The organism is Ruegeria haliotis, assembly GCF_013377785.1.
In the GTDB taxonomy this organism is placed as follows: Bacteria; Pseudomonadota; Alphaproteobacteria; order Rhodobacterales; family Rhodobacteraceae; genus Ruegeria; species Ruegeria haliotis.
Genome location: NZ_JABXWT010000003.1, coordinates 111,350 through 168,462, shown reverse-complemented (window position 1 = coordinate 168,462; position 57,113 = coordinate 111,350). Strand labels below are relative to the sequence as shown.

General features: G+C 58.2%; 57 protein-coding genes and 1 riboswitch (2 of these 58 running past the window's edge). Of the genes, 18 read left to right on the top strand and 39 right to left on the bottom strand.

Annotated elements, in window-relative coordinates:
• The 11 genes from HW561_RS09340 to HW561_RS09290 all read right to left on the bottom strand — a co-directional run.
• Window positions 1–232, bottom strand: partial view of a phenylacetate--CoA ligase family protein gene (locus HW561_RS09340; RefSeq protein ID WP_176863998.1) — the beginning only. Its footprint begins 986 nt before the window's first position; 232 of the gene's 1,218 nt are visible here — the first part of the coding sequence; it begins with the start codon at window positions 230–232; the stop codon falls past the left edge of the window.
• A gap of 19 nt (window positions 233–251) precedes the next feature.
• On the bottom strand, window positions 252–1,085 hold the full coding sequence (locus tag HW561_RS09335; RefSeq protein ID WP_176863996.1) for an ABC transporter ATP-binding protein: 834 nt from the start codon (window positions 1,083–1,085) through the stop codon (window positions 252–254).
• A gap of 110 nt (window positions 1,086–1,195) precedes the next feature.
• A complete protein-coding gene (locus tag HW561_RS09330; protein ID WP_176863994.1) occupies window positions 1,196–2,479 on the bottom strand; it encodes an ABC transporter substrate-binding protein in 1,284 nt (427 codons plus the stop codon).
• 76 nt (window positions 2,480–2,555) lie between these two features.
• Window positions 2,556–3,632, bottom strand: coding sequence for a branched-chain amino acid ABC transporter permease (locus HW561_RS09325; RefSeq protein ID WP_176863992.1), 1,077 nt, complete (start codon window positions 3,630–3,632; stop codon window positions 2,556–2,558).
• Window positions 3,633–3,635: 3 nt separating this feature from the next.
• Window positions 3,636–3,893, bottom strand: a complete 258-nt coding sequence (locus HW561_RS09320; RefSeq protein ID WP_176863990.1) for a hypothetical protein — start codon at window positions 3,891–3,893, stop codon at window positions 3,636–3,638.
• A 3-nt stretch (window positions 3,894–3,896) separates the two neighbouring features.
• On the bottom strand, window positions 3,897–4,883 hold the full coding sequence (locus HW561_RS09315) for a branched-chain amino acid ABC transporter permease (RefSeq protein WP_176863988.1): 987 nt from the start codon (window positions 4,881–4,883) through the stop codon (window positions 3,897–3,899).
• A 29-nt stretch (window positions 4,884–4,912) separates the two neighbouring features.
• Window positions 4,913–5,731 (bottom strand): ABC transporter ATP-binding protein, encoded by an 819-nt coding sequence (locus tag HW561_RS09310; RefSeq protein ID WP_176863986.1) that lies wholly within the window; start codon window positions 5,729–5,731, stop codon window positions 4,913–4,915.
• A 78-nt stretch (window positions 5,732–5,809) separates the two neighbouring features.
• Window positions 5,810–7,753, bottom strand: a complete 1,944-nt coding sequence (locus tag HW561_RS09305; protein WP_176864457.1) for an AMP-binding protein — start codon at window positions 7,751–7,753, stop codon at window positions 5,810–5,812.
• A gap of 234 nt (window positions 7,754–7,987) precedes the next feature.
• Entirely contained in the window at window positions 7,988–8,386 is a 399-nt protein-coding gene (mutT, locus tag HW561_RS09300; RefSeq protein WP_176863984.1) for an 8-oxo-dGTP diphosphatase MutT, read from the bottom strand.
• Window positions 8,383–9,609: a bifunctional glutamate N-acetyltransferase/amino-acid acetyltransferase ArgJ gene (gene argJ / locus HW561_RS09295; protein ID WP_176863982.1), complete on the bottom strand. Its 1,227-nt coding sequence runs from the start codon at window positions 9,607–9,609 to the stop codon at window positions 8,383–8,385. Before argJ ends, mutT begins: the two co-directional genes overlap by 4 nt.
• Window positions 9,610–9,614: 5 nt before the next feature.
• Window positions 9,615–10,463: a peptidylprolyl isomerase gene (locus tag HW561_RS09290; RefSeq protein WP_176863980.1), complete on the bottom strand. Its 849-nt coding sequence runs from the start codon at window positions 10,461–10,463 to the stop codon at window positions 9,615–9,617.
• A gap of 176 nt (window positions 10,464–10,639) precedes the next feature.
• Between HW561_RS09290 and secA the strand changes: the two genes are divergently transcribed.
• The 3 genes from secA (at window position 10,640) to HW561_RS09275 (ending at window position 15,969) form a co-directional block, all read left to right on the top strand.
• A complete protein-coding gene (gene secA / locus HW561_RS09285) occupies window positions 10,640–13,357 on the top strand; it encodes a preprotein translocase subunit SecA (RefSeq protein ID WP_176863978.1) in 2,718 nt (905 codons plus the stop codon).
• A 101-nt stretch (window positions 13,358–13,458) separates the two neighbouring features.
• On the top strand, window positions 13,459–14,388 hold the full coding sequence (locus tag HW561_RS09280; RefSeq protein WP_176863976.1) for a hypothetical protein: 930 nt from the start codon (window positions 13,459–13,461) through the stop codon (window positions 14,386–14,388).
• A gap of 24 nt (window positions 14,389–14,412) precedes the next feature.
• Window positions 14,413–15,969 (top strand): substrate-binding domain-containing protein, encoded by a 1,557-nt coding sequence (locus HW561_RS09275; RefSeq protein ID WP_176863974.1) that lies wholly within the window; start codon window positions 14,413–14,415, stop codon window positions 15,967–15,969.
• A gap of 3 nt (window positions 15,970–15,972) precedes the next feature.
• Here the strand turns inward: HW561_RS09275 and radC are convergent, their stop codons facing one another.
• From radC to dnaK, 13 genes are all read right to left on the bottom strand, one after another.
• Window positions 15,973–16,728: a RadC family protein gene (radC, locus tag HW561_RS09270; protein WP_176863972.1), complete on the bottom strand. Its 756-nt coding sequence runs from the start codon at window positions 16,726–16,728 to the stop codon at window positions 15,973–15,975.
• A 35-nt stretch (window positions 16,729–16,763) separates the two neighbouring features.
• On the bottom strand, window positions 16,764–17,498 hold the full coding sequence (locus tag HW561_RS09265) for an ABC transporter permease (protein ID WP_176863970.1): 735 nt from the start codon (window positions 17,496–17,498) through the stop codon (window positions 16,764–16,766).
• Complete coding sequence (locus HW561_RS09260) at window positions 17,495–18,223, bottom strand: ABC transporter ATP-binding protein (RefSeq protein ID WP_176863968.1); 729 nt, start codon at window positions 18,221–18,223, stop codon at window positions 17,495–17,497. Before HW561_RS09260 ends, HW561_RS09265 begins: the two co-directional genes overlap by 4 nt.
• The gene (tenA, locus tag HW561_RS09255; RefSeq protein WP_176863966.1) at window positions 18,220–18,894 is read right to left on the bottom strand and encodes a thiaminase II; all 675 of its coding nucleotides are present in this window, start codon (window positions 18,892–18,894) and stop codon (window positions 18,220–18,222) included. The genes HW561_RS09260 and tenA overlap by 4 nt, the downstream gene beginning before the upstream one ends.
• Window positions 18,891–19,826 carry an ABC transporter substrate-binding protein gene (locus HW561_RS09250; protein ID WP_176863964.1) on the bottom strand — a complete coding sequence of 312 codons (936 nt, stop codon included), beginning with the start codon at window positions 19,824–19,826 and terminating at the stop codon, window positions 18,891–18,893. Before HW561_RS09250 ends, tenA begins: the two co-directional genes overlap by 4 nt.
• Window positions 19,827–19,845: 19 nt before the next feature.
• Window positions 19,846–20,808, bottom strand: coding sequence for a HesA/MoeB/ThiF family protein (locus HW561_RS09245; protein ID WP_176863962.1), 963 nt, complete (start codon window positions 20,806–20,808; stop codon window positions 19,846–19,848).
• On the bottom strand, window positions 20,805–21,401 hold the full coding sequence (locus tag HW561_RS09240; protein WP_176863960.1) for a thiamine phosphate synthase: 597 nt from the start codon (window positions 21,399–21,401) through the stop codon (window positions 20,805–20,807). Before HW561_RS09240 ends, HW561_RS09245 begins: the two co-directional genes overlap by 4 nt.
• The gene (locus HW561_RS09235; protein ID WP_176863958.1) at window positions 21,398–22,162 is read right to left on the bottom strand and encodes a thiazole synthase; all 765 of its coding nucleotides are present in this window, start codon (window positions 22,160–22,162) and stop codon (window positions 21,398–21,400) included. Before HW561_RS09235 ends, HW561_RS09240 begins: the two co-directional genes overlap by 4 nt.
• Window positions 22,163–22,164: 2 nt before the next feature.
• Window positions 22,165–22,359 (bottom strand): sulfur carrier protein ThiS, encoded by a 195-nt coding sequence (gene thiS, locus HW561_RS09230; protein WP_176863956.1) that lies wholly within the window; start codon window positions 22,357–22,359, stop codon window positions 22,165–22,167.
• The gene (locus HW561_RS09225; RefSeq protein WP_176863954.1) at window positions 22,343–23,320 is read right to left on the bottom strand and encodes an FAD-dependent oxidoreductase; all 978 of its coding nucleotides are present in this window, start codon (window positions 23,318–23,320) and stop codon (window positions 22,343–22,345) included. The genes thiS and HW561_RS09225 overlap by 17 nt, the downstream gene beginning before the upstream one ends.
• Complete coding sequence (gene thiD / locus HW561_RS09220) at window positions 23,317–24,120, bottom strand: bifunctional hydroxymethylpyrimidine kinase/phosphomethylpyrimidine kinase (RefSeq protein WP_176863952.1); 804 nt, start codon at window positions 24,118–24,120, stop codon at window positions 23,317–23,319. The genes HW561_RS09225 and thiD overlap by 4 nt, the downstream gene beginning before the upstream one ends.
• Before the next feature lie 46 nt (window positions 24,121–24,166).
• Window positions 24,167–24,273, bottom strand: a riboswitch (TPP riboswitch).
• 126 nt (window positions 24,274–24,399) lie between these two features.
• Window positions 24,400–25,536 carry a molecular chaperone DnaJ gene (gene dnaJ, locus HW561_RS09215; RefSeq protein WP_176863950.1) on the bottom strand — a complete coding sequence of 379 codons (1,137 nt, stop codon included), beginning with the start codon at window positions 25,534–25,536 and terminating at the stop codon, window positions 24,400–24,402.
• 74 nt (window positions 25,537–25,610) lie between these two features.
• Window positions 25,611–27,518: a molecular chaperone DnaK gene (gene dnaK / locus HW561_RS09210; protein WP_176863948.1), complete on the bottom strand. Its 1,908-nt coding sequence runs from the start codon at window positions 27,516–27,518 to the stop codon at window positions 25,611–25,613.
• 214 nt (window positions 27,519–27,732) lie between these two features.
• Here dnaK and HW561_RS09205 point away from each other — a divergent pair, with 214 nt between their 5' ends.
• The gene (locus tag HW561_RS09205) at window positions 27,733–28,335 is read left to right on the top strand and encodes an alpha-ketoglutarate-dependent dioxygenase AlkB family protein (RefSeq protein WP_176863939.1); all 603 of its coding nucleotides are present in this window, start codon (window positions 27,733–27,735) and stop codon (window positions 28,333–28,335) included.
• Here HW561_RS09205 and HW561_RS09200 read toward each other — a convergent pair.
• Window positions 28,332–29,156 (bottom strand): ABC transporter permease, encoded by an 825-nt coding sequence (locus HW561_RS09200; protein ID WP_176863937.1) that lies wholly within the window; start codon window positions 29,154–29,156, stop codon window positions 28,332–28,334. The genes HW561_RS09205 and HW561_RS09200 overlap by 4 nt on opposite strands.
• Before the next feature lie 122 nt (window positions 29,157–29,278).
• Between HW561_RS09200 and cysQ the strand changes: the two genes are divergently transcribed.
• From cysQ to HW561_RS09165, 7 genes are all read left to right on the top strand, one after another.
• The gene (gene cysQ / locus HW561_RS09195) at window positions 29,279–30,076 is read left to right on the top strand and encodes a 3'(2'),5'-bisphosphate nucleotidase CysQ (RefSeq protein WP_176863935.1); all 798 of its coding nucleotides are present in this window, start codon (window positions 29,279–29,281) and stop codon (window positions 30,074–30,076) included.
• Complete coding sequence (locus HW561_RS09190; protein ID WP_176863933.1) at window positions 30,076–30,876, top strand: 3-deoxy-manno-octulosonate cytidylyltransferase family protein; 801 nt, start codon at window positions 30,076–30,078, stop codon at window positions 30,874–30,876. Before cysQ ends, HW561_RS09190 begins: the two co-directional genes overlap by 1 nt.
• Before the next feature lie 70 nt (window positions 30,877–30,946).
• Entirely contained in the window at window positions 30,947–31,930 is a 984-nt protein-coding gene (galE, locus tag HW561_RS09185) for a UDP-glucose 4-epimerase GalE (RefSeq protein WP_176863931.1), read from the top strand.
• 28 nt (window positions 31,931–31,958) lie between these two features.
• Window positions 31,959–32,996, top strand: coding sequence for a glycosyltransferase family 2 protein (locus HW561_RS09180; protein WP_176863929.1), 1,038 nt, complete (start codon window positions 31,959–31,961; stop codon window positions 32,994–32,996).
• 171 nt (window positions 32,997–33,167) lie between these two features.
• Window positions 33,168–34,154 carry a glycosyltransferase family 2 protein gene (locus HW561_RS09175; protein WP_176863927.1) on the top strand — a complete coding sequence of 329 codons (987 nt, stop codon included), beginning with the start codon at window positions 33,168–33,170 and terminating at the stop codon, window positions 34,152–34,154.
• Window positions 34,151–35,851, top strand: a complete 1,701-nt coding sequence (locus HW561_RS09170; RefSeq protein WP_176863926.1) for a DUF5927 domain-containing protein — start codon at window positions 34,151–34,153, stop codon at window positions 35,849–35,851. Before HW561_RS09175 ends, HW561_RS09170 begins: the two co-directional genes overlap by 4 nt.
• A 6-nt stretch (window positions 35,852–35,857) precedes the next feature.
• Window positions 35,858–37,291 carry a sulfotransferase family 2 domain-containing protein gene (locus tag HW561_RS09165; protein ID WP_176863925.1) on the top strand — a complete coding sequence of 478 codons (1,434 nt, stop codon included), beginning with the start codon at window positions 35,858–35,860 and terminating at the stop codon, window positions 37,289–37,291.
• Window positions 37,292–37,298: 7 nt separating this feature from the next.
• Here HW561_RS09165 and HW561_RS09160 read toward each other — a convergent pair whose 3' ends face one another.
• From HW561_RS09160 to hslO, 8 genes are all read right to left on the bottom strand, one after another.
• Window positions 37,299–37,817 carry a L,D-transpeptidase family protein gene (locus tag HW561_RS09160; RefSeq protein WP_176863924.1) on the bottom strand — a complete coding sequence of 173 codons (519 nt, stop codon included), beginning with the start codon at window positions 37,815–37,817 and terminating at the stop codon, window positions 37,299–37,301.
• A gap of 60 nt (window positions 37,818–37,877) precedes the next feature.
• A complete protein-coding gene (locus HW561_RS09155; RefSeq protein ID WP_176863923.1) occupies window positions 37,878–38,663 on the bottom strand; it encodes an ion transporter in 786 nt (261 codons plus the stop codon).
• A gap of 20 nt (window positions 38,664–38,683) precedes the next feature.
• Window positions 38,684–39,913, bottom strand: a complete 1,230-nt coding sequence (locus HW561_RS09150; RefSeq protein WP_176863922.1) for a class I SAM-dependent RNA methyltransferase — start codon at window positions 39,911–39,913, stop codon at window positions 38,684–38,686.
• A gap of 39 nt (window positions 39,914–39,952) precedes the next feature.
• Complete coding sequence (locus tag HW561_RS09145) at window positions 39,953–41,785, bottom strand: ABC transporter ATP-binding protein (RefSeq protein WP_176863921.1); 1,833 nt, start codon at window positions 41,783–41,785, stop codon at window positions 39,953–39,955.
• Window positions 41,782–43,620 carry an ABC transporter ATP-binding protein gene (locus tag HW561_RS09140; protein WP_176863920.1) on the bottom strand — a complete coding sequence of 613 codons (1,839 nt, stop codon included), beginning with the start codon at window positions 43,618–43,620 and terminating at the stop codon, window positions 41,782–41,784. Before HW561_RS09140 ends, HW561_RS09145 begins: the two co-directional genes overlap by 4 nt.
• A 191-nt stretch (window positions 43,621–43,811) precedes the next feature.
• Window positions 43,812–44,966 carry a CCA tRNA nucleotidyltransferase gene (locus HW561_RS09135; protein WP_176863919.1) on the bottom strand — a complete coding sequence of 385 codons (1,155 nt, stop codon included), beginning with the start codon at window positions 44,964–44,966 and terminating at the stop codon, window positions 43,812–43,814.
• Window positions 44,963–45,577 (bottom strand): CoA pyrophosphatase, encoded by a 615-nt coding sequence (locus tag HW561_RS09130; RefSeq protein ID WP_176863917.1) that lies wholly within the window; start codon window positions 45,575–45,577, stop codon window positions 44,963–44,965. The genes HW561_RS09135 and HW561_RS09130 overlap by 4 nt, the downstream gene beginning before the upstream one ends.
• Window positions 45,552–46,538 (bottom strand): Hsp33 family molecular chaperone HslO, encoded by a 987-nt coding sequence (gene hslO, locus HW561_RS09125; RefSeq protein WP_176863915.1) that lies wholly within the window; start codon window positions 46,536–46,538, stop codon window positions 45,552–45,554. The genes HW561_RS09130 and hslO overlap by 26 nt, the downstream gene beginning before the upstream one ends.
• 76 nt (window positions 46,539–46,614) lie before the next feature.
• Here hslO and HW561_RS09120 point away from each other — a divergent pair, with 76 nt between their 5' ends.
• Window positions 46,615–47,061, top strand: a complete 447-nt coding sequence (locus tag HW561_RS09120; RefSeq protein ID WP_176863913.1) for an NUDIX hydrolase — start codon at window positions 46,615–46,617, stop codon at window positions 47,059–47,061.
• Here the strand turns inward: HW561_RS09120 and HW561_RS09115 are convergent.
• A complete protein-coding gene (locus HW561_RS09115) occupies window positions 47,058–48,329 on the bottom strand; it encodes a PP2C family protein-serine/threonine phosphatase (protein WP_328803268.1) in 1,272 nt (423 codons plus the stop codon). The two genes, HW561_RS09120 and HW561_RS09115, sit on opposite strands and share 4 nt — an antisense overlap.
• 168 nt (window positions 48,330–48,497) lie before the next feature.
• On the opposite strand from HW561_RS09115, the gene HW561_RS09110 reads away from it, so the two are divergent.
• Window positions 48,498–48,827, top strand: a complete 330-nt coding sequence (locus HW561_RS09110; protein WP_176863909.1) for an Hpt domain-containing protein — start codon at window positions 48,498–48,500, stop codon at window positions 48,825–48,827.
• Between the two features lie 2 nt (window positions 48,828–48,829).
• Here the strand turns inward: HW561_RS09110 and ilvA are convergent, their stop codons facing one another.
• Window positions 48,830–50,056 carry a threonine ammonia-lyase IlvA gene (gene ilvA, locus HW561_RS09105; RefSeq protein WP_176863907.1) on the bottom strand — a complete coding sequence of 409 codons (1,227 nt, stop codon included), beginning with the start codon at window positions 50,054–50,056 and terminating at the stop codon, window positions 48,830–48,832.
• Window positions 50,057–50,114: 58 nt separating this feature from the next.
• Window positions 50,115–50,888: a hypothetical protein gene (locus tag HW561_RS09100; RefSeq protein WP_176863905.1), complete on the bottom strand. Its 774-nt coding sequence runs from the start codon at window positions 50,886–50,888 to the stop codon at window positions 50,115–50,117.
• 141 nt (window positions 50,889–51,029) lie between these two features.
• Here HW561_RS09100 and HW561_RS09095 point away from each other — a divergent pair, with 141 nt between their 5' ends.
• Both HW561_RS09095 and HW561_RS09090 read left to right on the top strand, forming a co-directional pair.
• Window positions 51,030–52,256, top strand: coding sequence for an argininosuccinate synthase (locus HW561_RS09095; RefSeq protein ID WP_176863903.1), 1,227 nt, complete (start codon window positions 51,030–51,032; stop codon window positions 52,254–52,256).
• A 152-nt stretch (window positions 52,257–52,408) separates the two neighbouring features.
• Window positions 52,409–52,690, top strand: coding sequence for an SCP2 sterol-binding domain-containing protein (locus tag HW561_RS09090; RefSeq protein ID WP_176863901.1), 282 nt, complete (start codon window positions 52,409–52,411; stop codon window positions 52,688–52,690).
• A gap of 41 nt (window positions 52,691–52,731) precedes the next feature.
• Here the strand turns inward: HW561_RS09090 and HW561_RS09085 are convergent, their stop codons facing one another.
• Genes HW561_RS09085 through HW561_RS09075 form a run of 3 tightly spaced genes read right to left on the bottom strand, consistent with a single transcriptional unit; the run spans window position 52,732 to window position 54,590 of the window.
• Window positions 52,732–53,067: a carboxymuconolactone decarboxylase family protein gene (locus HW561_RS09085; protein WP_176863899.1), complete on the bottom strand. Its 336-nt coding sequence runs from the start codon at window positions 53,065–53,067 to the stop codon at window positions 52,732–52,734.
• An 11-nt stretch (window positions 53,068–53,078) separates the two neighbouring features.
• Window positions 53,079–53,840 carry an amino acid ABC transporter permease gene (locus HW561_RS09080; protein WP_176863897.1) on the bottom strand — a complete coding sequence of 254 codons (762 nt, stop codon included), beginning with the start codon at window positions 53,838–53,840 and terminating at the stop codon, window positions 53,079–53,081.
• A 9-nt stretch (window positions 53,841–53,849) separates the two neighbouring features.
• Window positions 53,850–54,590, bottom strand: coding sequence for an amino acid ABC transporter ATP-binding protein (locus HW561_RS09075; protein WP_176863895.1), 741 nt, complete (start codon window positions 54,588–54,590; stop codon window positions 53,850–53,852).
• A gap of 121 nt (window positions 54,591–54,711) precedes the next feature.
• Between HW561_RS09075 and HW561_RS09070 the strand changes: the two genes are divergently transcribed.
• The 3 genes from HW561_RS09070 to msrA all read left to right on the top strand — a co-directional run.
• On the top strand, window positions 54,712–55,482 hold the full coding sequence (locus HW561_RS09070; RefSeq protein ID WP_176863893.1) for a transporter substrate-binding domain-containing protein: 771 nt from the start codon (window positions 54,712–54,714) through the stop codon (window positions 55,480–55,482).
• Window positions 55,483–55,735: 253 nt separating this feature from the next.
• Window positions 55,736–56,491, top strand: coding sequence for a creatininase family protein (locus tag HW561_RS09065; RefSeq protein ID WP_235962847.1), 756 nt, complete (start codon window positions 55,736–55,738; stop codon window positions 56,489–56,491).
• Window positions 56,492–56,631: 140 nt separating this feature from the next.
• Window positions 56,632–57,113, top strand: partial view of a peptide-methionine (S)-S-oxide reductase MsrA gene (gene msrA, locus HW561_RS09060; RefSeq protein ID WP_176863889.1) — the 5' portion only. It continues 190 nt past the right edge of the window; the window shows 482 of its 672 coding nt (coding positions 1–482); the start codon lies at window positions 56,632–56,634; its stop codon lies off the right edge, out of view.

Below are 57,113 nucleotides of genomic sequence, written 5' to 3'. Positions count from 1 at the left end.
ACCCGCCAAATGGCGGGCGCTCGGCCTGCGCGCGGGTCAGATCTGATTTGCGCAGAACCGGTAATTCGGAAAGATCACCAACCGAATTCACCTTATTAGTGTCTGTATCGGCTAGATGCGCGGCAAATCCCGGTGCGGTCATCGCCCGCGCGATCTGCTCGCACAACGCCAAAGATTGATCCGAGGCGCGCTCGTCCGTCGAGCGTGTTTCGAGTGCGTCGAAATAGGTCATAGCCACATCCTCCATCCGCTCACAGCCACCTCTTGCGGCGGCGGTAGGATCGCACGTCGCGGAAACTCTTGCGGCCTTCGTCGGACATGCCAAGGTAGAATTCTTTTACATCCGGGTTTTCACGCAGCTCGGCTGCTGGGCCGTCCATCACCACGCGGCCTGATTCCAGAATGTACCCGTAATGGGCAAACCGCAGCGCCACATTGGTGTTCTGTTCGGCCAGCAGAAAGGATACGCCTTCTTGCTCGTTCAGGTCTTTCACAATGCCAAAAATCTCTTCGACTAGCTGCGGCGCTAGACCCATCGAAGGCTCGTCCAACAGAATGGTTTCAGGGCGCGACATCAGGGCCCGCCCCATCGCCACCATTTGCTGCTCACCGCCCGAGGTATACCCCGCCTGCGATCGACGGCGCTCCTTGAGGCGGGGGAAATAATTGTAGACCAGTTCAAGGTCGCGCTGAATGGCCGCGCCGCCATCCTTACGCGTATACGCGCCGGTCAGCAGGTTTTCCTCGACCGTCAGATGCTCGAAACAATGGCGGCCCTCCATCACCTGAATGACGCCCTTTTCGACCAGAACCGCCGGGTCGCTTTCATGCACACTTTGGCCGCGATACTTGATCGAACCTTTGGTGACTTCGCCGCGTTCGGAATGCAACAGGTTCGACACCGCCTTGAGTGTCGTGGTCTTACCCGCACCATTGCCGCCCAGCAATGCGGTGATCCCGCCCTTGGGCACAGTCAGGCTGACGCCTTTCAGCACAAGGATCACGTGGTTGTAGATCACCTCGATATTGTTGACCTCAAGCAGGGTTTCCGCCTGTACATCAGTGGTTTGTGCCGCATCCAGCATCAGCGCGTGTCCTCATGCCTATCCCCTCGGGGACCGTTAAGGTGGAGCGGCAGCGTCTGCCACTCCGGGTGTTTGGCAGCCCCGGATCCTGTCCGGGGCGCACCTGTCTGTTATTCGCAACGCTGTGAGATGTTGTTCTCAGCTGCGTAGGCTGCAGAGTCTTCAGCGATCAGCGCACCGATCACTTCGGCATCGGTCGGCATGAAGTCCTGAAGCTTGTTCCAGGTACCTGTCGACGCATCCCACTGGACAACACCCACAAGACCGGGGCCGCCGTGGTTTTCACAGCTGACCGAGAATTCAGGTCCGAAACCGGCCATACCCAGAGAGTCCATCTTGGCGTTGGTCATCTCCAGCGCTTCCATCCCGTCGCGCATCATCGACGCGTCGATATCGGCGACACCGTGCATCTCTTGCGCTGTTTTGATGGCCTCAGACGCCAGCATCGCCGCATAGAGACCGCGGTTGTACTGCACCGCACCGAGTTGATCGCCTGCACCCGCAGCTTTGCCAGCATCGGCCACATATTGGCGCAGATCGTCGTAGACCGGGTAATCATCGCCCAGACCGGTGAACGTCAGCGCTTTGTAGCCCGTAGCCTTGTCACCTGCGGGTTCCACATCGAACTCAGCGCCCGACCACCAGACACCAATGAAGTTCTCCATCGGGAAGCGGATGTTGGCGGCCTCTTGCACCGCAACCTGGTTCATCACGCCCCAGCCCCACATGATCACATAGTCCGGCTTTTCGCGGCGGATCTGCAGCCACTGCGATTTCTGCTCCTGGCCGGGATGGTCCACCGGCAGCAGGGTCAGATCATAGCCATGCTTTTCCGCCAGGGTTTCCAGCGTGCGGATCGGTTCCTTGCCATAGGCCGAGTTGTGATAGACCAGCGCGATTTTCTTGCCGCTCAGATCATCGCCGTTTTCGCCCAGCAGATAGTTGATCGCACCCGACGCCCCATTCCAGTAGTTGGCCGGATAGTTGAATACGTTGCTGAACACCTTGCCGTTCGCAGCCGAGGTGCGGCCATAGCCCATCGTGTGCAGCGGGATGCCATCAGCGGTCACTTTGGGGATCAGCTGATAGGTGATCCCGGTCGACAGCGGTTGATAGACCAGCGCGCCTTCGCCTTTGGTCGATTCATAGCATTCCACACCTTTTTCGGTGTTATAGCCGGTCTCGCATTCGATCACCCGCACCGGAACACCGCCGATGCCGCCATCACGCTCGTTCAGCAGCGTGAAGTAGTCGTTATAGCCGTCCGAGAACGGAATACCGCCCGCCGCATAGGGACCAGTCCGGTAGCTGAGATCGGGGATCACAAGATCCGCCAGTGCGGGCCCTGCGGCCATCAGAGCGCCCAGCGCCAGAGTTGCCAGTTTCGTCTTCATCGGGTGTTTCCTCCCTTGATTTAATCCGATGGTGGTTTCGGGCTTTGCACCCGTCTTTTGATTGGGCCTGCCCCGCCTAGTGGGGGAACGGCCAGAGTCTGAGTTTTTCTTTCGCCACACGCCACAGCTGTGCCAGCCCGTGTGGTTCGAGGATCAGGAACATGACGATCAGCGCACCGACGATCACCAGCTGCAGATGCGCCACGATATCCGTGGGCCAGCCCAGCACGTCGACGCCGACAACTTTCAGGACCACCGGCAGCAACACCAGAAAGGCAGCACCGGCAAATGATCCGAAAATCGACCCTAATCCGCCGATAATGACCATGAACAGCACGAGGAACGATTTCTGGATGCCGAACACCTCGCCGACCTCAACCGCGCCAAGATAGACAGCAAAGAACAGCGCCCCGGCAATGCCCACAAAGAACGAGCTGACGGCAAAGGCGGTTAATTTGGCCTTGAGCGGGTTTACTCCGATAATCTCGGCGGCGATGTCCATGTCCCGGATCGCCATCCACGTGCGACCGGTGGTGCCCCGGGTCAGGTTGCGCGCAAGGATAGCGCAAAGGGTCAGAAAGATCAGGCAAAACAGATAGGTTGCCCATGCCGGGGCATTCGGGCCCGTGATGATAATGCCGAACACGTCACGCTCGGGCGCGTTGATCTGGCCCGAGGCGGAATAGTTGTAAAACCACGGCACCCGATTGAACAGCCAGACCAGAAAGAACTGTGCTGCCAGCGTCGCCACCGCCAGATAGAACCCCTTGATCCGCAGCGACGGCAAGCCGAACAGCACACCGACAATCGCGGTGATACCGCCCGCCAGCAATACATGAATGAACATGCTGACATCCGGAAAGGCGGTCATCAGCTTGTAGCAGGCATAAGCCCCCACAGCCATGAAGCCACCGGTGCCCAGGCTCACCTGTCCGCAATATCCAACCAGAATATTCAGCCCGATCGCCGCAATCGCGTAGATCAGGAACGGCAGCAGCAGCGCGTTGGCCCAATAGTCGTTGATGATGAAGGGGATGATGCCGAACGCCACCGCCAGCACGACATAATACCTGTACCGGTCGAACTTAATCGGGAAAGTCTGGCTGTCGTCTCTGTAGGAAACCTTGAAGTCTCCGGCTTCACGATAGAACATGTGTTACTTTCCCCATTCTTCCTGCGCCCGGTTCCGGGCTGCGGTGTCCAGTTGTTTGGACCCTTTTGCGAAACCGCTTGCCTCGGATGCGCGCACAAGTTTCATGTAGGCCACGATGCCCGAGACCAGCCCGGCAAAGGCCAGGATCATGGCAATCACAAGCTGGCTTTCCGTCAGCCCTTCGGCCGTGATCGCGATATAGCCAAAGGCCCAAAACCCTGCCCATGCAATCACGTTGAGGATGGCGATCAGCTTTTGCACGGCCTACACCCTCTCGATAATTTTCTCGCCAAACAGGCCTTGCGGTCGGAACACCAGGAAAATCAACGCCAGCACATAGGCGAACCAGTTTTCGGTCGCGCCGCCGACCATCGGGCCAATTGCGAATTCGAACAGCTTCTCGCCCACACCGATGATCAACCCACCAACGATGGCACCGGGGATCGAGGTAAACCCGCCCAGCATCAGCACCGGCAGCGCCTTGAGCGCGATCAGCGACAGCGAGAACTGCACGCCCGACTTGGTGCCCCACATGATGCCCGCGACCAGCGCGACAAAACCCGCGACCGACCAGACCATGATCCAGATGAAGTTCAGCGAGATTCCAACTGACAATGCTGCCTGATGGTCATCCGCCACGGCGCGCATCGCCCGGCCTTGTTTGGTGTATTGGCTGAACGCCACCAACGCACCTACCAGCAACGCCGCAATCACCGTCGCCACGATATCCAGATTGTCGATGAAAAAGCCGTAACCAAAGATGTTGAATGTCACCTCGTCGAGCCACAGGTTGATGCCCTGCGGCAGACCCACATCCAGTGTCTTGATCTCGGATCCCCACATCAGATCCGCCACACCTTCAAGGAAATAGGCCAATCCGATGGTTGCCATGAACAGGATGATTGGTTCCTGCCCCACAAGATGGCGCATCACGAACTGCTGCACCGCCCAAGCCAACACAACCATCACGGCCATGGTCAGCAGGATCGCCAGCAGCGCCGGTATGGTCCAGCCGAAATTATAGACGTGCGTGCCAAAGGTGGCGTTGATCACATGGGCAAACGGCACCTGACCGTTCATGATCCCGACCAGCGTCATCGCGGCAAACAGGGCCATAACCCCTTGCGCATAGTTGAAAATCCCCGACGCCTTGTAGATCAGCACAAAGCCCAGCGCCACCAGCGCATACAGCACCCCGGCCATCAGACCGTTGAGGATGACCTCCATCGCGAATACGAGTTGTTCAGACATGCCAGCCCCTCCCCAATTCCGTCCGGTGCTCAGTCATGTGAAACCCCCAGATAAGCGTCGATGACTTCCTGATTGTTGCGCACCTCGTGGGGCGTGCCATCCCCGATTTTCTTGCCATAATCCATCACGACCACCCGGTCGCTCAGGTCCATCACCACGCCCATGTCGTGCTCGATCAGGGCAATGGTGGTGCCAAACTCGTCATTCACGTCGAGGATAAAGCGGCTCATGTCCTCTTTCTCTTCGACGTTCATGCCCGCCATCGGCTCATCCAGCAGCAACAGCTTTGGCTCTGCCGCCAGCGCACGTGCCAGCTCGACCCGCTTCTTCAGGCCATAAGGCAAGCGCGACACCGGGGTCTTACGGATGTGTTGAATTTCAAGAAAATCGATCATCTTTTCGACGGCTTCGCGGTTTTTCGTCTCTTCCGCCTCAGCCTTACCGCGCCAGATGGCCTGCTGCAGGATATTGGTTTTCATATAGTTCAGCCGCCCGGTCATAACGTTGTCCAGAACACTCATGCCTTCGAACAAGGCGATGTTCTGGAACGTCCGGGCAATGCCCTGCCGTGCCACGTCATAAGGGCGCATTGGCGGGCGTTTGGACCCATGGAACCAAACCTCGCCCTCTTGCGGGACATAAAATCCCGAGATCACGTTAAGCATCGAGGATTTGCCCGCGCCGTTCGGACCGATAATGGCGCGGATCTCGCCCTCGCGGATATCGAATGAGATGTCCTTGATCGCAACCACGCCGCCAAATCGCAGGGTGATGTTCTTCATCTCCATCACCACACCGCCAATCTTGCGGCCATCCTCGGTGACATATTCTTCGGAGTTATCCAGCATCAGTCACTCCCTGACTTGCGCGAAAACGGGACGGCGGGCGGGGCGATGACCGAAGGTCGAGCGGCGCATGTCGATCCGTCATTCCGCTGCCACCTTGTGCTGCGCGACCGGCACGACCGACGCATCGACAATCTCAAGCGTCGCACTGATCGAGCCCTTGCGGCCATCCTCATAGGTCACTTCGGTCGTGGTCGAGACCCTCTCGGACCCATCATAAAGCGCAGCGATGATGTCGCTGAACTTATCTTCGACAAACCCGCGGCGAACCTTACGCGTACGGGTCATTTCGCCGTCATCAGCATCCAGTTCCTTATGCAGCACCACAAAGCGATGCACCTGGCATCCGGATAGCATTTCATCGGCGGCCACGGATTTGTTGACCTCTTCCACGTGGTCCCGAATCGTCTCTAACACTAGCGGATGTCCCGCCAATTCCTGATAAGACGCATAGGCGACGTTGTTGCGTTCAGCCCAGTTTGCGACTGCTGTCAGGTCGATATTGATGAAGGCCACACACCGGTCCTTGCCATTTCCGAACAAGACGACTTCCAGTATATCTGGATAGAACTTCAGCTTGTTCTCGACATATTTCGGCGCAAACATCGAACCGTCGGCCATTTTCCCCACATCCTTGGCGCGGTCGATAATGCGCAGGTGGCCTGAGCTTTCCTCGATGAATCCGGCGTCCCCGGTGGCCACCCAACCTTCTGCGTCCTTGGTCGAGGCCGTGGAATCCGGGTTGTTGTAATACTCGACGAATACACCCGGCGAACGGTAGTAGATCTCGCCCGTGTCATCGATTTTCAGCTCGACATCCGGTGCAGGCACACCAACGGTATCCGCGCGCACCTCACCATCCGGCTGGACCGTGATGAACACGGTTGCTTCGGTCTGGCCATAAAGCTGCTTCAGGTTGATGCCCAAAGAGCGATAGAAATCGAAGATTTCCGGCCCAATCGCCTCACCCGCCGTATATCCGACACGAAATCGGCCATAACCCAATGTGTCCTTAAGCGGTCCGTAGACCAGCAAATTGCCCAGCGCGTATTTTAACCGATCGCCAAACCCAACTGGTTTGGCGTCCAGCAACAGACCACCGACCTTTTTGGCATGGGCCATGAAGTGGTGAAACATCCGTCGCTTCAATTTGCCCGCGTCTTCCATGCGGATCATCACATTGGTCAGCTGGGTCTCGAACACGCGCGGTGGGGCGAAGAAATAGGTCGGCCCAATCTCGCGCAGGTCGGTCATCATCGTGTCGGCGCTTTCGGGGCAGTTCACACAGAAACCGCACCAATACGCCTGACCGATGGAAAAGATGAAATCGCCAACCCATGCCATTGGAAGGTAGGACAGGATGTCTTCGTTTCGGGTCAGGTGATCGAACTGGGCCGAGTTTTTGGCGCTTTCGATCACGTTGCGGTTCGACAGCACCACGCCCTTGGGTTTGCCCGTGGTACCCGAGGTGTACAGCATCACGCATGTATCGTCATAGGTGATCTCTGCAATACGGCGGTCCAGCTCGGCATCGAACCGAGCGTGGCCGGCGCTGCCTTCGGCCTTGATGTCGTCCAGCGCGTTCATCTGGGCATGGTCATATTTCCGCATCCCGCGCTTGTCGGTATACAGGATGTGTTTGACCTGATGCAGGTTTTCCTGAATCTCGATGACCTTGTCGACCTGCTCTTGATCGCCGCAAACGACGTATTTCGCGCCGCAATGATCCAGCACATAGGCCATCTCTTCGGCGACCGCGTCCTGATACAAAGGCACCGGAATCGCGCCTACCATCTGTGCCGCGACCATCGACCAGTAATGCGCTGGGCGGTTGCGCCCGATCACCGCGATATGGTCGCCTTTTTCAACGCCAATCTCCATGAACCCAAGCGCAAGCGAGCGGACCTCAGCCGCGGCTTCGGTCCAGGTCCAGCATTGCCAGATCCCGAATTCTTTTTCGCGATAGGCCGGGGCATCCCCGAACTGCACTGTATTGCGGTGTAGCAGCGCCGGAAGGGACTGCATCCCTTCGGCGCCCGACTGCGTCTGAGCCAAATCTCATCTCCTCCCATCCAGCCCCTCCTCGGGCCGGAAACGGTGGGTCCGGGACAGGGCCCGGGCACCAGTGCCCCGATAAGGGGCAGGGGAAAGATCGGCGTCAACTTTTTCCTGATGTTTTCTCAATTCTTACGAATTGTAACAGTCGCAAAGGCGTGATTGTACAAAACGTACATAACAAACGGTTAACAAATCTTGCGCCTACAGCCAGTCGCGCAGGATCGGAATCAACGGCACGTCAGCTGCGGGCATGGGATAATTGCGCAGCTCATTAGCGCGCACCCATTTCAGGGCCTGCCCTTCTTGCGATTGCGGGATGCCACCCCATTTGCGGCAGGCAAACAATGGCATCAACAAGTGAAACTCATCATAGCTGTGGCTGGCGAATGCCAGCGGTGCCAGGCAAGACGCCCAGGTGTCGATCCCCAACTCTTCCTGCAGCTCGCGGATCAGCGCGGCCTCGGGGGTTTCGCCTGGTTCAATCTTGCCGCCCGGAAACTCCCACAGACCGGCCATGGATTTGCCTTCCGGGCGCTGCGCCAACAGTACCCGGCCTTCGATATCGATCAGGGCAACAGCAGAGACCAGAATCGTCTTCACGACCGGTAATCCGCATTGATTTCGATATAGCCATGGGTCAGATCGCAGGTCCAAACGGTGGACATGCCTTCGCCCAAACCAAGATCGACGGCGATCACCAGATCCTGACCTGTCATATAAGCGGCAGCGGCCTCTTCGCGGTACTTAGGACTGACCCATCCTTTTTCGGCCACCAGAATGTCGCCAAATGAGATGCTGAGCAGATCACGATCCGCCGCTGCGCCAGATTTGCCGATCGCCATGACCACACGGCCCCAGTTCGGGTCTTCCCCCGCAATGGCAGTTTTGACCAACGGCGAGTTGGCGATAGCCAGCCCATGCACTTTGGCATCTGTGTCCGAAGCGGCACCAGTGACACGGATTTCCACAAACTTCGTCGCCCCTTCACCGTCGCGCACCACCTGTTTCGCGAGGTTCAGCATCACGTTTTCCAACGCCTCTGCAAAGGCAGCGTCTCCGGTGGCATCCACGCCCGACGCGCCCGTTGCACACAGCAACAGACTGTCCGAAGTCGATGTATCACTGTCCACCGTGATGCAATTGAAGGTCCGATCCGTCTGCGCACCCAGCATCTGCTGCAGTGCTGCTTGCTCGACCTTTGCGTCCGTGAAGATATAGACAAGCATGGTCGCCATATCCGGCGCGATCATGCCCGACCCTTTCGCAATCCCTGAAATAGAGACTGTTTTGCCGTCAATCTCGACCTGCGCACTTGCGCCCTTCGGGAAGGTGTCAGTGGTCCTGATGGCCTGCGCGGCATCTTCCAGCGCGTGCATGCTAAGCCCGGCTTTCAGTGCCTCCAGCTGCGACACGATGCGATCATGCGGCAGCGGCTCGCCGATAACACCGGTGGACGAGGTAAAGACCCGCCCTACCGGCACACCGGTTGCGGTGGCAACTGCCTGCGTCACCGCAGCCACCGAGGTCTGGCCGTAATGCCCGGTAAAGGCATTGGCATTGCCCGAATTCACCAGGATCGCCGCAGGCCCATCACTGGGCCCTCCGATCTTGTCCTGACAATCCAGAACCGGTGCAGCGCGGGTGGCCGAGCAGGTAAAGACACCCGCCACCGACGTTCCGGGATCCATCACCGCCAGCATGACATCCGTCCGACCCTGATAGCGCACGCCAGCCTCGATCGTGGCAAAACGCACACCATCAATAGCGGGCAAATCCGGAAAAGCCGCTGGCGCCAGCGGCGATACCTTTGTGATCTTGGCCACGAAGCTTACTCCTGAATCAGGTCCAGTTGACGCACGACCTCGGGTCCGGTGCCTTCAAGCGCGGGACGCTCGATCTGGGCTTGCTGGGTCAGCTCGTCAATGCGCGCCTGAATGGCATCTTGCTGAATGGTCTGGGCCAGTTCATCCCGCACGGCATCCAGCTCTGGCGCTTCTGTCTTACGCTTGTCGTTCAAAGCGACGACATGCCAGCCGAACTGTGTTTGCACCGGCTCTGAGACCTGGCCTTTTTCCAGCCCGAAAACGGCTGCTTCGAACTCGGGCACCATCTGACCCTTGCCGAACCAGCCAAGCGCGCCGCCATTGGGGCCCGAAGGACCGGTCGATTTCTCACGCGCCAGTTCGGCGAAATCGGCACCGTCATCCAGTTGCGCCTTGATGGCTTTGGCCTCTTCCTCGGTCTCGACCAGGATGTGGCTGGCATCGAATTCGTCATCACCTGCAAATTCGGCGTACTGCGCGTCATAGGCGGCCTGAACGGCCTCATCCGTCACAACGTTGTCGGTGAGGGCGCTGACGGTCTGTACTGCCCGCAACGAACGTGTTTCATTTTCCAGTGTCAAAGCGTGCTGGGTTGAAAGGCCATCTTGTTGCTGGCCCAGCAACTGCTGCTGGATGAGCTGTTCCAGAATGAAGTCAAACAGCACATCGTCTTCCGCCTGCTGATACTGTGGCGGCAGCGTTGCGGCGGTGGCGATGACGTGACCCAGTGTGATCTCATCCCCGTTGACGCGGGCGACAACCGTGCTGGCATCAGGCTGGGTTTGCGCGGCCAGTGGCAGCGCCATCACGGCAGCAAGCGCCAGCGATGGCAGAAAAGTGAGGCCTTTGGGCATGGATTCATCCTATTTCTTTGCCGCGACGGGGCGTGGCGTTGACACTCTGGGACCTGCCGCTTACATCGCTTTGAAGCCTTGGACAGGGCCACCTTTCACCCCCCGTATCTATGGGCTGCGCGCAAGGTGGGCAAGCCTGTCGCAACAACGATAAGAACAGATCCGCTGGAGTGAACATGCTGGGACTCGGAACGCTTGCCAAAAAGGTGTTCGGAACACCGAACGACCGCAAGATCAAGGCAACCCGCCCGCTGATCGAAAAGATCAACGCGCTGGAACCAGAGTTCGAAAAGCTGTCGGATGAGGGCCTGATTGAAAAAACCGCTGAGCTGCGCAAACGCGCGCTTGATGGTGAAAATCTGGACGATCTGCTGCCCGAAGCCTTTGCCAATGTGCGCGAAGGCGCGCGGCGCGCCTTGGGTCTGCGTGCCTTTGACGTGCAGCTGATGGGCGGGGCGTTCCTGCATCAGGGCAATATCTCGGAAATGAAGACAGGTGAGGGCAAGACCCTGGTCGCCACCTTCCCCGCCTATCTCAATGCGCTGACCGGCAAGGGCGTACACGTGGTCACGGTGAACGAATACCTGGCCAAGCGCGATTCGGAATGGATGGGTAAGGTATTTGGTGCGGTCGGCATGACCACCGGCGTGATCTGGTCGGGTCAGGTCGACGCCGAGAAAAAGGCCGCTTATGCCTGCGACGTGACCTATGCCACCAATAACGAGCTGGGCTTTGACTATCTGCGCGACAATATGAAGGCGGATCTGGAAGAGGTTTATCAAAAGTACCACAATTTCGCGATTGTGGACGAGGTGGATTCGATCCTGATCGACGAGGCGCGGACGCCGCTGATCATCTCGGGCCCTTCCGAGGACCGCTCGGACTTGTACACTGCCATCGACGCGCTGATCCCATCATTGCAAGACGATCATTTTACGCTGGATGAAAAAGCCCGCAATGTGACCTTTACCGATGAGGGCAACGAGTTTCTGGAACAGCAGTTGCTGGCCAACGAACTGATCCCCGAGGGGTATTCGCTGTACGATCCCGAAAGCACCACGGTGGTGCATCACGTCAATCAGGGTCTGCGCGCGCATAAACTGTTCCAGCGGGACAAGGATTACATCGTCCGTGATGGCAGCGTTATCCTGATCGACGAATTCACTGGTCGCATGATGCCGGGCCGCCGCTTGTCCGAAGGTCTGCACCAAGCCATCGAGGCCAAGGAAGACGTGCAGATCCAGCCCGAAAACGTGACGCTGGCCAGCGTGACTTTTCAGAACTACTTCCGCCTTTACAACAAGCTGGGCGGCATGACCGGCACGGCGCTGACCGAGGCCGAGGAATTCGCCGAAATCTATGGTCTGGGTGTGGTCGAGGTTCCGACCAACAAGCCCATCGCACGTCTGGACGAGGACGATCAGGTCTATCGCACGGGCGATGAGAAGTACGGCGCGATGATCAAGGAAACGAAAGAAGCAAGCGAGAAGGGTCAGCCGGTTCTTCTGGGCACGACCTCGATCGAGAAATCCGAACTGCTGAGTCAGCTGCTGACCAAGGAAGGCGTCGAACACAACGTTCTGAACGCCCGCCAGCACGAACAAGAGGCGCAGATCGTCGCTGATGCCGGCCGCCACGGTGCTGTGACCATCGCCACCAACATGGCAGGCCGCGGGACTGACATTCAGCTGGGTGGCAACGTCGAAATGAAGGTTCTGCAGGCGTTGGCCGAGAACCCTGAGGCTGATCCGGTTGAGCTGCGCACCACCGAAGAAGCGCGTCACGCCGAGGAAAAACAGAAGGTTCTGGACGCTGGCGGTCTGTACGTCATGGCCTCGGAACGGCACGAAAGCCGCCGGATCGACAACCAGCTGCGAGGTCGTTCGGGCCGCCAGGGTGACCCGGGCCGCACTGTGTTCTACCTGAGCCTCGAAGACGACCTGATGCGCATCTTCGGCTCGGAACGGCTGGATAAGGTGTTGACCACACTGGGCATGAAAGAGGGCGAAGCAATTGTGCACCCTTGGGTGAACAAATCGCTGGAACGCGCCCAGTCCAAGGTCGAAGGCCGCAACTTTGACATGCGTAAGAACGTTCTGAAATTCGACGATGTGATGAACGATCAGCGCAAGGTGATCTTCAACCAACGGCGCGAGATCATGTCGACCGGCGATCTGTCGGAAATCGTATCGGACATGCGCGAGCAGGTGATCGACGATCTGATCGACGAATACATGCCGCCGAAATCCTATGCAGACCAATGGGATACCGATGGGCTGCACGAGGCGATCAAGGACAAGCTGAGCATCGATGCCCCGGTTCAGGACTGGGCCGCCGAGGAGGGCGTGGATGACGAACAGGTCCGCGAACGGTTAGTAAAGTCCGCAGATGAGATGATGGCGCAGAAGGCCGTGGCCTTTGGCCCGGAGAACATGCGCAACATCGAAAAGCAGGTTCTGTTGCAGACCATCGATGGCAAATGGCGCGAGCATCTGCTGACGCTGGAACATCTGCGCTCGGTCGTGGGTTTCCGCAGCTATGCCCAGCGCGACCCGCTGAACGAATACAAGACCGAAAGCTTTCAGCTGTTCGATTCGATGCTGGACAGCCTGCGTGAAACTGTAACGCAGCAATTGTCGCGCGTGCGCCCGCTGACCGAAGAAGAACAAAAGGAAATGCTGGCGCAGATGGCCGCGCAACAGGCGCAGACCCAAAAGGCTGTCGATCAGGCCACGGACCAAGCCGAAGCGGTGGCCGAGGCCGAAGCCTCGGGCGATCCGCGCCCCGGCTTTGACGAAAGCGACCCTGCCACCTGGGGCAATCCTTCGCGCAACGATCCGTGCCCCTGCGGGTCTGGCAAGAAGTTCAAACATTGCCACGGGCGTCTGACCTGACGTCAACCTGACATCAAACACAATCCCTCCGTTTCGCGGCCACAAATTGGCCGCGATTGTTAACGAGAGTGCGACTCGCTCCTTCAACTGGGGAGGGTGTCTTGTTTGTTGTACGAAACTACGTGACCATGTGTGGAACGGTCGCCTGTGCCTTGGGCATTGGCTACCTGATGCAAAATGGAACAGCTGCGCAGCCGAACGGTGCGCAAGAGGGTGTGTCTGTGGCATCAGTCACGGATCAGGCTTCGGTCCTTGCCGGGCTGGAGGGTCTTGTCCTGACCTCATCTTCGCCGTCTGAACCAGCCTCGAACGGGCCGGTTTCTACGTCGCGTACGCTGCGACCTGCCCCTGTCGCCCCTCAAAAACAGGCAAATTGCACCATCAACGCACGGGCCATGGCCGTTGCGGGCGCCAATGCAAGGTTGAGCATCAAGGCGCCTTGTCATAGCGACGAGCGCATCAATATCCATCACAGCGGCCTGACCATTTCCGAAAAGACCGACAAAAACGGCACGCTGAACCTGACGATACCGGCGCTATCGGAATACGCGATCTTTCTGATTTCCTTTGAAGATCAGACAGGAACCGTTGCCACCACTCACATCTCCGATGTCGCCCTATATGATCGCGTCGCGCTGCAATGGCAGGGTGAGACAGGATTGCAGATCCACGCCCTGGAATTTGGTGCCAGCTATGGCGAGCAGGGCCATGTCTGGTCTAACACGTCTGCGCAGGGCACCGGTGACGTTGTGCGTCTTGGTCGCTCCAGTTGGGGCAATGCGCAGAACGTCGAGGTTTATTCCTTCCCCACGGGTCAATCCAACCGCTCTGGCGCGATTGCTTTATCAGTCGAAGCTGAGGTGACCGAGGCCAATTGTGGACGTGACCTGAGCGTGCAATCGCTTGAGCTGCGCGCGGATCAGCGGCTGCGCTCGCACGAATTGTCAGTGACTTTGCCAGACTGTTCGCAGGCCGGTGAGTTTCTGGTGTTGAATAATCTGCTCCAAGACCTGACAATCGCGGCAAAGTAATCCGCAGGCAGGCTCGACTCTCTTATGATATTTCTCCGTGTAGCGACGGCTGCACTGTTTTCAGTGACACTCGTGGCTGGCGCTGCGGCACAGGACATCACGCTCACCTCGCATGACGGCAAGGTCGAGGTGATGGGCAACCTGTTGGGATTCGATGGCGAATTCTACAGGGTTGAAACGCAATTCGGCGAGCTGACGGTGGATGGGTCGGGCGTCACCTGCGACGGGCCAGCCTGTCCCAACCTGACTGATTTCGTGGCCGAGATCCGGTTTTCCGGCGCGTCGGTGATGGCCGAGACGGTCCTGCCCGCCCTGATCATCGGGTTTGCCCAGCAAGAGGGCCTGACGGCAACACCTGCGCGTGTCGATCCAAGCACATTTGTCTACGAACTCCACCAGTCCGGTCGCAAAGCGCCATTGGCACGCTTGTTTTTTCATGTCGGCAACACGGATCAGGGTTTTGCCGATCTGATCAATAACAGCGCCGACATTGTCATGGCCCTGCGCGAAATCCGTGAGAGCGAACGCGATGCTGCCGAGGCGGCAGGTCTTGGGGATCTGACTTTGGCTCGACGATCGCGAGTCGTGGCGCTGGACGCCATGGTGCCGGTTGTGGCGGCGGACAACATGGTGCGTCAGATCTCGCCCACCGATCTGGCGCGGGTTTTGTCCGGTGAGATTGCCAACTGGTCCGATCTGGGCGGGCCGAACGCCCCCCTCTCACTGCATATGCCGGATGCGGGATCAGGCCTTGCACAAGCGGTCGAGGATCAGCTTTTGAACACTGCAGGCGTGGAAATGGCAAATACGGCCATCCGCCATTCCCGCAACAGTGATCTGGTCCGTGCGGTTGCCGATGATCCGTTTGCGATCGGCATCGCCAGTCAGGCCGCGTCTGATGCCGCCCGTGCGCTACCTTTGTCAGGAGGGTGCGGACATGCCTTGGCCGCGACACGTCAATCGATCAAGACCGAAGACTACCCGCTGACCTCACCCATGTTCCTATACCTGCCCGAGCGCAGACTGCCGCGGGTCGCACGAAAATTTCTGGCCTATAGTCAAAGTTCGGACGCCCAAATGGCCATCCGGCAGGCGGGGTTTGTAGACCAGTCGCCCGAGACCATGCAGATCGGGCTTCAGGGTGATCGCCTGGCCAATGCCATCGTAGCTGGGGGGGCCGAAGTTGGCCTGGAAGAATTACAGCGCATGCTGGAAACGCTGCGGCCGATGTCACGGTTGTCTTTGTCAGTTCGCTTTGAAACCGGCTCGTCCCGACCGGATGCGCAATCCCGTTCGAACATCGTGCAACTGGCGCAAGCGCTTGAGGCGGGAACGTTGGAGGCGCACAAGCTGGTCTTTGTGGGCTTTAGTGACGGCGACGGGGCCGCAGCGGCCAACGCCCGGATCGCCCTGAGGCGGGCGCAGACCGTGCGCAACGCAGTGCTGGCAGCGGTTGAGACCGCCATCCCTGATAGCGTTGAAATCGCGGTAGACGGGTTTGGCGAAGCAATGCCCATGGCCTGCGACGACACCGAGTGGGGCCGCAAGGTCAATCGCCGGGTCGAAATCTGGCTGCAGTAGCGGTTACAGATACCCCCCGGACCGAAAGCTCAACTCGGTCGATTTTCCGATGATCAGATGATCGTGCAGGGTCAATCCCAGCGCGGTGCAGGCATCCTGAATGCGGGTGGTCATGTCGATATCCGATTGCGAGGGCGTCGGATCGCCAGAGGGGTGGTTGTGCACCAGGATCAGCGCCGAAGCATTCAGTTCCAGCGCCCGTTTGGCAACCTCACGCGGATAGACAGGAACATGATCCACAGTGCCTTTGGCCTGTTCCTCATCTGCGATCAGGACGTTCTTGCGGTCCAGGTAGAACACCCGGAATTGTTCGGTCTCGCGATGGGCCATAGTGGTGTGGCAGTAGTCCAGCAGCGCATCCCATCCCGTGATGACATGGCGCTGCATAACGCGCGCGCGCGCCATGCGGTGGGCGCAGGCCTCGAGGATCTTCAGATCGGTTATGACCGTATCACCGACGCCTTTGATCTGACGCAAGCGTTCTTCAGGCGCGGTCAGGACGCGGTTGAAATCCCCAAACGTATCCATCAATCGACGCGCCAGTGGCTTCACGTCCTGCCGGGGGATGGATCGGAACAGGACCAGCTCCAACAGCTCATAATCCGGCATCGCAGCTGATCCGCCTGATATGAACCGTTCACGCAGGCGTTTGCGGTGGTCCTTGATATAAGATGGCAACCGACCCGACGGCAGCGGTACGACCTGCGCTTCGTCGGTTTCAAACAGCATCGGGGCTTCGGCAAAGGCATCCTGAGTCATGCGCTCAGATTGGCGCAGAAACGGTTTCTGAATGGTTAACGCATCTCACCTGCCATGCGGGCCGTGGCCCGGCGGATGATCATGTGCAGCACGATCGAAAACACGCCCAACGTCAGCATGGCCGCAAACATCAGATCCGTTTTGGCGCGGCCATTCGCCAACAACATCAGATAGCCAAGGCCCTGCGACGAGCCCACCCATTCGCCGATGACCGCCCCAATGGGCGCATAAACAGCGGCCAGCCGCATCCCCGATGCAAGCGATGGCAGCGCCGCAGGGATACGGATATGCCACAAAATCGCACGCGGGCTGGCTTGCATGGTACGGGCCAGATCCAGATAACCGGGCGGCGTCCGCATCAACCCGTCAAAAAAGGACGACGTGATCGGGAAATAGATGATCAGCACCGCCATGGCCACTTTGGACCACAACCCATATCCCAGCCACAGGGTCAGCAGCGGTGCCAGCGCAAAGACCGGCAGCGCCTGAGTGAAGACCAGCATCGGCTGCACCAACACCCGCGCAACGCGTGAACTGGCAAGCTGCAATGCGGTGAGCACACCCAGCACGGTGCCACAGGCCAAACCGATCACAACTTCGATGCCGGTGATCCATGTATGTTCCGCTATCAACCAGCGGTTCTGCCACCAGGTTTCGGCCACCAAAGCAGGCCCCGGCAGGATGAACTTCGGCAATCCGGTCAAGCTTACGATTGTCTGCCAAATGGCAATCGCGAACACCGTCGCTGTAAGGGCCGAGAGGTACTTCATGCCGCTTCGTCCCGCAGCAAACGCAACAACGCACCCTGTGTTTCCAGCGTCTCAAGATCATCCACCCTGCGCGGTGCCGAGGCATGAGGTGACTGGCAGGACATCAAACCATGTTGCGTCATGACCATGATGGACTGACCCAGACGTGCAGCCTCGCCCGGATCATGCGTGACCAGCAGGACAGTGCGGCCCTGCAACGCCTCAGCTGCCAGATCCTGCATGTCGGCGCGGGTGCGCGCGTCGAGGGCGGAAAAAGGTTCGTCCAGCAACACGATGGGCCGGTCCTCCATCAGCGTGCGGGCCAGTGCCACGCGCTGACGCTGCCCGCCAGAGAGTTCCGATGGCTTTTTGGCTATGTGATCCTGCAACCGCATCCGTTCGATCAAACGGTCGCGGCGGCCAAGGTCGGGTTTCTCACCACGCAACCGCGCGCCCAGCGTGATGTTCTGCGCCACCGTGGCCCAAGGCAACAGCAGATCGTCCTGCGCCATATAAGAGACGCGTTCTGTGACTGGCCGCGCGTCGCTGGCAGTTATCTCTCCGGCAAAAGCGGCGCCTGTTTCCAGCCCTGCGATCAGTCGCAGAACGGTGGTTTTTCCAACGCCCGACCCACCCAGCAGACAGGTCCATTGCCCCGCCGCCAGGGTCAGGGTCAACGGCGCGAATAAGGTCACGCCATCAATGGTCGCTGTTCCGTTGATCGTCAGGTCGGGCGCAGGGATCATGGGGTCAGGCCCATCTGCCAGAAATTCACCTCGAGCTCGGTCGCAGTGCGGAAGGTCCGACACAGGCGATACCAGCGGGGCGACGCTTGGAAATCCGCGCCAATCCGCCGTGTTAGAGCCGAATCAAGCAACTCACCCACGGCTTTGCACGCGCCCTGATAGTCCTCACCCGCATAGGTGTTGATCCAGTCTTGGTAGGTCTCGGACGTCGCCTGAGATGCCAGCCGGGTGCCGATTTCGCCGTACCCCATGACACACGGCACGAGTGCGGCCAGCAGGTCCAGCAGATCACCGCTGTAACCAGCCTCCAGAACATAGCGCGTATAGGCCAGGTTTTCGGCGCGTTCCGGTGTGGCGAACAATTGATCCTGCGAAATGCCCTCTGCTTCACAGATACCGATGTGCAACTTCATCTCTTCGCTGATCAGCCCATTCACGGTACGCGAGGCGGCCAGCATCTCTTCGTGCGTTTCGGATTTCACCACCGCCAACGCCCATGCGCGCGAGAAATGGATCAGAAACACATAATCCTGCCGCAGATAGTGCAGGAACGCCTCGTGCGGAAGGGTGCCATCCTTCATGCCTTCGACAAAGGCATGACGGGAATAATCCCGCCATGACCCCTGCGCCGCGTCGCGCATCAGCGCGAAGGCCTTGCCATAATCGTTCATTGCGCGGTCACATCGATTGCGATGTCGCTGACAGGGTTGATGTTGTCGATCATACCGCTGTCTTTGAGGAACGCTTCAAACCGGGCGTAGCGACCAGCCTCAAGACCTGCGGGACGCAGGGCAAAACGGGGCATCGTATCGACCCAGGCGCGCGCGTTCAGCTCGTCCTGCAACTCGGGCGAGGTGGATGAGAAGACTTCCCAGCTTTTCTCTGGGTTATTGACGATGAATTGGGTGGCTTTTTCAGTCGCGGCCAGGAACCGCGCGACCTTGTCGGTGTCCATGGTTTCGGGATTGGCGACGTAGATCAGTTCGTCATAAGGCGGCACGCCTTCTTCCTCGATATAGAAGCAGCGGCCCGGGACACCTTCGATATCCATCTGGTTCAGTTCGAAATTGCGATAGGCGCCGATCACGGCGTCGACCTGGCCTGTCATCAGCGACGGCGAGAGCGAGAAGTTCACGTTGATCAGCTCAACATCGTCCAGCGCCACGTCGTACTTGCCCAGAACGGCGCCAAGGACCGCCTCTTCCACACCGGCGACCGAGAAACCGATTTTCTTGCCCTTGAGATCGGCAGGCGATGTAATCGGTCCGTCTTCGAGAACCAGCAGGCAATTCAGTGGTGTGGCCACCAGCGTACCGACCCGCTTCAGGGGCAGACCCTCGTGGATTTGCAGGTGCAGCTGCGGCTGGTAGGACACGGCCAGATCGGCCTGACCAGCGGCCACCAGACGCGGCGGAGCGGACGGATCGGCGGGGGGAACGATTTCAACCTCAAGCCCCTGCTCTGCGAAATAGCCGTTTTCCTGCGCCACGATGATCGGGCCGTGGTCGGGGTTGATGAACCAGTCTAGCAGCACGGTCATTTTATCTTCCGCCCAAGCGGGCGCAGCAGCCAGCAGGGCAATGGCAGCGATCAGTTTCTTCATATCTCGCGTTTCCTTCTGTTCACGAGGTTGAGGCGGCGACGAGGACAATCTCGCCGGGCCAATCCGGTTGAATTTTTTCGGCCGCACGCCACGCGCGCAGACCGGTGGCGCAGCACAAGGCTAGGCGCTTTCCTTTATTAGAGTCGTTTATGAGCATCTCTAACGGCATGCGCCGAGCGCTGGGATGTATCGGTTCCGGCGCTTCTTCTGCATTACGCAGCTCGATGACCAGATCATCAGCCTTCAGCTGGGACGGGGCGATAAACGGGAAATGCGCATCGGGCTCCGGCGCGCCGTCAAAACGGAACCCGGTACTGCGAAGTGGCCGGGCATCAAATTGCACCATTTGACCGAGTGGCGACGGTTTGACACCCAAGATCAGGTTCAGCGTCATTTGCGCCTGCATGGCACCGATCATCCCGACAACGGGGCCGAGAACGCCTGCGGTAGCGCAACTTGCGCCACTGTCAGGAGCATCCGGGAATACAGCCCGCAAAGACGGGGCGCCGCCGCAGAATCCGCCGACGTAGCCAGACAGCCCAAGGACTGATGCGCTGATCAGCGGCTTGGCCAATCGCAGGCAGGTGTCCGATAAGATGTAACTGGCCGCATAGCTGTCCGCACAATCCAGAACCACATCAACGTCAGCAACGAATTCAGTTACATTTTCATTTGTTAGAGCCCGTTTTTCTGCATGAACTTCTATTTCATCGTTCAATGCCTGGCACCGCTCAGCCGCCACTTGGACTTTGGCGCAGCCACAATCCTGCTCGGTGAACAGCGTTTGCCGGTGCAGATTTGATAGGGCCACACTGTCCCGGTCCATGATCGTCAACTGCCCAACACCAGCGCCCGCCAGCAAGGGCAGCACCGGGGCCGCCAGCCCGCCTGCCCCCACGATCAGAACATGCGCGTTCGACAGACGGTCCTGCCCCTTGGCACCGACCTCCGGCAGGATCATCTGACGGGCATAGCGGCTCATCTCGTGACCTCGATCCAGCCGCGGACGCGGGCTTCGGGGTCAGCATTAAGGGTGATGTCGGTCACAGCCGAGACGATGTCAGCCCCGGCTTCCAGCACACCCGGCGCGCGCTCGACGCTCATGCCGCCGATACCGACCAGAGGGATGTCACCAACGCGCTGCTTCCATTCGGTCACGCGGGGCAAACCTTGCTGGTGCCACTTCATCTTTTTCAGAATTGTCGGATAGACCGGCCCAAGTGCAACGTAATCCGGGCCCATTGCCAGCACGCGCTCAAGCTCGTCATCGTCATGGGTGGACACGCCCAGTTTCAACCCGGCCTTGCGGATAGCTTTCAGATCAGCGTCATCCAGATCCTCCTGCCCGAGGTGAATCCAGTCGCAACCCGCCTCGATGGCGGCTTGCCAATAATCGTTGATGACAAGCACGGCCCCGTGATCCCGGCACAGTTTTTGCGATATGGCGATCTGCTCACGCACTGCCGCGTCCGGTTGGTCCTTCACGCGTAGCTGCACTAGCTTGACCCCCAAGGGCAACATGCCGCGCAGCCAGTCGGAATGGTCGAAAATTGGGTAGAAACGATCCAGTTTCATGACAAGAAGGCCTTTCCGACAACGGGGGTAGAGGGTTCGGCCATATCGCGGGCCTCGATCGGGTCGGCCTGATGAGCCAATTGCCCGGCCTGCACGGCCAACACCATTGCGCGCGCCATGGCGGCCGGATCGCCAGCACGCGCCACAGCGGTGTTGAGCAAGACTGCGTCATAGCCCAGCTCCATCGCGTGGGCGGCATGGCTGGGCAGGCCAACGCCCGCATCAATCACCAGCGGTAAGTCGGGAAATTCGGCCCGCATCGCGCGCAGGGCGTATTCGTTGTTCAGCCCTCGGCCCGACCCGATCGGCGCGCCCCACGGCATCAAAACCTCGCACCCGGCCCCAAGCAAACGTTCCCCCACGACAAGATCGTCGGTGGTGTAGGGAAACACCTGAAACCCGTCCTCGGTCAGAATGCGCGCGGCCTCAACCAGTTGGAACACATCCGGTTGCAGGCTGTCTGTGTGGCCGATCAGCTCCAGCTTGATCCATTTGGTGTCAAACACCTCACGCGCCATATGGGCGGTTGTGACGGCCTCTTTCACCGTGTGGCACCCAGCGGTGTTGGGCAGGATCAAGACACTCAGATCCCGGATCATCTGCCAGAATGTCTGCCCCGCCCCAGCTTCGCGGCGCAGGGACACCGTGGCCACCCCTGCGCCGCTGTCGCGGAAGGCCTGTTCCAGTATGGCAGGGCTGGGATATTGCGCTGTGCCCAGCATCAGCGGATTCGGCAGTTCAGTGCCATAAAAGCGTTTCATCCTCAGCCCCCCTGCATGGGTGACAGGATTTCGACCCGGTCGCCTTCGTTCAATGCCCGGCCAACGCGCAGGCTTGAGGGCACGAAGTCCTCGTTCACTGCGGTGGCGACGCGGCCAGAAAACCCGCACTCGGCCAGTAAGTCGGACAGGGTGGTTGCATGCACCTCGCGTGGCTCTCCGTTAAGCACGATCTTCATCGACCATCTCCGAATGTTTGTTCTCAAGCGCCAGATCAGCCACGCCCTGTGCCAGCGCAGGGGCCAACAGGTAACCGTGGCGATACAGGCCATTTGCATGGATTGTCCGCCCCAGACGCCGGATGCGTGGCAGGTTGTCCGGAAAAGCGGGGCGCAGATCGACGCCGATTTCCAGCACCTCGGCCTCGCCAAAGGCCGGGTTCAGGGCATAGGCCGCGCTGAGCAGTTCCAGCATCGAGCGGGCGGTGATGCGGCTGCTGTCCTCAGACTCGATCATGGTGGCGCCCAGCATGTAGACTCCATCACCCCGCGGCACGACATAAAGCGGCATGCGCGGATGCAGCAGGCGCACCGGACGGGTCAGCGTCACATCGGGGCAACGGACCACCAGCATCTCACCTTTCACGCCGCGCAGGTCATAGAGATAATCGCGGGCATGCAGTCCTCGGCAATCAATGGCGTTTTCCAATTGGGTCGGCGCGAGCTTGCGGTGAAGCTCCACACCATGATCTGTCAGTTGGCGATAGAGATCCTGCAAGGCCTGGCGGGGATCAACATGCGCTTCATGTTCGAAATGCAAGCCCTTGTTGAAACCATGTAAATCAGGCTCTAATTCAGTGATTTCTGCTTGATTTACGTCGACAAACTGTTCCGTGCGGCGGGCAAAGCGGCGCAGGTCAGGCAGGTCGCGAGCGCTTGCCACGACGATGGTTCCACGTCGGTGCACTTGTGTTCTATCCGCCCACCAGTCAATGGCCATCTGGCCCAGTCGCAACACTGGTTCCTCGGCATTTTCGTATTCACACCATGGTGCCAGCATTCCTCCGGCCCACCAGGAACAACCATGTGGCCCGGGCGGGCCACCCGGATCGAAGACCTGCACCTTGACCCCGCGCGAAACAAGCTCGCTCGCCACCGCCAGACCGGCGACACCGGCACCTATGATGGACCAGGTTGTCATACGGACCAGACCCGATGGAAGTGATGTACGGGCCCGTGCCCCGCACCGATATTCAGCTCATCTGCCCGAGAGATCGCGCCTTGCAGGTAGTCATGTGCCTGCGTCGCCGCATCTGTAAGCGACAGCCCCTCGGCCAGCCCGGCTGCAATCGACGAAGACAGTGTGCATCCGGTGCCATGGGTGTTTTTGGTAGCGTGGCGCGGCGCTTGAAACTCGGCAACGACACCAGATGCGTCGATCAGCAGGTCATGGCATACGTCACCCTTGCCGTGACCGCCCTTCATCAACACCGCATTCGCACCCAAGGCGCACAATGCGCGGCCCTGTTCGACCATTTCCGCCGGGGTTTCAGCGGCGGTTGTGTCCAACAGGCATGCGGCCTCGGGCAAGTTCGGGGTCAGGACCGTGGCCCGCGGCAACAGAACATCGCGCAAGGTCTGGATTGCTTCGCGCGCCAGCAGGGCGTCGCCGGATTTGGCAATCATCACCGGGTCCAACACAATTGGGCCTTTGAAATTGGCAATGCCGCGCGCCACCGCGTGGATAATATCCGGTGTGGCCAGCATGCCAATCTTGATCGCCTGAACGTCCAAATCGCTGAGCACTGCGTCAATCTGCGCGGAAATCACCTCCACCGGGATACCATGCACCGCTGTTACGGCCCGGGTGTTCTGCGCGGTAACCGCCGTGATGACACTTGCGCCAAAGACACCCAGCGCAGACATGGCCTTGAGATCGGCCTGAATGCCGGCCCCGCCGCCGCTGTCGGATCCCGCTATGGTCAAGGCGATTGGCGTCACGTCGTTGCTCCATCAATATTGGGGCAACGGGGGCATTGAAAACGTCTGTGTTCATAAGACCGTTCCCTCCGCCGGTATTGCCCGGATCAGGTTCGATGGGTTAGCGCATTCACGCCTCTCAGCCCTTTGATCAGGACACCCCAACGGTTGACGCGGACAATCTCAGGAGGTGGGCCGGGAATCAAGGGCCAATTCCGGGGTTGTGCCCGTCAAACTGGACTTATCAACGAAAAAGGCCGGCCCCACTGGACCGGCCATCTTTAATTGGTTTTAGGCCAATCAGCCTTTCATTCCGTCCCAGAAAGATTTCACTGACGAGAAAAAGCTGTTGGATTCGGGATGATTGTCTTCACCCAGATCGTCAAACTCTCGCAGCAGTTCCTTTTGGCGGCTGGTCAGATTGACCGGGGTTTCCACGGCCAGTTCAATGAACATATCCCCGACGCCACCGCCACGCAGGGCGGGCATGCCTTTGCTGCGCAGGCGCATCTGGCGGCCCGATTGGCTGCCTGCCGGAATCTGCACACGACCACGGCCACCGTCGATGGTTGGCACCTCGATCGAACCACCCAGCGCGGCCTTGGCCATGCTGACCGGCACACGGCAATACAAATTCACACTGTCGCGTTCGAACAGCTTGTGATCCGAGACTTCGACAAAGATATAGAGATCACCCGGAGGGCCACCGCGCATTCCGGCCTCACCCTCGCCCGCCAGTCGGATGCGGGTACCGGTTTCGACACCGGCAGGGATGTTGACGGACAGAGCGCGTTCTTTTTCGACGCGGCCTGCGCCCTGACAGGATTTACAGGGGTTCTTGATGATCTGACCCAGGCCCGAGCAGGTTGGGCAGCTGCGTTCGACAGTAAAAAAGCCCTGCTGCGCGCGCACTTTGCCCATGCCGGAACAGGTTGGGCAGGTTGTGGGTTCTACGCCGCCTTCGGCGCCCGACCCGTCACAGGCCGAACAGGCCACGGCGGCTGGCACGTTGATCGTCTTTTGCAGGCCCGCATAGGCCTCTTCCAGATTTACGCGCAGGTTATAACGCAGGTCCGAGCCGCGCGCGGCACGGCGTCCGCCACCACCACGTTGGCCACCCATGAAATCGCCGAACAGGTCGTCGAATACATCCGAGAAGGCGCTGGAAAAATCACCCTGCCCGCCGGGGCGCCCGCCGCCACCCATGCCATTTTCGAAAGCGGCATGGCCGAAACGGTCGTAAGCGGCCTTTTTCTCGGCATCTTTCAGAACGTCGTAAGCCTCGTTCGCTTCTTTGAACTGCGTCTCGGCGTCCGGGTTGTCCTTGTTGCGGTCAGGATGCAATGCTTTGGCTTTCGTGCGAAAGCCTTTCTTGATCTCGTCCGCCGATGCGCCCTTGGACACCCCGAGCACATCGTAATAGTCGCGTTTTGACATCAGTATGTCCTTATGTCTCAACGTAATCGGGCCGGCCCGGCAACCGGACCGGCCCGCATTGGCACGGTTATCCGTTAGTTACGTTTGTCGCCGTCCAGATCTTCGAACTCGGCGTCGACGATGTCATCCTCACCCGGCGCAGCATCGGCTGCCGCAGGTTCGTCTTCGGCTTCTTCGGCCTGAGACTTGTAGATAGCCTCGCCCAGCTTCATCGCAGCTTCGGTGACGTTCTGAATGCCCGACTTGATCTTGTCGGCATTCTCGGTCTCCAGCTCGTCCTTGAGCGCGGCGATGGCCAGTTCGATGGCTTCGATCGTGGTCGGATCGACCTTGTCGGCATGCTCTTCCATCGACTTTTCGGTCGAGTGGACGAGGCTTTCGGCCTGGTTTTTCGCCTCGATCAGCTCGCGGCGTTCCTTGTCCGCCTCGGCGTTCTCTTCGGCGTCCTTGACCATCTTGTCGATGTCTTCGTCCGACAGACCACCCGATGCCTGGATGGTGATCTTCTGCTCTTTGCCAGTGCCTTTATCTTTGGCCGAAACCGAGACAATGCCGTTGGCGTCGATGTCAAAAGTCACCTCGATCTGAGGCATGCCGCGCGGTGCTGGCGGGATATCTTCGAGGTTGAATTGACCCAGGATCTTGTTGTCCGCAGCCATTTCGCGCTCCCCCTGGAAGCAACGGATGGTCACGGCGTTCTGATTGTCCTCGGCGGTCGAGAAGACCTGAGACTTTTTGGTCGGGATCGTGGTGTTGCGGTCGATCAGACGGGTGAACACGCCACCCAGCGTCTCAATCCCCAGCGACAGCGGCGTCACGTCCAGCAGAACCACGTCTTTGACGTCGCCCTGCAGAACACCGGCCTGAATGGCGGCGCCCATGGCAACAACTTCGTCCGGGTTCACACCTTTGTGCGGCTCTTTACCGAAGAATTTGGTAACCTCTTCGATCACTTTCGGCATCCGGGTCATACCACCAACCAGAACAACCTCGTCAATATCAGCAGCCGACAGACCCGCGTCTTTCAGAGCGGCCTGGCAGGGCTTCATCGACTTCTTGATCAGGTCGCCAACCAGTGATTCCAGCTTGGCACGGGTCAGTTTCATGACCATGTGCAGCGGCTGACCGTTGGCGCCCATCGAGATGAACGGCTGGTTGATTTCGGTCTGCGAAGTCGAGGACAGTTCGATCTTGGCTTTTTCAGCGGCTTCTTTCAGACGCTGCAGGGCCATCTTGTCCTGGCTCAGATCGACACCGTGTTCTTTTTTGAACTCATCCGCCAGATAGTTGACGATGCGCATGTCAAAGTCTTCACCACCCAGGAAAGTGTCGCCGTTGGTCGACTTGACCTCGAACAACCCGTCGTCGATTTCCAGAATGGTCACGTCGAAGGTACCGCCGCCAAGGTCATAGACCGCGATGGTTTGGGTTTCTTCTTTGTCCAGACCATAGGCCAGCGCGGCCGCTGTCGGCTCGTTGATGATCCGCAGCACTTCCAGACCGGCAATTTTGCCTGCGTCCTTGGTGGCCTGACGCTGAGCGTCGTTGAAATAGGCCGGAACGGTGATGACGGCCTGTGTGACTTCCTCACCCAGATAGGATTCCGCAGTTTCCTTCATCTTACCCAGAGTGAAGGCCGAAATCTGGCTTGGGGAGTACTTTTCACCGCGGGCTTCAACCCACGCGTCGCCATTGCCGCCGTTGACGATGGCAAACGGCACCATTTTCTTGTCTTTTTCGACTTCGGCATCATCCACCCGACGACCGATCAGGCGCTTGACGCCGAAAATCGTGTTGTCGGGGTTGGTGACCGCCTGACGTTTCGCAGGCTGACCGACCAGACGCTCATCTTCTGTGAAGGCGACGATCGAGGGCGTGGTCCGCGCCCCTTCTGCGTTTTCGATGACCTTCGGCTGCGAGCCGTCCATGATGGCCACACACGAGTTCGTGGTGCCGAGGTCAATTCCGATTACTTTTCCCATATGTTCGATCCCTTTCTCTTCAAGGCGATGTCCCGAGGCCTGAACCCGCTACGGCATCCCGACCCCGATCTGATATGCGCAACAGCCCTACACCATCGCGCGTCCCGGCGTATATAAGGGCGAGACCTGAGGCCTGCAAGCGGTGTAAAACGCAGGTTTTCAGGAATCTGAGACCTTTTTTGGCAAGGATTTGGAAAGGAATGGGGTTTCTTGAATGGCGCGACTGCTTTTACGGGATTTCGATATCAGAAAAGGATACCTGAATACCGCCGCCCAAACGCAGCTGATCGAGGTGTTGCGCCCGATTCTGAAAGCGGCGCCCTTGTTTCGGCCGGTCACACCGTCTGGCAAAGAAATGTCTGTGCGTATGACCTCGGCCGGACCGTTGGGTTGGGTCACCGATAAGGCGGGGTATCGGTATCAGGGCCAGCATCCCAAGGGCGCAGATTGGCCCGCCATCCCCGAGCCTATCCTTGATATCTGGCAAGATCTGGTTTCAACCGCGCGCGATCCCGATTGCTGTTTGATCAATTACTATGGTGAAGGTGCAAAAATGGGTTTGCATCAGGACAAGGACGAAGCGGATTTCTCCTGGCCGGTCCTGTCTGTTTCACTGGGCGACGATGCCCTGTTCCGGATCGGCAACCCGACGCGTGGCGGCAAGACCGAATCTGTCTGGCTGAGTTCCGGCGACGTTGTCATCATGGGTGGGCCCGCGCGTTTGACCTATCACGGCGTGGATCGAATCCGGCATGGATCTTCGCGGCTGCTGCCAAAGGGCGGAAGAATTAACCTGACACTGCGGGTGGCGCACTAGCGGCGCGCGCTCCAACTCTGAGACACATGTTTACGGGTGAAAAACACCCCGAGCAGACCAATCATCAACAGGGCAATGCCAACCCAAAGCGCATATTCCCAACTGGTGTTTCGGGGGAAATAATTGCGAAATACGTAACCTCTGCACTGATCGATAATGTGAAACAGCGGGTTCCAGGCAAATAGTGTCAACATGAACCCGCCCAGCGCGTTGGCTATGAACATCTTTCCGGAAAAGATCATATTCAACCGGCGGTAAATATTGCTCAGCATCTGCACAGTGGTTGGAAGCCAAGGTCTCAGAGCCATGAAGATCAATCCGACGGCACATCCCGTGAACCAGGCCAGTACCAGCATCGCAAAGGCACTGCCCGGATCCTGAATTTCAAGCGGCGTCACCAGCACACTGTACAAAAACAGGATCACGAGAAGCGACATCAACTGTATGTAGAAGGCACCAAAGGCCGTGGCCAGCAGCATGACCATCATGTTCATCGGCGAGTGCAGCATCATCGGATTGTTGCCAGCACCAACACCAGAGACCGACGCAACCGATTTCACATGCGTCAGGAACAGGAAAACGCCGGACAACACATACAGGATGAATTCACCGCGTATTCTGCTTACCCCTCCCGCGCCCATCAACGTCATGATCAGATAAAACACGCTCGCCATGACAATGATCTGCAAAATATTGATCAGGATCGCGAAGATCGCGTTCGAATGTTGCGAACGCACATTGCGCACCACGGCATGAAACACCAGCTCCACCGTGGTGAATGCGCCGCCCAACAGCGTTTGGTTTCGCTTGAAATAGAACACTCGAAGGGTCTTTCCTGCTTTGCTGCCCTTAATCTGGCATGAATATCTTGCCGTTCGGTAACCGGCACATCATAAGTCCGTCAGGAGTTTGGATCAACAAACCACACGAACGGAGCAATTTTGTGACCTATGACGCCCTTATTCCCGTCATCCGACGTCTGGCCCTGGATGCGGGCGACAAGATCATGGAGATCTACGAGGCGGATGATTTTGACGTCAAAGTCAAATCCGATTCCAGCCCGGTAACCGAAGCGGATGAAGCGGCAGATGCCCTGATCTCGGCCGGACTGCGGCAGGCGTTTCCGGACATTCTGCTGGTGACCGAAGAACAGGCGGCCTCGCATTCCAAAAAGGGTGAAACGTTCCTGATCGTCGATCCGCTGGACGGCACCAAGGAATTCATCAACCGGCGCGGCGATTTCACGGTGAATATCGCGCTGGTTGAAAACGGTGTTCCGACCCGAGGCGTTGTTTACGCGCCCGCGCGTGGTCGCATGTTCTATACGCAGGCCGATGGTCAGGCCGTCGAGGAAACCGGCGCATTGGACAAGGATCAGCCGGGACCGGTTGCGCCAATTTCAGTGTCTGATCCGGACAACTCCGCGCTTTTGATCGTGGCCTCCAAGTCACACCGCGATCAGGCCACCGACGATTACATCAACAAGTATCGGGTGCGCGACAGCAAAAGCGCTGGCTCCTCGCTCAAGTTCTGTCTGGTCGCCACGGGCGAGGCTGACATCTATCCACGCGTGGGTCGCACGATGGAGTGGGACACCGCCGCCGGGCACGCCGTGCTAGCGGGCGCAGGCGGCAAAGTTGTACGTTTTGACGACCATTCCCCACTGACCTACGGCAAGGACGGCTATGCAAACCCGTTCTTCATCGCATACGCTCCGGGTGTTGACCTGAAGGAGGCCTGATGTCCGTTCTGATCGCAATTCCCGCTCGCTATGCGTCGACCCGCTATCCCGGCAAGCCATTGGTGGCTTTGACCGGCGCAAACGGGACGGCAACAACGCTGATCGAACGGTCCTGGCGTGCCGCGTGTTCCGTCCGTGGCGTGGACAAGGTTGTCGTCGCCACCGACGACGACCGCATCCGCGACGTGGCCGAAAGCTTTGGGGCCGAGGTCGTGATGACCTCGGAAAGTTGCGGCAACGGCACCGAACGCTGCACCGAGGCGCATGAAGTCTTGGGTGGCGGGTTCGAGATTGTTGTGAATTTGCAGGGCGATGCCCCGCTGACACCGCATTGGTTTGTCGAAGATCTGATCTCGGGCCTGCGGGCAGCCCCTGATGCGGGTGTGGCCACGCCAGTTCTGCGGTGTGATGGCGATGCGCTGAACAGCCTGCTGAACGACCGCAAACATGACCGTGTCGGTGGCACGACCGCCGTTTTTGCAAGCGATCACAGCGCGATGTATTTCTCGAAAGAGGTGGTTCCGTTTACTGCGCAGACGTATGCGGGCGCAGAACCAACCCCGGTCTTTCACCATGTCGGCGTCTATGCCTATCGGCCCGACGCGCTGGCCGCCTACCCCGGCTGGCCTGCCGGACCGCTGGAGCAGCTGGAAGGACTGGAACAGCTGCGGTTCATGGAAAATGACCGCAAGGTTCTGTGCGTCGAGGTTGAGGCCAAGGGCCGTCAGTTCTGGGAACTTAACAACCCTCAAGATGTGCCAAAAATCGAAGAGATGATGGCCGCTATGGGGTTGGATTGACCATTTTTCCCCATGACGCCCGTGATAGCGGTGGCGTATTAACGCTCAACTCGGGCACAATGGAATACTCATGAAAACCATTCTCGTCACCGGTGGCGCCGGCTATATCGGATCACACGCCTGCAAGGCATTGTCGCGTGCGGGTTATACCCCGGTGACCTATGACAATCTGGTCACTGGCTGGCAGGATGCGGTCAAGTTCGGCCCGTTTGAGCAGGGTGATCTGCTGGACCGGGCGCGGCTGGATGAGGTTTTTACCAAGCACCAACCGGCAGCCGTAATGCATTTCGCGGCCCTCAGCCAGGTGGGTGAGGCGATGCGCGAACCGGGGCGGTATTGGTCGAACAATGTGACCGGATCGCTGACCTTGATTGAAGCTGCGGTTGCGGCGGGGTGTCTGGATTTCGTGTTCTCGTCCACCTGCGCCACCTATGGCGAGCACGACAATGTGGTATTGGACGAAAACACGTCTCAGCATCCGCTGAACGCCTATGGCGCCTCGAAACGCGCGATCGAAGATATCCTGCGGGACTTTCAGGCGTCACATGACCTGCGCCACGTCATCTACCGCTATTTCAACGTCGCGGGTGCTGATCCCGATGGCGAGGTCGGCGAATTCCACCGCCCGGAAACCCATCTTGTGCCGCTGATGCTGGATGCGATTGACGGCAAGCGAGATGGTCTGACGATCTTTGGCACGGACTATGACACGCCGGATGGCACCTGCATTCGTGACTATGTGCATGTCTGCGATCTGGTGGACGCGCATGTTCTTGGGTTGGACTGGCTGGAACAGGGCAAGGAAAGCCGGGTGTTCAACCTTGGTACAGGATCGGGGTTCTCGGTTCTGGAGGTGATCGAACAATCCAAATCCGTCACCAACCGCCCTGTCCCTTACACGGTTGGGTCACGGCGCGCCGGAGATTGCACCAAACTGGTTTCCGGCTCGGTCCGGGCCGAAACCGAATTGGGCTGGAAGCCAAAAAGATCAACGTTAGAGACGATGATTGCTGATGCCTGGCGCTGGCACCAGAACGGCCATTACGAGAAATGAGGGCCCGGTGATCAGCGGTTCGGCACAGATGCTCCCCCAAATTGGATGGGCGCAGAAGTACCGGCTTCGCTGGAAACGTCGCCGGTTATTGTGGCAATCTCTGCGCAGTCGCCATCAACTGACATCTCTCAATGATCGAACGGACAAGATCCGACGTGGCGACATATTGGCCTTCACCACGCTGCGCAACGAGATCACCCGCCTGCCCTGGTTTTTCCGCCATTATCGTCAATTGGGGGTCGACCATTTTCTGATCGTGGACAATGGCAGTGACGACCGGTCGACCGAGTATTTGTTGGATCAGCCGGATGTATCTCTTTGGCAAACCCATGCCAGCTACCGCGCGTCCCGATATGGGTTGGATTGGCTGACCTGGCTGCAGATGCGCTATGGCCACCGTCACTGGTCCCTGATGGTGGATGCGGACGAGTTGTTGATCTATGCCCATCATGACACGCGCCCGTTGCAGGATCTGACCACTTGGCTGGATCAACAGGGTAGTGCGGGCTTTGGTGCGCTGATGCTGGACCTTTACCCCAAGGGCCCGCTGGGCACCCAATCCTATGATCCGGACACAGACCCCACCGAGGTTTTGAACTGGTTCGACGCTGAGCCGTACCGCGCACAGCGGCAACACCCTGTGGGCAATCTATGGGTGCAGGGCGGTGCACGTGAGCGTCTGTTCTTTGCTCAGATCCGGCAACGATCGCCAACCCTGAACAAGATCCCTTTGGTCCGATGGTCGCGGCACTATGCCTATGTAAACTCATGTCATTCTGCCCTGCCCCGGTATCTGAACACCGCCTATGACGGGCCAGGCGGCGCGGCGCCTTCGGGTGTTTTGCTTCACACCAAGTTTCTGCCGGAAATTGTCGAAAAATCGAAGATCGAGAAAACACGACGCCAGCATTTTCACGATCCTGACCAATTCGGGTCATATTATGAGGGGATAATTAACCGTCCAGACATGTGGACCCCACAGTCCACGCGGTATGCAGGTTGGGCACAATTGCAGAAATTGGGGTTAATGAACGCCATAGGATGGGATGGATTGTATAATACATGAATATAATAGTCACGTTCAGCACTAACGGTTTCTAAATCCATTGCCTCGAAAGATGCATAGATGGCATAAAGTGGAACGACCCCGGCACCACTCACGCCGTATCCGGCCCGGGGAACGCTCGCGTCATAACAAGGGTTGGGCAGTCGCGTGAGCCTATGGGATTCATATCGGATGAGATTGCGGCGCAAGCGCCGTATCATGCGCTGTGTGAAAAAACGGCGTGAATTGAAACCGGTCAGCAACAATACCGCTGCAATCCGCCGCGATGATATCCTGTTGATGAGCGTCGTGCGGAACGAAAAGATCCGCCTGCCTTATTTTCTGGAGTATTATCGCAAACTGGGCATTGACCACTTTCTGTTCGTCGACAACAACAGCGACGATGGCAGTTTTGAGTTTCTGAAGGCTCAGCCTGATGTGTCAGTATGGCGTACAGAAACCAGCTACAAACGGGCCTCATTCGGGTTGGATTGGACGAACTACATACTGCGCAAATACGCCAATGGGCATTGGGTTCTGACCGTCGATCCCGACGAGTTCTTCATCTACCCGTTTTGCGATACCCGCCCGATCCGCGCCCTGGCCGATTGGCTGGACGGGTGCGCCGTGCGCAGTTTCGGCACCATGTTGATCGACATGTACCCGCAAGGCCCTGTTGAAGCCGAGCCCTATCACGAAGGGCAAGACCCGTTCGAAATCGCGCGCTGGTTTGATGCCGGGAACTACATGATCACCAAGAACCCGGATTACAAAAACCTCTGGATTCAGGGCGGGCCCCGTGCACGCGTGTTCTTTCAGGACAATCCGTCAAAGGCCCCGGCACTGAACAAGATCCCGCTGGTCAAGTGGGATCGAAAGTATGTCTATGTCAGTTCGACCCATTCGCTGCTGCCGCGGGGTCTTAATCAGGTCTATGACGAATGGGGCGGTGAAAAAGCCAGCGGCGCGTTGCTGCACGCCAAGCTGATCAACACACTGGGCGACAAGGCGCGCGAGGAAATGAAGCGCGGCCAGCACTATCGCGGATCGGGTGAATACAAGGCCTATGCCGAGCGCCTTGATGAAAATCCGGTGTTCTGGTGCGATTGGTCCGAGACATATATCAATTGGCGGCAGCTTGAGATTCTGGGTCTCATGTCGAAAGGAAACTGGGCATGAGCAGCCTTGGCATTGTCATGTTGGTACATACGGCACTGGACCGGGCTGAACAGGTTGCACGGCACTGGGCAGCCGCAGGATGTCCAGTAGTGATCCACGTAGATCGCAAGGTATCAAACGAGGTCTTCTCCAAATTTGTCTCGTCTTGCGCGGACAATCCCCTGATCGTGTTTTCGGACCGCCACACTTGCGACTGGGGCGGGTGGGGCGTCGTTGCAGCCTCGCAATCCGCGTCCGAGCTGATGCTGGAGACGTTTCCAGATGTCCGCCACGTGTTCCTGTCATCAGGGGCCTGCCTGCCGCTGCGTCCGGTTCAGGAACTGATCGACTATCTCTCAGACCGTCCCCGTGTTGATTTCATCGAAAGCGCGACCACAGCCGATGTCAGCTGGACCATCGGCGGCTTGGATCATGAACGCTTTACCCTGCGGTTCCCGTTTTCCTGGCGCAAACGGCGCAAGCTGTTTGACGCTCATGTCAAACTGCAGCGTGCCCTGAGTATCCGTCGGCGGATTCCCGAGGGGGTGATGCCCCATATGGGCAGCCAGTGGTGGTGCCTAACCCGACAGACCTTGTCGGCCATCCTGCAGGACCCCAAACGCAAGACATATGACCGGTATTTTCGCCACGTCTGGATTCCCGACGAAAGCTACTTTCAAACGTTGGCGCGGCTGTATTCGACACATATCGAAAGCCGGTCGCTGACCTTGTCCAAGTTCGACTATCAGGGTCGGCCGCACATCTTTTACGATGACCATTTGCAGTTGTTACGGCGGTCGGATTGCTTTGTTGCCCGCAAAATCTGGTGGCGGGCCGATCGGTTGTATCAGTCTTTTCTGACCGATCAGGCCGGGGCGATGAAACCGGCCGAGCCCAACCCGGGAAAGATCGACAGGGTATTCTCAAAGGCGGTCGAGCGGCGGAAGTTTGGGCGCGACGGGCTGTACATGCAGAGCCGCTTTCCTCGTCACGGCAGCGAAAACGGGCTGACCTCGTCGCCCTATTCCGTGTTTCAGGGTTTTGCTGAAGTATTCGACGGTTTTGAGACCTGGTTGACCTCCGCCACCGGAGCCAAGGTGCACGGCCATCTGTTTGGCCCCGAACGGGCAGAATTTGCCCAGGGCGAGACCATCACCAATGGCGCGCTCAGCGATTGCGCGGCCCTGCGGGATTATAATCCGACGGCCTTTCTGTCGAACCTGATCTGGAACACGCGCGGGGAACGGCAATGTTTTCAATTCGGACCAACCGACACGCAAGAGATCAACTGGTTTCTGGCGCGGGACAAAAATGCGCAGCTCTCGATCATCACCGGGGCCTGGGCGATTCCGCTGTTTCGATCCAACATGAATTTCGCTGATATCCGGAATGAAGCCGCGCGCCTGCAACGGATCGAAACCAAACAGCTCGAAGTTCTGACTTCGGTCTGGACCAAGGCACGGATGCGCAGCTGGTCCTTGGCAGAGTTCATCGAATCCCCGATGGAGCCTTTACAGGCGGTGATTGAAGAGATCGGCACGCGGCATTCCAGCCACCTGACCGAAGCGCCAACCATGGTTGACCTGTCCGGGTTCGGGCAATTCCTGCAAAACCTCAAGAATCAGGGGATGCACCCTTATCTAATGGGTGATTTTCCCGACGACGATGTATTTGGCACCCAGACCAAACCCTTTCGCAAACCCTATCTGGTTCAGTAATTACCCATGTCAGCCAAATTCGACTATTTCATTGTTCTGGCCGCCATGCGCACCGGTTCAAACCTGCTCGAGGCCAATCTGAACGCGATTGAGGGTATTACCTGTCACGGAGAGGCCTTTAATCCGCATTTTATCGGCAGGTTGAAATCCGAGGAGCTGCTGGGTGTTTCACTGGAGGAACGCGATAATGATCCGTCACGGCTGATCGCGGCCATCCGGTCCACGCCGGGTGATCTGAACGGGTTTCGCTATTTTCAGGATCACGACCCCCGTGTACTGGAACCGGCGCTGCGCGACCCCCGCTGCGCCAAAATCATCCTGACGCGCAACCCGCTGGACAGCTACCTGTCGCTAAAAATTGCCCGCAAGACCAAACAGTGGCAGTTGAAGAACATCAAACGCCGCCTCGACGCACAGGTAGAATTCGAGCCCGAAGAATTCGACCAGTATCTGGATCACTTGCAGGACTATCAGCAATCTGTGCTGACGCAGCTACAGACAACCGGTCAGACCGCATTTTTCATTGGCTATGACGATCTGAACCAATTGAAGATCCTGAACGGGTTGGCGGACTGGCTGGGCGTCACGTCAGGACTGACCGAACTGGATGACACGCTAAAACCGCAAAATCCGAGCCCGCCGCTGTCGAAAGTTATCAACCCGGACGCGATGGAACACGCGCTGTCCAAAATGGACAGGTTTGCCCTGTACCGGACCCCGAACCTCGAACCACGGCGCGGTCCTGCTGTCAGCCAATACGTTGCCGCACCAGAGACATCCCTGATGTATTTGCCCGTGCGCGGCGGTTTGGAGAGCGTGATAAGTCAATGGCTGGCAGATCTGGATGGAACTGACATTGACGGTCTGATCACCGATCGCAACCGGAAACAGGTCTATTCCTGGCTGCAAACTCATCCCGGCCATCGCAAGTTCACAGTTCTGCGCCACCCGCTGGATCGCGCGCATACCGCATTTTGCACACGCATCCTGAACAAGGGGCCGGGCAGCTACCAGGTGATCCGCAACACATTGCGCAACCGGTTCAAACTGCCGATTCCGGGCCAGATTCGGGACAACAATTATTCAAAAGATCAACATTACGAAGCATTTTCCGCCTTCTTGACCTTCGTGCGCCACAATCTGGATGGTCAGACCCCGATCCGCGTGGACGGGACCTGGTGCAGCCAGTCACAGGTGCTGGAAGGGATGTCGGGTTTTGCCATGCCGGATCTGATCCTGCGTGAAGAGGAGCTGGGCACAGCCCTGCCGGAACTGGCGCGCAAAATGGGACGTGCAAACCCACCAGATCCGGGCGTTTGCGCTCAGGACACGCCATTCACGCTAGCGCAGATATACGATGCGCAACTCGAAACGTTGGCGGCCGAGGCGTATCAGCGCGACTATATGCAGTTTGGATTTGGTGATTGGAGGCCGCTGTAACTGCGCCTCAGGGGCGCAGAGTAATCAACGTACCTCTGTTCACCATCGAATAGATCTCTTCAATCTCTTCGTTCTTGACCGCGATGCAGCCCGCCGTCCAATCCGGCGTCTTTTTCGCGCGCTTCAGTTCGGACCGCAGATTTGGCTGACCGTGGATGAAGATATCCCCGCCTGGATCGACGCCTGCGGCCTTAGCTTCTGCGATATCTTGCGAGTTGGGGTAGGAAATGCCCACCGACAGATGATAGCGGCTGCGCGGGTTGCGGCGATCAATCAGGTAACTTCCCTCGGGCGTCCGACCATCGCCGCGTTTTGTCTTGGTCCCATTGGGCGCGAATCCCAGTTCGACGTCATACTCGCGCAGTACCTGCTCGTTGTGGAGAAGATAAAGCTTGCGCGCGCCTTTGTTGACGACCAACGCGGTAACCTCTGGGCCATTGTAGGTCAAAAATCTTGGGCTGGCTGAGGCACAAGCCGAAAGACTCAGCGTTGCCATCGCCCCTAATCCAAATGCTCGACGTTTCATGTTTTATATGCCTGCTGCTCTTTTTTGCGGGTATTATGCCAGAAAACTGCAAAACTGAAATCACTTTTTGCTGTTCGCACGTTCATTTAAATGACGTTCGATGGTTTCAAGCCGTTCCAGCACCTCATCTCGATACGCATCGGTTTTCACTTCATCCTCGGCGTGGTGCGCATCCTGCATCGAATTCACGATCAGACCGACCAACAGGTTCACCACCGCAAAAGTAGTCACCATGATGAAGGGAACGAAGAAAACCCAAGCGTAGGGATAGACCTCCATCACCGGGCGAACGATGCCCATGGACCAGCTTTCCAGCGTCATGATCTGGAACAGCGTATAGGCGGACAGACCCAGATCACCGAACCAGTCCGGGAATGTCTGCGAGAACAGTTTGGTCGCGATCACCGCGCCGATGTAGAACAGGATCGCCATCAGCAGGAACACACTGGCCATCCCCGGCAAGGCCGAGATGAAGCCTTCGACCACCCGGCGCAGACGTGGCGCGACCGAGATGACGCGCAGCACCCGCAGGATGCGCAACGCCCGCAGGACCGACAATCCGGCACCGCCCGGCACCAACGCGATGCCGACGATGATGAAGTCGAAGATATTCCAGCCATTAGCGAAGAACCTGCGCCCGGTGGCGACAAGTTTCATACCGATTTCAAAGACGAAAATCGCAAGGCAGATACTGTCAAGCGTCACAATCAGCGGGCCCGCCGCTTCCATCAGACTGGGCGAGGTTTCCATCCCCAGCAACACAGCGTTGAAGATGATGACGCCGGTGATGAAGCGGCCAAATACCGGCGCTTCGATGATGCTCAGCAAGCGCTGATTGAACCCCATTATGCCTGTCTCCTGTCTGCTCAAGTGGCGGGGTTCAGCACAAACCGCGCAGCAAGTTCCGTATGTGATGACCACCTAAACTGGTCAACAACCTGCACCCATTCAAGGGCATATCCCGCATCAGCAAGAGATTTGGCGTCGCGCGCAAATGTCACCGGATTGCACGAGACATAGGCAATCACCGGGCGTTTAGCCTGTGCCAGTTCTGACACTTGCGCCTCGGCCCCTGCGCGGGGCGGGTCCAGAACAACGGCATCAAAGTTCTTGAGCTCATCGGGCATCAAGGGACGGCGAAACAGGTCGCGTGTTTCTGTTGCAACGCGTTTGAGCCCCTGCGCCCTGCGCCAGCCCTGATCCAGCGCCTGCGTCATTTCTGCTTCACCTTCAACCGCATGCACCTCGGCTGTTTGCGCCAGCGGCAAGGAGAAGGTTCCGCAACCAGCGAACAGATCCACAATGCGCTTGGCGCCCTGCGTTGCCTGCAAGACGGCCTGTAACAGAGCCTGTTCTCCGTCTTTTGTCGCCTGTAGGAACGCGCCCGGTGGCGGCGTGACCATGGCGGACCCAAAGTGCTGAACCGGGGGTTGGCGCATGGCGATCACCTCACCATCCCAACTGAGCCGTGCCAGCCCGTGTTTCTCGGTCGCTTGCGCCAGTGTCAACTCTAACGGGCCGTCCAGCAGCTTGCCGCCTTTGACGGACACATCCAGCCCACTTTCGGACAAGGTCAGCGTGACGGCCAAGGCCCCCTTGCGGCTGCCACCCAGCAGGGCCAGCGCCTCGGCCACCGGAATGGCGGCGATCAGCGCTGGATCCAGCAAATGGCAGTCCGGAATTTCGGTAATGGTGTCCGAGGCGCGCCCGTGAAACCCGGCCAAAGTGCCCTTTTTTGTCCGTCTCACGGCGATGGTTGCCCGACGGCGCGAGCGTTCGGGTGATGTATGGATCGGACGCATCGGCGCATCCAACCCTTGCGCGGCCAGCGCGTTACGCACGATTTCGACCTTCCAATCGGCGACAAATGCATCCGCAGCGTGCTGCAATTGGCAGCCACCGCAGGCCTTATAGTGGCGACACGGGGCTTTCACACGCTGATCGGATGGCGTCTCTACGCGAATATCTATCAGGAATTGGCCCAGCAGAGTGCCAGTGACCACCTCACCCGGAAGGGTGCGCGGGGCAAAAACGGGTCCGTCCGCGATGCCGTCGCCCTGATGACCAAGGCGGGATATGGTGAAATGTTGCGTCATGAGGGGCCTGATACCGGGCGACGGCCTGCAACAAAACCCTTATTCGGCGGCTTCGGCCTGAATGAAGCCACCCGACTGGCGATGCCAGAACCGCGCATACAGCCCGCCCTGTTCCAGCAATGCATCATGGGTACCGGCCTCGACGATACGTCCATGATCCAGAACAACGATCCGATCCATCTCGCTGAGGGTCGACAGCCGATGGGCGATGGCAAGCACCGTCTTACCCTGCATCACCCGATGTAACGCCGTCTGGATCGAGGCCTCGACCTCGGAATCCAACGCCGAGGTGGCTTCGTCCAGCACCAAGATCGGCGCATCCTTCAGGATCGCACGGGCCAGCGCGATCCGTTGTCGCTGACCACCGCTGAGCTTCACGCCGCGTTCACCCAAATGCGCATCATAACCCGTGCGGCCATGGGCGTCTTCGAGGCTAAGGATAAAATCATGTGCTTCGGCCTTCTGCGCTGCCTCAATCAGATCCACCTCTGAGGCATCCGGACGGCCATACAGGATGTTCTCTCGGGCCGAGCGGTTGAACATCGCGGTTTCCTGCGTGACCATGCCGATCTGGCGGCGCAAGCTGTCCTGCATGACCAGCGAAATATCCTGCCCATCAATACGAATTGCGCCGTTTTCCCCGTCATAGAGCCGTAACAGCAGCGAAACCAAGGTGGATTTTCCAGCGCCAGATGCGCCGACGATGCCCAGCTTCTCTCCGGGTTTTACGGCGAGATTCAGGTCCGAGACACCACCGACATCCCGCCCATAGGCAAAACTGACGGCGTCGAAAGTGATGCCGCCTTCGGAAACGATCAACTCTTTGGCCTGCGACGTATCTTCAACCCGATCCCGTTTCGCGAGCGTCATCATCCCGTTCTCGATCTCGCCCACATTGGCGTAAAGACCCATCAGTGTGAAACTGACCCAACCCGTCATCTGCGCGATGCGGATCGAAACAGCGCCCGCCGCCACGATATCCCCGGCCGTCGCGGTCCCAGCCTGCCACAGCCATAGCGTCACCCCGATCAACAACACGGGCAGCACACCGGCCAGCGTCATCAGGATGAAACGGAAACTGGCCGACAGCCTGCCGAAATCCAATGACCTTTCCCGCAGGTCGATCATCGAGTTTCGCGCCGCATGATCCTCAAACTCGGCATGTGCAAACAGTTTGACGGTTTTGATGTTGGTAATGGTATCGACCACCTGTCCAGACACCATCGCCCGTGCACCCGCCCGCGCGGCCGAGCGCACGCGGATACGCGGTAGGTACCAACGCACCAGCAGGAAATAGACCACAAGCCAAGCGGCAAATGGCAACATCACCAATGGATGAATAGACCCTAACAAAAGCAAAGAACCCGCAAGTGAAGCCAGGGCAAATACGATTGCGCTGATCGTTTCCGACACGACCGAGGCCATAGCATTCGACGTCTGCATCTGTTTCTGCGCAATGCGACCGGCAAAATCGTCATCGAAGTAGGTTACCGACTGGCCCAGCGTCCAACGGTTCAGCTTGGCCAGAACCAATGGCGGAATGTTGGGCATGACGATATAGTTGTTCGACAGCGATGACAGACCGAAAAAGGCGGGACGCAACAGCGTGAAGAAGACCACCGCGCCGAAGATCATCCACATGTTAGCATCGGTCAGGAAATTCTCGGGCCCGCTGGATGTCGCCACATCAATGACGCGCCCGAGGATCCACGCTGTCCCGGCCTCCATCATGCCCGCAATCGCCGAAAAACCAGCCGCAATGAACAGCATTGGCCACGCACCGGACAGGCTCCAGCGAATGAACGCCCCCAAGGTTTGTGGTGGGGGCGTTTGAGTGGTTTTGAACGGGTCGATGAAGTCTGCGAACCTCATTCAGCGGCCTCCGGGTTCATGAAGCCGCCAGATTGCCGCGCCCAGAACTGCGCGTAAAGACCGCCCTGTGACAACAGCTCGGAATGGGCGCCTTCTTCGACGATTTGGCCAGCATCCATCACCAGAATGCGATCCATCTGCGCGATCGTGCTGAGCCGGTGGGCGATTGCGATCACGGATTTGCCTTGCATCATACCGTAGAGAGTTTCCTGAATTGACGCTTCAACTTCGGAATCTAGGGCGGATGTCGCCTCGTCCAACAGCAAAATCGGCGCATCTTTCAGGACCACCCGCGCCAGTGTCACCCGCTGTCGCTGACCACCGCTGAGTTTCACCCCGCGCTCACCCACATGCGCGTCATAGCCGGTGCGCCCCTGCGGGTCTTGCAGATCCAGAATGAATTCGTGCGCCTCGGCCTGTTTGGCAGCAGCGATCATCTGCGCCTCGGACGCGTCAGGGCGACCATAGAGGATGTTGTCGCGCACGGACCGGTGCAGCAACGCGCTGTCTTGCTGCACCATACCGATATTGCTGCGCAGACTGTCCTGTGTCACGCCCGAGATATCCTGACCATCGATCAGGATCGCACCCCGCTCCACGTCGTAGAACCGCAAAAGAAGCTTGACCAGAGTCGATTTCCCGGCTCCGGACCGCCCGATCAAACCGATCTTTTCCCCCGGCTGAATGGTCATGTTGATATGATCCAGGCCCCCGGTTTCACGACCGTAGTGGTGCGACAGGTCCAGAATGTCGATCTGTCCCTTGTCCAGTTGCAGCGGCTTGGCGTTTGACGCATCCAGCAAGTCGACGGGCTGCGCAATGGTCTGCATCCCTTCGGCCACAATGCCAAGTTGGCGGAAGAAGCTGGTCAGCGCCCACATGATCCATCCGGTCATGGCGTTCAACCTCAGGGTCAGGGCGGTTGCCGCAGCGACGACCCCAACCGACGCACTCCCCTGCATCCACAGGAAAATGGCCCAACCTACAACACCGACAATCAGCAGGCCGTTCAAGGTGACCAGAACCGCGTCCATGATGGTGAAGATGCGCATCTCGACTTGAAACGTGCGGCGCGTTTCTTCAATCGCCTCGCGGGCATAATCCAGCTCTTGCATGTCATGGGCGAACATCTTGACCGAGTGGATGTTGGTATAGCTGTCCACCACCCGCCCCGTCACGGTCGAGCGTGCATCCGAGGCCGCCTGCGAAGCCGGGCCGACACGCCGAACCGTCCACCGAACCAGAACAGCGTAGAACGCAAACCAGATCAGCAGCGGGATCAGCAGGCGTGCATCTGCCACAAAAAGCAGGATCGCGGCGCCGATCAAATAAGCCAGTGAAAACGAGATCGCGTCGAAAACCTGAAACACCACCTCACCCGCCGCGGGCGGGGTCTGCATGATCCGGTTGGCAATACGCCCGGCAAAATCGTTTTCAAACCAGCCAACTGATTGACGCAGAACGTGTTTGTGCGCCCGCCAGCGGATCAGCGTGCCAAAGTTCGGCAGGATGGTATTGTTGAGCAACAACACATCAGCCAAGTGCAGAATGGGCCGTAGCAACAGAATAAACGCCGCCATCAACAGCAATTCCGTGCCGTGATTTTGCCAGACATCAGCCGGAGAGCCACCCAGCAGATCGACAACGCGACCCATGTAGTAGATCAGCCCAACCTCAACGCTTGCCACGATGATGGAAATCAGCCCGGCCCAGAAAAAGACCCTCATGAACGGCTGCGAATATTCCAGCATGAACGGCCACAGCCGTGTCGGTGGCTTGTCGGATTCCGTATAGGCGACAAAAGGGTCAACGAGGTTTTCGAAATAGCGAAACATGGAGAGTGCTCCAATTGAGCAATTAGACAGTCATGCGAAAAAAGATGGCGCCAGAACACCACCCTTACGGGTCAAAGTGTCCCGGCTTTAGCCGAACCAGATCCCGTAATACATTCGCAGTCCTCCATCCATGTGATGTCCGCACGTAACCACAAACGATTTAATTTGTCATCCCCTTTTGAGACTTCGTTTTATCCGGCCAGCAAATCGTCGCGGGTCAGCGCAAAGCCTGAGGCAATCCAACGTGCCTCAAGCTCGGCCAGTTTCTTGCCCAGCGCGGGACCGGTGAAATCGGGGATCAGGTCTGCGGCCTTGATTGGGAAACACGCAGCGGCGCCTGTGTGCAGTACCGTTCTGAGGTCCTCTGACCACGGTTGTTCAAAAAAAGCGCAGCGCAGCAGGGTTTCATGCAGACCGCCATTGTCACCATAGCGATACCCCAGCTCGGCGACGCTGGTTGTGCCCGACGCTTCATCGCGCATCCGGGTCAGGCGCTGCAACTGCGCACGGCTGAGACGCAAGGTGGCAGCATCTTCGGGCGTTGCAATCGCCGCCAATCGGCGCACCGGATCGGGTGCCGCACCAGCAGCTTGTTCAATCGCGACCAAAGGCGCCAGGGCCCGGTCATCCGCGCTGGGCAGCACCTGAGCCAGGACGCCCGTGCTGCGCATCGCAGCGACCGATGGCGCCGGGTCAGGCGCGGCCAGCAGTTTCAGTAACTCTGCCCCCACTCGTTCACGCGAAAGAGCCGACAATCCATCCAGATTGCCCGCAATCGCCGACAGGGCGTCCGGGTCAAAACCGGCATCAGGATCCCCATACCATGCGTGAAACCGGAAATACCGCAGCGAACGCAAGTAGTCTTCGCGAATGCGGTGCGCCGCCGTCCCGATGAACCGAACGCGGCGCGCCTGTAGGTCTGGCAAGCCCCCAAGCGGATCCAGCACAGTGCCATCGGGCTGTGCATAGATCGCGTTCATGGTGAAATCGCGCCGCGCCGCGTCCTCTTCCACATTGTCAGAAAACGCCACGACGGCACGACGGCCATCCGTTTCCACGTCCCGGCGAAACGTGGTGATTTCGTGTGGGATACCCTGACTGACAACCGTGATGGTACCGTGATCAATCCCGGTGGGAACAGCCTTGAGGCCCGCCTTTTGGGCCACCTCAATAACGCGTTCCGGACGCGCATCCGTGGCGATATCGATATCAGAAACCGGAGCACCCAGCAGTGCGTTCCGGACGCAGCCGCCGACGAACAAAGCCTGCGCACCTGCCCCGGTCAGGGCAACGCACACCTGCTGGGTCGCGACCTCAGTAACCCAAGATTCTTCAATTCTTTTCATTCATTCACCCGTGCTGCCAGCCCCCGCAATATCCGGGCCGTCGCGCCCCAGATGTAATAGGGACCAAACGGTACTGTGAAGTATTTTCGGCGCTGACCACGCCATCGGCGCGACTCGATCACATAATTCGCAGGGTCCAGCACATGTGCAAGCGGAACCGAGAAGATTTCGTCTACCTCACCCGGTTCGGGCACAGGTTGGAATGGGTGTCGCACGATGGCGACCACTGGCGTGACCGAAAAAGACGTAACCGTCTCGTGCGTGGGCAAAAACCCCAGAACTTCGGGCAGACCGGACGGTAGGCCAATCTCTTCGCGGGCTTCGCGCAAGGCCGCGGCGGTGACATCCGCATCGCCCTCATCTTGCTTACCACCGGGAAAGGCGATCTGACCGGGATGGTGTTTCAGGGCCGAGGATCGTTTCGTCAGGATCAGGCGCGGCATATCACCGGTGATCGAGATTGGAACCAGAACCCCTGCCGGACGCAGCTTGCGCCCGGGTGGCAGAACGGTTTCCGGGTTCAGGTCAAAATCGCTCGACCCGTGACCTGGGCGGCGCAGGGCCGCCCGGATCTGATCGGTGGGATCATGCACCTTTGGTGTCTTCGGCATCAAAACCGACGGTCGCGGGATCCAGCACATAATGCGACCCGCAGAACTGGCAGTCGGCGGTGACTTGGCCCTCGGGTGTGGTCATCTTTTCGATGTCCTTCGCAGAATAGATCGACAGGCTCTGGCGCACGCGAGCCTCGGAACAGGTACAGCCAAACTGCACCGACTGCGCGTCATAGACCCGCGGTTGTTCCTCGTGAAACAGACGGATCAGCAGGTCAGTCGGCGCCACGGATGGCCCGATCAGCTCCAGATCTTCTACTGTATCCAGCAGGATGTTGACCCGACCCCAGTTCTCGCCTTCTTCTCCGTCAACCAGATCGTTTGCCGTCAGAATATCGCCGTCACCTTCACTCGACGCAACGAAAGGCGAAGCTTTGGGCATATGCTGCAGCATGATGCCACCGGCACGCCAACGTTCATCTAAACCGGGCTCGGTCGATTTGCCGAAACTCAGCGAGAACCGCGTCGGCAGCTGTTCGGATTGTGCAAAATACGCCTCGGCACAAGCGCTCAACGACCCACCGGCCAGAGGTGTAATGCCCTGATAAGGCTGGGTGCCTTCACCCTGATCAATCATGATAGCAAAATACCCTTCACCGACCTGATCGAAGGGTGTGTTGTCGGTCAGGCGATCCCGGTCGAAACTGGCATAGGCCCGAATGCGCGCCGGTTCGTCTTCTTTCTGCGGCGCAAAGTAATCGGTCGCGATCATCCGTACCGCGCCCTTGGACTGCACTTGCAGCGACAGCTTCCAGCGCAGCGCGACGGTCTGACCGATCAACGCGGTCAGCAGGGCCATCTCGGCCACCAGCGCCTCGACTTGCTCTGGATAGTCGTGCTGCTTCAGGATGCCGTCCAGCACGCCGTCCAGACGGGCCACACGGCCACGCATATCCGATACATCGAGTTGAAAGGGCAGGACAGTGTCGTCCCACGCGATTTTCGTTCCAAGAGACATGGGGTTTCCTTACACGCCACGGGTTGGCATACCGCCACCATATAGGTCGAACAAATTGGGTTTTAAGGGGCCATACATGATCAGACGGTTCGGTGAAACCCCAGAGCCGGGGCAGAGATATATCCGGCGACCCGGGGTGTATGTCTTGTTACCACAAGGGCGCTCATTGCTGGTGACATGGTATGACGATGGCCAGAACCCCGAGCTGCAATTGCCGGGTGGCGGCATTGATCCCGGCGAATCCCCGGTGACCGCTTTGCATCGTGAGGTGTTTGAAGAAACCGGCTGGCTGATCGCCGCCCCCCGTCGCATCGGCGCCTTTCGCCGCTTTACCTATATGCCAGAATACGATCTGTGGGCCGAGAAGGTCTGCACGATTTACCGCGCCCGTCCTGTCCGCCGCATGGGACCGCCAACCGAAGCGTTCCATGAAGCCCGCTGGATGAGCGCTGCGGAGGCGGTCGAAAGGCTGGGCAATTCCGGGGACCGGCATTTTGCCGGCCTTCATCTTGCAGGGCTCTAGGGACCGTTATACTCAAAAAAGACAGCCGACACGTCATCGCCCATCCCCTCATCCGGGGACATCACTTGCGTCAACTTCCAGAACATATCGTCCAGAAACTCGGACCCACCCCGCCCTGCGGCGCACTCAAGGGCCATCTGACGCAACCCGGCTTCGTCCAGCAGACCACCGTCTGCCAGATGACACTCAGTAAACCCGTCTGAATACAACAAGAGTTTGTCGCCCGGTTTCAAATGCGTTTCGGTCTGGTGAAAGGACACGTTCGGCAGCAGTCCGATGGGCAGTCCCCCCTCACCCAAAAACTCGGTGCTGCCATCGTGCCGCAGCAGCAGAGGATGCGGATGTCCGGCCTGCACCATTTTCACATGCCCGTTGCGCAGATCGACGATTGCATAGGCCATCGTAAAGTACTCTTCGATCCCGGCATCCGCCATTAAACGGCAATTGAGCGCTTCGGCCACGTCTTCGGGCGGCAACAGGGCGTAGAATTTGTTGAATCGCGGTTCCATCGCCACGTTCTGATCAAAATGCGTGCTGGACAGATAACTGCCCAGCCGCGCCGTCATCATCGCCGAGGTGATGCCGTGACCAGACACATCAATGCTATAGAACCCCAACCGATTGACCCCCGGTGAAAACATGCCCACCAGATCGCCGCCAATATGACCGCACGGTTTCAGCAACAGGCTGACCCGCGACTTTCCGAATTCTCGCGTCAGTTCAGGCACCAGTGATTCCTGAATCTTCCGGGCCTGAATCAGATCCTTGTCGATGGCATCGTGGGCCAGTTTCAGTTCCTCAAGTGCGGACTCGATCAAGCGGTTTTTCTCGGACAGCTCACGTTGCATGTCCAGAATGCGGGCACCGGCCGAGATACGCGCCCGCAGTTCGCCGGCCTCAAGCGGTTTGATCAGAAAATCATCGGCCCCGGCATCCAGACCGCGCGCAACCTCCTGCTTTTCGCTTTTGGAGGTCAGCAGGATGAAATAGCTGTATTGCTCTGAGTCCAAAGCACGAAATGCGCGGCAAAAATCCAGCCCGCTCATCCCCGGCATGATCCAGTCGCTGACCACAAGATCGGGCGGGTCATCGGCGCACATCGCCATTGCGACATCACCGCTCTCTGCCTCGAGCACATCGAACCCCCATTTCCTGAGCGAAGCCACCAGAATACGCCGCTGCAAGCGGCTGTCATCGACAACCAGAACCTTTCGGATCGCACCAAAGTCCAGATCTGACCTGGCTTCCTCTAGATTCGCCCCTGACACCCTGTAACCTCTACGCTGTGTAATCTTCCCGGACAGAGCGACCCTAGCGTCGTGGGATTTAACATCCGGTGAAGGGTCACAACCCAGGGTTATTTCATCCATTTAATCGGCTGTTTACCGGGCGTGCGGTAACAAGGGTCATTCGCAATCCGATGCAGGAGGATGATCATGATCCACTGGCCCAGGGTCAGACAGTTGCGGGACGAGGTCGGTGTGGAAGAATTTGACGAGGTGGTTCAGATTTTTCTGGAAGAGGTGCAGGAGGTGATCGCTCGCTTGCACGCGGACACAACGCGCCGCGAATTGGAGCAGAACCTGCATTTCCTGAAAGGAAGTGCGCTGAGCCTTGGGTTCGACCAGTTCTCGAAACTATGTCAAGATGGCGAGCGGCGGGTTGCTGCGGGACACGGGACGGAGGTCGACCTCCCTGCGATTCTGGCGGCTTTTGACGCGTCAAAATCGGTTTTCGAGGCAGATCTTACCGCAAATCTGATCTGAGCTCAGATCACAAATTGCGCCAGTGTTTCGTCTTCAGTGATATCGGTATAGGTGAACCCTGCATCATCCAGATGCGCAAACAGGCGCATGAAATTCTCGGGCTTGCGGGTCTCGATCCCGATCAGGACCGAGCCAAAGTTGCGGGCTGATTTCTTCATGTATTCGAACCGGGCGATGTCATCCTCCGGGCCCAGAATGCCAAGAAATTCCTTCAACGCGCCGGGTCGCTGCGGCAGGCGCAGGATGAAATATTTCTTGACCCCGGAATAGCGCTGCGCGCGTTCTTTGACTTCGGGCAGGCGTTCAAAATCGAAATTGCCGCCTGATGTGACACAGACGACGGTCTTGCCGCGTACAAAGCTTTGAATATCGCCGACCGCTTCGACCGCCAATGCACCGGCGGGCTCCAGAACGATGCCTTCGACGTTCAGCATCTCGATCATGGTGGTACAGATGCGGTCTTCGGACAGCACCAGAACGTCCGACAAGTGCCGATTTCGCAGCAGTTCAAAAGGTTTTTCCCCGATCCGCCCCACTGCCGCGCCATCGACAAACGTATCCACATGATCCAGCGCCACGGGATGCCCCGCCGCCAGCGCCGCGCGCAGGCAGGCCCCGCCCGCAGGTTCGACAAACAGACAATGGCTGCGTTCCCCGAACCAGGATGCAACGCCCGATGACATGCCGCCCCCGCCCACCGGCAGCACGACATGATCCGGCACGCCGCCTAACTGGGCCTCGATCTCAACCGCCAGGGATGCCTGCCCCTCGATCACATCGACATCGTCGAAAGGAGACAGGAAATGCCCACCCTGTTCGGCACACCAAGCCTGCGCAGAGGCCAGCGTATCGTCGAAATAGTCGCCAGTCAGGTGAATCTCGATATTCTCTCCACCAAAGATGCGGGTCTTCTGGATTTTCTGCTGCGGCGTTGTCACCGGCATGAAAATAACGCCCTTCACGCCCAGATGCTTGCACATATAGGCCACGCCCTGCGCGTGATTTCCCGCACTGGCGCAGACGAATAATTCCTGCCCCTGCTGCTTGCGCATGGCGTTAAACGCGCCACGAATCTTGTACGACCGCACCGGGCTCAGGTCTTCGCGCTTAAGCCAGATATCGGCGCCATAGCGGTCGGACAGATGGGCATTGCGCTGCAACGGCGTCGCCGGGAACACAGAGCGCATCGCCTGTTCGGCAGCGCGGGCACGGGTCATGAAGTCAGTCATGCGCGTGTCAGTGGCCTATCCTGACTAAAAGGGCAAGGAATACATATGTGTACCCGCTTCAGGTAAGCTCGCGTTTTTCGATGAATATGCCGTACATCGTGGTCAGGATGCTGACGTTGATCAGCGGCAGGATCAGAGTTCCAAAGAACACTGTTAGCAGCACTCCTAACACCGGAATGAAGGCAAGAGCAGTAAAGATCAACTGAATTGCAATTTGGAACAAGAACGCGACAACAAGCAGAACAAAGACTGCGCCCGAAACGCCGACTGTGCTTGCCCAAGCCTCTCCAATGGTAACCGGATGGCCAATTGCTGCTGCCGGGAGAATGATGGACAGACGATAGAAACACACAATGAGAAACATAGAATAAACAACCGTCACAACGACGGAAACGACCTCGCCGCCTCCTACACTAACCAGAGCAGATATCAGCAGCCCCATAGGAAGCCAGGCAATTGCAAAGAGAAGACCAAGCAACAGAAGACGACCAAGATAAGCAAGAATTCGGTCAAAGCGAAAAGTCGGAACAATCCCGCTTGGATACTCTTCCAGCAGTATGAAACGATGCCACGAGACAGCGATCCAGAACATCGTTATTAACATCACTACGATCAAAGTGAGAACGAAAGCAAAAATTGAACCCACCGAAGTACCAAACGGCAATTGGTCGGCGCTATCGTCTAGAGCCTCAAGTGGAATATCCAAAACTACAAACAAGACAACAATCACCGCCGTAGCGATGGCTGCAGGCCCCACAGTAATATGAAGCACCTGCTTAAGGTTTCCAAAAACCATTCGCACCGAATGCGCAAAAATCTTCCAGCCCAACATTTGAAATCTATCCCCTCAACCAATCCTTGTTTTCTTTCCGCCTGTTTCATCTCAATTCCCACCCTGCGTCAACGCTCATAACTTGCCCCCGGATGCAAAACCGGCTAGGGGCCAATCGTTCTACGCATAAGGGGAATTCAGATGTCCGCGCCCAAGAAAGTTGTTCTGGCCTATTCCGGTGGCCTTGATACCTCGATCATCCTAAAATGGCTGCAGACCGAGTATGGCTGTGAGGTCGTGACCTTCACCGCCGATCTGGGTCAGGGAGAGGAGCTGGATCCTGCCCGCAAGAAGGCCGAGCTGCTGGGGATCAAGCCCGAGAACATCTATATCGAGGATATCCGCGAAGAGTTCGTTCGCGACTTCGTCTTCCCCATGTTCCGCGCCAATGCGCAGTATGAGGGTCTGTATCTGCTGGGCACCTCAATCGCGCGTCCGCTGATCTCGAAACGTCTGGTTGAGATTGCGAAAGCCACGGGCGCTGATGCCGTTGCGCATGGTGCGACCGGTAAAGGTAACGATCAGGTACGCTTTGAGCTGGCCGCTTACGCCCTGAACCCCGACATCAAAGTAATCGCCCCATGGCGTGAGTGGGATCTGACCAGCCGGACCCGCCTGCTGGAGTTCGCCGAAGCAAACCAGATTCCGATTGCCAAGGACAAACGCGGCGAAGCACCCTTCTCGGTTGACGCGAACCTTCTGCACACCTCGTCCGAGGGCAAAGTTCTGGAAGATCCCGCCGATATGGCGCCTGACTATGTCTATCAGCGTACTGTTCATCCCGAGGATGCGCCCGATCAGCCCGAGTTCATCGAAATCGGTTTTGAAAGAGGCGACGCCGTCAGCATCAATGGCGAAGCGATGAGCCCGGCCACCATCCTGACCAAACTGAACGAATATGGCGGCAAGCACGGCATTGGCCGTCTCGATCTGGTCGAAGGTCGCTTTGTCGGTATGAAGTCGCGCGGTATCTACGAAACACCTGGTGGCACCGTTTTGCTGGAGGCGCACCGTGGCATTGAATCAATCACAATGGACCGCGGCGCGATGCACCTGAAGGACCAGCTGATGCCGCAATATGCGGAAATCATATATAACGGCTTCTGGTACTCGCCTGAGCGTGAGATGTTGCAAGCCGCCATCGACAAATCTCAGGAACATGTCACCGGCACCGTACGTGTGAAACTGTACAAGGGCCTCGCCTCGACCGTGGGCCGTTGGTCGGATCACTCGCTCTATTCCGAAGAGCATGTGACCTTTGAGGATGACGCGGGCGCCTACGACCAGAAGGACGCCGCAGGTTTCATTCAGCTGAACGCGCTGCGCCTGAAACTGCTGGCCGCCCGCGACAAGCGTCTGGCCAAGTAATCGATCTGACAAAGCAAGTGATCGCCCCGGCACCCGAAAACGGTGTCGGGGTTTTCTTTATCCAGTCACCGGTGCGTCAGTTCCCGTAGGGTCAGGCTTGCCCGACCCTTGGGTTTGTCTTTACGCACAGGTCAGCTGCGAAAGGACGGATCATGCTTCAGGATATTGCCGACGGGATTCAAAACGGGCTGAATGGCAAGAGCTTTGACGGCTCGCTGAAATTCGACTGTGGCGAGGACGGCGTGATTGTTCTGGCCGATAGCCAGGCCACGACACAGGACCAGGACACGGACTGCACCATTCGTATTTCCCGGGACAACCTGACCAAGCTGTTGACTGGTAAGCTTAATCCAATGACGGGTGTCGCGTTGGGAAAGCTAAAAATCTCGGGAAATATGGGTGTGGCGATGAAGCTGGGACAGCTGCTTGGGTAAGGTCTTTGGTATCGACCGCAGATCAGGACGCATCCCGTCCCCTACTCTGAGAACACGTCATACGCCTTGAGCGCCTTGGCACTGTAGGTAAAAGACGGCCCGCCGCCCATATAGGTGGCCATGGCCAGCGCCTCGCACATCTCGTCGCGCGTTGCCCCCAGCCGCACCAGAGACCGCACGTGGAACCCGATGCAACTGTCACAACGCGTCGCGACGGCAATGCCCAGCGCCATGAATTCCTTGATCTTCTCGCTCAGCGCGCCGTCGGCTTTGGCGGCCTTTCCCATGATGCCGAACCCACGCACGGTTTCGGGGATCTCTTTGGAAAAGCTACCGATATTGGCCTCGGTTTCGGCCATGAAATCTTTCCAGTCCATGTCTTAACTCCTTACCCGCGCTCATCCGAGCCCATGCGCCGTTCCAGCCAGCGTACACCGGCGCTGATGATCAGAACCAAAATCAGATACTCAAAGATCAGCAAAGTGTAGATTTCCAGTGGACGGTATTCCGTCACCACTAGTTCGTTGGCCCGGCGGGTCAGTTCCTGCATCCCGATCACACTGGCGAATGCGCTCATCTTGACGATATAGATGAACTGGTTGGCCAACGGGGGCAGAATACGCCGGATCGCCTGCGGCAAGATCACGTAGCGCATCGTTTGAATGGAATTCAGCCCGACGGTCTGCGCCGCCTCGCTTTGGCCCTTGGCAATAGATTGAATGCCGGCGCGATAGATCTCGGCGGTAAAGGCACTGTCAGAGATTGCCAGCGTTATGACTGCGCCCCAGAACGGGTCGATGGGGATATTCATACCCATCGACTGAAACACAATGGGTAGCCCGTAAAACACCCAAAACAGCATCGGCAACAGCGGGATCGAGCGAACGAACTCGACATACACCCGGTTGACCAACCGCCAGCCGCGTTTCTCGGACAGGGCCGGAAAAGCGACAATCAGGCCAATGGCAATCGACAGGAACGCCGCAATCAGCGAGATCTGGATCGTCGCGCCCATCCCCGAGATCAGGAATTTCACATTGGTCCACCCGGTGCTGGTGGTCGGGTTGACGACGTACCAGCCCCACGTCTGGGAGGACGAGCACCCCGCAACCAGCAAAAGAAGGGACAGGGGGATAAGCGTTTTTTTCATCGGACCCACTCAGTGCTGCAAGATCTGGCTCAGGAATTTCCGGCATCGCGCGGAACCTGGATTGGTAAAGAAGTGTTCGGGCCTGCCCTGCTCTACGATCTCGCCTTCATCCATGAAGATCATGTTGTCGGCCACCTTGCGGGCAAAGCCCATTTCATGGGTGACGACGACCATGGTCATGCCTTCTTGGGCCAGCTCGACCATCACGTCCAGCACCTCGGATATCATCTCTGGATCCAGCGCCGAGGTCGGCTCATCAAACAGCAACACCCGGGGCTCCATGCACAGCGATCGGGCGATAGCCACACGCTGTTGCTGTCCCCCGGACAGCTGGGTCGGGCGTTTGTCGGCCTGATCCGGGATGTGGACACGGTCCAGATAATGGCGCGCCCGTTCCTCGGCCTCTTTCCGGCTGAGTCCACGCGCCTTGATCGGGCCCAGTGTCAGGTTCTCAAGCACCGTGAGGTGCGGGAACAGGTTGAACTGCTGGAACACCATACCGACCTCGGACCGGATCGCGGCGGTTGATTTAGGATCATCCGTCAGTTCGGTCCCATCAATGCGGATCGTGCCATTCTGGTGTTTTTCCAACTGGTTGATACAGCGCACAACCGTGGATTTGCCTGACCCGGACGGGCCGCAGATCACGACCTTTTCACCGCTGCCAACCGTGAGATTGATATCTTTAAGCACATGAAATGTGCCATACCACTTGTTCACGTCAACAAGTTCGATCGCGGCGTCTGGCATTGGCTGAACGGCCCTTATTTTATTCTCGGTAAAATATTTTCTTGAGGTTATCTTTGTCTTCGCGCTTAAATCAAGGAACAATATGGCAGCAAGACCCAACCGCCACCAACGGGAGAACTAGATGAATACGTTTTGGAAAGCCGCGGCAGCCGCAGCGCTTGGCTTGGTATTGTCGGGGGCGGCTCAGGCGCAATCGGCCTTGAACGAGGTGCTGGATTCCGGCGTACTGAAGGTTGGAACAACGGGCGACTGGAACCCGATGTCCCTGCGTGATCCGGCCACGAACAGTTACAAAGGCTATGATATCGACATCATGAATCAGCTGGCCGCCGATCTGGGGGTTGAGGTTGAGTATGTGCCCACGGACTGGAAAACATTGGTCAATGGCGTGGTCGCGGGCAAGTACCACCTGACCGGATCAGCCTCGATTTCACCGCCGCGGATGAAGGTTGCAGGGTTTTCCGACAGCTACATCGCGGTCGAGCTGTTTCCCTATACGATCAAGGACAAGGCCGACAGGTTCGACGGCTACGATTCGATCAACCAACCGGATGTAACCGTCGCTACAACCCTCGGAACGACCTTTGAAAAGCGCGTGCGCGAGTGGTTCCCGAATGCGGAAATCAAAGTGGTCGAAGCCCCTGCGCGCGGCTTTCAGGAGGTTCTGTCCGGGCGTGCCGATGTGTTCATTACCTCGAACATCGAAGGTTCAACGCTCGAAGCCAAATTCCCGGTCGTGCGCGTCAAGAATGCCGGCCCCCGGTCGCCTTCACCCATCGCGATGCTGTTGCCACAAAGTGATCAGGTCTGGATCAACTACGTGAACAATTGGATCGAGGTGAAGAAAGCGCAAGGCTTCTTCGACGAAAACAGAAAGAAATGGGGTCTGTGACCCAAATAACGCCCGACCTTTGGGGTCGGGCGTTTGAATTGAAACTCAGGCTGTGGTCGCGAAAAGGTGATCACGGACATACCGGACCGCCCGAACAGTTCGGACAATGTCAGTCTCACGAGTAACGGTGTATTTTGACCGCCGTGCCGGTCAATCGATCCAACATTTTATTAACGTCTCAGATAAATGGAGCCTCCATTGGTCCAGGTGTCCTGAGCTTCGATTGAAAGGGTCTGCAATGAAACTGGGGCACATGACCTGGTACGATGTCGATGCACGTATCACGGCAGGCGCAGCAATCCTGTTGCCCATAGGCTCGACAGAACAACACGGGCCGATGGGACGCCTCGGCACCGATACGATCTGCGCCGAAGCCGTTGCTCTGGCCGCTGCTGAAATCTGCGATGCCATTGTTGCCCCACCCCTTGCCTACACGCCCGCACCCTTCAATACCTCGTTTCCCGGCACGATTTCGGTGTCCCCGGAGACGTTCCAGACCCTAGCACAGGAAGTCATCGCCGGACTGTTGGCCCAAGGGTTTACCGGTGTGTTCGCGGTAAATGGCCATGGCGCGAATCTTGCGCCGCTCAATCAGATTGCCAGCACTCTCGCATCGCCAAAGCTGCAAATCCGCAGTTGGTGGGATCCCGAACCCGTCAATACCTTGCGCAATGACCTGTATGGCGACTGGGAGGGGATGCACGCCACCCCATCCGAGATCGCGATCACCCAAAGTCTTTTAGGATCCCTGCCCGTCAATCAGGCAGCGGAACCACCCGAAAAACTCAGCCAGGACTACCTGCGCGCCCACAGTGGCGACCGTCACGGTCCGCCCAAGGAACACCGCGCGGCGTTTCCGGATGGTCGGGTGGGATCACACTCAGCACTGGCCACACCACAGGACGGTGCGAAACTGCTACGCGTTGCAGCCAAGGCCATCGCACAGGAGTTCAGCGCGTTTGAGGCGCAGTCGCTTGCGGAACCGGCCGACTGCGAAAGGGGAGAATGACATTGTCGACGGCACGTCCTGCCACGTACTGAACGTCAGGGACGGGCGATAAACTCGTCTCACCAGCGCGTGACAAACGATGTCAGGCAATTGCAAGACGATCCAACTCGGGTCAACTTCGTCTCGGAAGGAGACTTGCCATGACCCGGACTGTTTACCTCGACTACATCAAGCCCGTCCTGTTGCTTACGCTGATTACCCTAGTCGCGATGCTGCGCGCTGTACCCGCCCCGGCGGCCGGAGCCGAAACACTGACCGTGGCCGGAGGTTGCTTCTGGTGCGTTGAATCCGATTTCGAATCCGTCCCCGGGGTGATCGGAGCGGTGTCGGGATACACCGGCGGCAAGGCGACCAACCCGACCTATGATCAGGTTTCCAAAGGCGGCACGGGTCATTATGAGGCCGTGCAAATCACCTTTGATCCGGCCCGCGTTTCACGCGAAACACTGCTAAACATGTTCCTCCGGTCCGTCGACCCCACAGATGCAGATGGTCAGTTCTGCGACCGCGGTGACAGTTATCGCACAGCGATATTCGTCTCTAATAAAGGCGAAAAAGCACAAGCTGCGAAAGCCAAAGCCAATGCACAGGCCGCATTGGGTCAGACAGTCGTCACGCCAAT

Excerpts from the sequence above, each read along its gene's own strand:
- secA (WP_176863978.1), top strand. The coding sequence starts at position 10,640 with ATGCTGGGACTCGGAACGCTTGCCAAAAAGGTGTTCGGAACACCGAAC.
- HW561_RS09075 (WP_176863895.1), bottom strand. The coding sequence starts at position 54,590 with ATGCCAGACGCCGCGATCGAACTTGTTGACGTGAACAAGTGGTATGGC.
- HW561_RS09245 (WP_176863962.1), bottom strand. The coding sequence starts at position 20,808 with ATGAGCCGCTATGCCCGTCAGATGATCCTGCCGGAGGTCGGTGCCAAG.
- HW561_RS09330 (WP_176863994.1), bottom strand. The coding sequence starts at position 2,479 with ATGAAGACGAAACTGGCAACTCTGGCGCTGGGCGCTCTGATGGCCGCA.
- HW561_RS09165 (WP_176863925.1), top strand. The coding sequence starts at position 35,858 with ATGTCAGCCAAATTCGACTATTTCATTGTTCTGGCCGCCATGCGCACC.
- HW561_RS09335 (WP_176863996.1), bottom strand. The coding sequence starts at position 1,085 with ATGCTGGATGCGGCACAAACCACTGATGTACAGGCGGAAACCCTGCTT.
- HW561_RS09275 (WP_176863974.1), top strand. The coding sequence starts at position 14,413 with ATGATATTTCTCCGTGTAGCGACGGCTGCACTGTTTTCAGTGACACTC.
- radC (WP_176863972.1), bottom strand. The coding sequence starts at position 16,728 with ATGACTCAGGATGCCTTTGCCGAAGCCCCGATGCTGTTTGAAACCGAC.
- ilvA (WP_176863907.1), bottom strand. The coding sequence starts at position 50,056 with ATGACTGACTTCATGACCCGTGCCCGCGCTGCCGAACAGGCGATGCGC.
- dnaJ (WP_176863950.1), bottom strand. The coding sequence starts at position 25,536 with ATGTCAAAACGCGACTATTACGATGTGCTCGGGGTGTCCAAGGGCGCA.
- HW561_RS09100 (WP_176863905.1), bottom strand. The coding sequence starts at position 50,888 with ATGTTGGGCTGGAAGATTTTTGCGCATTCGGTGCGAATGGTTTTTGGA.
- HW561_RS09145 (WP_176863921.1), bottom strand. The coding sequence starts at position 41,785 with ATGAGGTTCGCAGACTTCATCGACCCGTTCAAAACCACTCAAACGCCC.
- thiS (WP_176863956.1), bottom strand. The coding sequence starts at position 22,359 with ATGAAGATCGTGCTTAACGGAGAGCCACGCGAGGTGCATGCAACCACC.
- HW561_RS09135 (WP_176863919.1), bottom strand. The coding sequence starts at position 44,966 with ATGAAAAGAATTGAAGAATCTTGGGTTACTGAGGTCGCGACCCAGCAG.
- HW561_RS09160 (WP_176863924.1), bottom strand. The coding sequence starts at position 37,817 with ATGAAACGTCGAGCATTTGGATTAGGGGCGATGGCAACGCTGAGTCTT.
- HW561_RS09065 (WP_235962847.1), top strand. The coding sequence starts at position 55,736 with ATGACCTGGTACGATGTCGATGCACGTATCACGGCAGGCGCAGCAATC.
- HW561_RS09070 (WP_176863893.1), top strand. The coding sequence starts at position 54,712 with ATGAATACGTTTTGGAAAGCCGCGGCAGCCGCAGCGCTTGGCTTGGTA.
- dnaK (WP_176863948.1), bottom strand. The coding sequence starts at position 27,518 with ATGGGAAAAGTAATCGGAATTGACCTCGGCACCACGAACTCGTGTGTG.
- HW561_RS09315 (WP_176863988.1), bottom strand. The coding sequence starts at position 4,883 with ATGTCTGAACAACTCGTATTCGCGATGGAGGTCATCCTCAACGGTCTG.
- HW561_RS09205 (WP_176863939.1), top strand. The coding sequence starts at position 27,733 with ATGGCGCGACTGCTTTTACGGGATTTCGATATCAGAAAAGGATACCTG.
- HW561_RS09290 (WP_176863980.1), bottom strand. The coding sequence starts at position 10,463 with ATGCCCAAAGGCCTCACTTTTCTGCCATCGCTGGCGCTTGCTGCCGTG.
- HW561_RS09225 (WP_176863954.1), bottom strand. The coding sequence starts at position 23,320 with ATGACAACCTGGTCCATCATAGGTGCCGGTGTCGCCGGTCTGGCGGTG.
- HW561_RS09130 (WP_176863917.1), bottom strand. The coding sequence starts at position 45,577 with ATGCCGAAGACACCAAAGGTGCATGATCCCACCGATCAGATCCGGGCG.
- HW561_RS09235 (WP_176863958.1), bottom strand. The coding sequence starts at position 22,162 with ATGAAACGCTTTTATGGCACTGAACTGCCGAATCCGCTGATGCTGGGC.
- HW561_RS09170 (WP_176863926.1), top strand. The coding sequence starts at position 34,151 with ATGAGCAGCCTTGGCATTGTCATGTTGGTACATACGGCACTGGACCGG.
- HW561_RS09090 (WP_176863901.1), top strand. The coding sequence starts at position 52,409 with ATGCTTCAGGATATTGCCGACGGGATTCAAAACGGGCTGAATGGCAAG.
- HW561_RS09140 (WP_176863920.1), bottom strand. The coding sequence starts at position 43,620 with ATGTTTCGCTATTTCGAAAACCTCGTTGACCCTTTTGTCGCCTATACG.
- HW561_RS09325 (WP_176863992.1), bottom strand. The coding sequence starts at position 3,632 with ATGTTCTATCGTGAAGCCGGAGACTTCAAGGTTTCCTACAGAGACGAC.
- HW561_RS09250 (WP_176863964.1), bottom strand. The coding sequence starts at position 19,826 with ATGAAGAAACTGATCGCTGCCATTGCCCTGCTGGCTGCTGCGCCCGCT.
- HW561_RS09190 (WP_176863933.1), top strand. The coding sequence starts at position 30,076 with ATGTCCGTTCTGATCGCAATTCCCGCTCGCTATGCGTCGACCCGCTAT.
- HW561_RS09095 (WP_176863903.1), top strand. The coding sequence starts at position 51,030 with ATGTCCGCGCCCAAGAAAGTTGTTCTGGCCTATTCCGGTGGCCTTGAT.
- HW561_RS09260 (WP_176863968.1), bottom strand. The coding sequence starts at position 18,223 with ATGATCCCTGCGCCCGACCTGACGATCAACGGAACAGCGACCATTGAT.
- galE (WP_176863931.1), top strand. The coding sequence starts at position 30,947 with ATGAAAACCATTCTCGTCACCGGTGGCGCCGGCTATATCGGATCACAC.
- HW561_RS09080 (WP_176863897.1), bottom strand. The coding sequence starts at position 53,840 with ATGAAAAAAACGCTTATCCCCCTGTCCCTTCTTTTGCTGGTTGCGGGG.
- HW561_RS09310 (WP_176863986.1), bottom strand. The coding sequence starts at position 5,731 with ATGCTGGATAACTCCGAAGAATATGTCACCGAGGATGGCCGCAAGATT.
- HW561_RS09155 (WP_176863923.1), bottom strand. The coding sequence starts at position 38,663 with ATGGGGTTCAATCAGCGCTTGCTGAGCATCATCGAAGCGCCGGTATTT.
- tenA (WP_176863966.1), bottom strand. The coding sequence starts at position 18,894 with ATGAACGATTATGGCAAGGCCTTCGCGCTGATGCGCGACGCGGCGCAG.
- HW561_RS09150 (WP_176863922.1), bottom strand. The coding sequence starts at position 39,913 with ATGACGCAACATTTCACCATATCCCGCCTTGGTCATCAGGGCGACGGC.
- HW561_RS09110 (WP_176863909.1), top strand. The coding sequence starts at position 48,498 with ATGATCCACTGGCCCAGGGTCAGACAGTTGCGGGACGAGGTCGGTGTG.
- hslO (WP_176863915.1), bottom strand. The coding sequence starts at position 46,538 with ATGTCTCTTGGAACGAAAATCGCGTGGGACGACACTGTCCTGCCCTTT.
- HW561_RS09240 (WP_176863960.1), bottom strand. The coding sequence starts at position 21,401 with ATGAAACTGGATCGTTTCTACCCAATTTTCGACCATTCCGACTGGCTG.
- HW561_RS09120 (WP_176863913.1), top strand. The coding sequence starts at position 46,615 with ATGATCAGACGGTTCGGTGAAACCCCAGAGCCGGGGCAGAGATATATC.
- HW561_RS09085 (WP_176863899.1), bottom strand. The coding sequence starts at position 53,067 with ATGGACTGGAAAGATTTCATGGCCGAAACCGAGGCCAATATCGGTAGC.
- HW561_RS09175 (WP_176863927.1), top strand. The coding sequence starts at position 33,168 with ATGAGATTGCGGCGCAAGCGCCGTATCATGCGCTGTGTGAAAAAACGG.
- HW561_RS09265 (WP_176863970.1), bottom strand. The coding sequence starts at position 17,498 with ATGAAGTACCTCTCGGCCCTTACAGCGACGGTGTTCGCGATTGCCATT.
- HW561_RS09305 (WP_176864457.1), bottom strand. The coding sequence starts at position 7,753 with ATGCAGTCCCTTCCGGCGCTGCTACACCGCAATACAGTGCAGTTCGGG.
- HW561_RS09180 (WP_176863929.1), top strand. The coding sequence starts at position 31,959 with ATGCTCCCCCAAATTGGATGGGCGCAGAAGTACCGGCTTCGCTGGAAA.